The sequence below is a fragment of the Nocardia sp. NRRL S-836 genome (genome assembly GCF_001279525.1).
Taxonomy (GTDB): Bacteria; Actinomycetota; Actinomycetes; order Mycobacteriales; family Pseudonocardiaceae; genus Lentzea.
The window spans coordinates 115,344-173,014 of record NZ_LGDY01000138.1 but is presented as its reverse complement, the minus strand read 5'-3'; the positions used below and the strand labels follow the sequence as shown (position 1 = coordinate 173,014).

Sequence of the window (57,671 nt, the reverse complement as noted above, 5' to 3'; positions counted from 1 at the left end):
CCGTCGTCGGAACGGTGTCGGCGGTGCTCGACAACGGCCGCAGCGCCACCGCCGTGCGGGAGGCGGTGGGGCATGCGGCACGGGCGATCAGTGCCGCGCTCGCGAGCTGACACGGCGTGCGCGAGGCGTTTTGATCACGGTCGCGCGTCCGAATCGTGGGACGTTCGTGACCTGTTCGCTGCGGGCGGACAAGAGCAACCGATATCACACTCCCGGCTGCACGCAACCGACCGAATGGCCCGAAGGCACTGCCCCACCAGCACGTTTTCGGTTGCTCCCGGTACCTGTCAAGCCGGTGAACCGGTGGCGAACTCATGTGTGAGCCTGCGACAAGCGGGTAAATCCCGGAGTGACGCGAGTCGCCACGCACACGGGAACACTGACTAACGCCAGAACGTCTGTCAGAGTGGAGCCAGCGAGCACCGCGCACCAATCCAGGGGCGCAGTGGTCGCAGCTTGGTAAGAGGGCACCGGGACACTTCGTTCCGATGCTGGGACGGAGGGAGATTCATCATGACTGCAGCACTCACCCGCCCCGAGTTGACCGCTGCCGACCGCTGCGACCGCTGCGGGGCTGCTGCCCAGGTTCGCGCTTTGCTCCCGTCCGGGGGCGAGTTGCTGTTCTGCGGGCACCACGCCCGGGCGCACAGTGAGAAATTGCGCGAACTCGCTGCTGAGATTCAGCAGGGCTGACTTCCACCCCACCTAGCCGCTTGGGGCGGAGATCCTCCTGGGATCTCCGCCCCCTTCGCTTTTCCGGGTGCTACAGGTTGTCCAGCACCGGTTCGAACGCGAGCTCCGCGGCACCGACCAGCTTGGCGTCCCTGCCCAACGGCGACGTGACGACCTGGGTCCCGCCGACCGCCCGTGAGACGAGGCTGCGCCGCTGCACGGCGGAGCTCACCGCGTCGACCACCGACGGGGGCAGCGCCGTGTAGAGGTCGCCGAGCACGACCAGTTCCGGGCCGAGGACGTTGACGATGTTCGCGAGCCCCAGCGCCAGCCAGCCGGCGAACTCGTCGAGCTGCTCCGGCGCGTCGAGCGCCCGCAGTGCCGCGACGACGGCGCCGCGCGGGGCGTCGTCGGGCAGGCCCAGCGCCCGGCACAGCGCCGGTTCGCCGACCTCGGTCTCCCAGCAGCCGTCACAGCCGCAGTAGCACCGCCGCCCGCGCGGGTTGACCACCATGTGGCCGAGCTCGCCGACGTAGCCGCCGCTGCCGCGCAGGGGCTGCCCGGACAGGATCACGCCGCCGCCGACACCGACGTCGGCGGAGATGTACACCATGTCCGACGACTGCTGTGCCGCGCCGCGCACGTGTTCCGCGAGCGCGCCGAGCTCCGCGTCGTTGCCGACCTGGACGGGCAGCTTCAGCACCGCCTCCAGGCGCTTGCCGAGTGCCACGTCGGTCCAGTGCAGGTTCGGCGCCTCGTGCACGTGCCCGTCGGCGCGGCGGACGACGCCGGGCACCGACACGCCCACCCCGACCGCGGTGGCGTCGAGGTCGTCGGCCATGAGGCGCGCCGAGTCGACGATGTGCGTGATGACCTCACCCGGATCACGCGTCCGGTGCAGGTTCCAGCTGTCCCGCCCGAGGATCTCCCCGCCGAGGCCGACGAACCCCATCGCCACGTGCTCCACCCGCACGTCGATCGCGATGACGACCGCGGCCTGCGGCTGGGGCAGGACCAGCAGCGATGGGCGGCCCGCTCCGCTGCGCAGAGCGGGCACGCGTTCGGCGACCACACCGGCTTCGGCGAGACCGTCCACCAGGGCCTTGATCGTGCTGCGGTTGAGCCCGAGCTCAGCCGCGAGCGACGCCCTGGTGGACGGACCGTCGATGTGCAGGCGGCGCAGCAGCGCCGTCCTGTTGTGCCTGCGGATCTCGTCGGGACGAGTGCCGGACGTGGGTCCCGTCACCGCGTCATCGAGCCGCGGTGGCCGCCCGGCGGCGGGACAACGCGTCGACGCTCGCGGCGAGCAGCAGGACCAGGCCGGTCACGATGAACACGACGGCGGCGGGCTGCTTGAGCAGGCCCATGCCGTTCTGGATGATCGCGAGCACCGCGCCACCGATCACCGCGTCGCGCAGCCGGCCCTTGCCGCCGAACAGCGACGTGCCACCGATGACGGCCGCACCGACCGACAGCAGCAGCGTGTTGCCGGCACCGGCGTTCGGGTCGACCGAGCCGACCTTCGACGAGTACACGATCGCGCCGATCGCGGCGGCGGAGGAGGCGATCACGAAGACGCTCATCCGGATCCGCTCGACGTTGATACCGGCGCGGCGCGCGGCCTCCTTGTTGCCACCGACGGCGTAGACGTGGCGGCCGTAGGAGGTGCGGTCGAGCACGAACGTGCCGATGACCAGCAGCACGAGCACCAGCGGCACCACGTACGGCACGCCCTCGATCACCACGAGGTTGCTCGGCGCCCGGTTGAGCGACAGCGCGTAGGTGATGACGGCGGCCAGCACCGCGAGGGCACCGATCTTGGCCAGCACCAGCGTGGTCGGCTGGGCCACGAGTCCCCTGCGCAGCCGGGAGAAGTGCCGGGTGAGCACGACCGCCGCGTAGCCGCCGACGGCGATGACGAACAACGCCCACGAGCCGACGAAGTTCAGGTTGCCGTTGGCGACGTTGAAGATCGTGTCGTCGCGCAGGCCGAGCGTGCCGCCCTGGCCGATGAGCTGCAGCACGACACCGCCCCAGACGAGGAACAGCGCCAGGGTCACGACGAACGACGGGATGCCGACCTTCGCGACCAGGAAGCCGGTGATGCAGCCGATGGCCGCGCCGACGCAGACCGCGAGCAGCATCTCCAGCCAGGCGTTCGCGGGGATGCCGACCGCGGCGATCACGAGCGCGACGGCGGACAGCGCCGCACCGGCCCAGATCTTCATGACGGCGGAGAGCACGATCGCGATCACCAGCAGGCCGCAGAACACGTAGAACACCGTGTCGCCCATGCCGCCGAGCAGGTTGCCGTTGTGGATCAGGTGCAGCGCCATCACCGCGGCCGTCACACCGGACGCGGTACCGGCGGACAGGTCGATCTCGCCGAGCAGCAGGACGAACACCAGGCCCATCGCGATGATCGTGATGCTGGCGCCCTGCTGGAGCAGGTTGGCGAGGTTGCCCAGGGTGAAGAACGTGGGCGACAACGAGCTGAACACGACGAGCAGGACGACGAGCCCGAGCAGCGCGGGCAGCGAGCCGAGCTCGCCGCCGCGGACCCTGGCCCAGTAGTCGCGTACCGCCTCGCCGGTGGACTGGGAGGTCGTGTCGATGCCGAAGTCGGAGATGGCGCCCTGCGGCGGGGTCTCCTGCTCGGTCGTTTCGGTGGTGTCGGTCATGCTCGCCTCTTCGGAACTCATCAGATCGTCGCCGCCTCGGGGCGGGCGATGCCCAGGTCGCCGGAACGCCCGGCGGTGATCAGCTCGACCACCTGGCCGTGCGTGACGTCCTTCGACCCCACGACAGCGGCCATGCGTCCGAGGTAGAGGCACGCGATGCGGTCGGCGACCTCGAAGACGTCGTTCATGTTGTGACTGATCAGGACGACGCCCAGGCCCTGCTCGGCGAGCCGGCGGACCAGGTCGAGCACCTGGCGCGTCTGCGCGACGCCGAGTGCGGCGGTGGGCTCGTCGAGCAGCACGACCTTGCTGTTCCACAGCACGGCCTTGGCGATCGCCACGGTCTGGCGCTGGCCACCGGACAGCGACGAGACCTGGGTGCGCACCGACTTGACCGTGCGCACCGACAGCGAGGCGAGCGTCTTGCGCGCCGCCTGCTCCATGTCGGTCTCGTCGAGCAGACCGCCCTTGGTGCGCTCACGGCCGAGGAACATGTTCTGGACGATGTCGAGGTTGTCGGCCAGCGCGAGGTCCTGGTAGACGACCTCGATCCCGAGCTCGGCGGCGTCGCGCGGGCCCTTGATGTGCACCGGCTCGCCGTTGAAAAGGACCTCACCCGAGTCGGTCGGGTGGATGCCCGCGATGCACTTGACCAGCGTCGACTTGCCCGCGCCGTTGTCGCCGACGAGGGCGGTGACCTCGCCGGGGTTCACGACGAGGTCGATGTCGTGCAGGACGTGCACGGGACCGAAGCTCTTGTTGATGCCGCGCAGCTCGAGAATCGGCTCGCTCACTGGGGTTTCCTCCGTGGTTACCACGCGCCGAGGCGGGGTGCGCAGGTGCCGCACCCCGCCTGGCGCAAGCGGTCCTACTTGATGCCGAGCTCGGTGCAGGCGGCCTGGGTGTCGGCCACGCAGATCTCCGAGGCCTTGACGAAGCCGGCGTCCACGACCGCCTTCACCTTGTCCTTGGTGATCAGCTGCGGCGTGAGCAGCACGGACTTGACGTCGCGGTTGCCCTTCGGGTCCTTCTCCTTCTTGTTCGCGAGGGCGTCCGCACCGGCGGTGTCACCCTTCGCGAGCGCGGCGGCCAGCTTGGCGGCGGCCTGGGCCTCTTCGTTGATCGGCTTGAAGACCGTCATGTACTGGTCACCGCGGAGCACGGCCTGCAGGCCGTCCGGGGTGGCGTCCTGACCGGTGACCGGCACCTTGCCGTTCAGGCCGACCTTCTTGAGGATCGTGATGACCGCGCCGGCGAGACCGTCGTTCGCGGCGACGACGCCGTCGACCTTGCCGCTGTTGCTGGTCAGGATCTGCTCGAAGACCTGACCACCCTTCTGGTTGTCCCAGTTGTCGATCGGCTGGGACTGGACGAGCTTGAGCTTGCCCGAGTCGTACAGCGGCTTGAGGACCTTCTTCTGGCCGTCCGCGAAGAGGGTGGCGTTGTTGTCCGTCGGCGCGCCCTCGATCTCGATGACGTTGGCGCCCTGCGGGGAGTTCTTGAGCGCGTCGGCCATGCCCTGGCCCTGCAGCTCGCCGACCTTCACGTTGTCGAACGACACGTAGTAGGACGAGGAGCCACCGAGGTTCAGGCGGTCGTAGTCGATGACCTGGATGCCCTGCGCCTGCGCCTTCTTGGCGACCGAGGCGCCGACCTCGCTGTTGGGCGTGGCGATGATCAGGACCTTGACGCCGGCGTTGATCATGCCGTCGGCCAGGGTGCTGAACTTCTGGACGTCGCCCTGCGCGTTCTGGATGTCGGGGTCGAGCCCCTCCGCCTTCAGCGCCTTCTCGAGCAGCGGCTTGTCGAAGCCCTCCCAGCGAGCGGAGGACGCGGTCTCAGGCAGGATCACGCCGACCTTTGCGCCCCCGGTGCTGCCAGAGTTCGTGTTGGAGCTTCCTCCGGTGCCGGAGGACGTGTTGGCACCACATGCCGAAACCGCCAGGGCGAGGCCCGCGGCAACGGCGATGGAAGCGAGGCTCTTGCTGCGCATCCGCCATCCCTTTCACTGCGCTGTGTCACAGAGAATGTTGTGGCGCACAACGTATGCCCGAGATGTGCGTGACCGGAACCACACTGCATCGATTAAGTCGTCACGATGCGGTAACTCCATCTTCATTTAGCTACCGAGCGTTGTGAGAGCGCTACCAGAGCGCTACTGCAACAGGTTCTGATATATCGGATATCAGTTACGGATCGACGAACCGACGACCTGACGGACCATCCGCCGGACGGCCTCCGCGTCCGGGCGGACCTGCCGGTCGGCGAACAGCAGGTGGGCGCTCCCGATGAGCATCGGCGCCAGCCCGTCGACGTCGACGCCGTCACTGATGCGGCCGCACCGCTGCTCCCCCGCGAGGTAGACGGCGATCAGCTCGACGGCCTCGGTGAGCACCGGGACCCCGGCCGGCCAGGTCTCGCGCAGCCGGGCGCGCAGGTCGTCGCGGAAGCTGATGAGCGCGACGACCGAGACGGCGACCGAGGTGAAGACGGCGGCGATCGCGTCCGCCAGGTTGCCGACGACCTCGCCCTCCCCCGCGGTCAGCTCGCTGAGCCGCGCCTCCGTCCGCGTCGCGCGGTCCAGCACGAACTCGGCCAGGAACGCGTCGAAGTCGGCGAAGTGCCGGTGCAGCACCCCCTTGGCGACCCCGGCCGCCTCGGTGACCGCACGGCTGGTCAGCGCGCTCGGCCCACCCTCCCGCAGCACTCGCTCGGCGGCGTCGAACAACTGCTCGCGCACATCACGCAGATGCACCCCGGTCGGCACGGTTCGCGTCTCCACTCTTCACTCGGTGCACAAGTGGGCGAGCGCCCACTATGGTGGGCATATGCCCACTTTAGCCAGTTGGTCCCAGAGCTTCGGTTCCGAAGCCGAACGGTACGACCGCGCCCGTCCGCCCTACCCCGCCGAGCTGGTCGACCGGATCGTGCACGCCAGCCCCGGCCCGGACGTCCTCGACGTCGGCTGCGGCACCGGCATCGCCGCGCGGCAGCTCCAAGCCGCGGGCCGCACGGTGCTCGGCGTCGAACCCGACGACCGCATGGCCGCGTTCGCCCGCCACACCGGCGTGACCGTCGAGACGAGCGCGTTCGAGACGTGGGACCCGGCCGGGCGCACGTTCGACACCCTCGTCGCCGCCCAGTCCTGGCACTGGGTCGACGCGGCGACCGGCCCGCGGCGAGCCGCGCTCGTCCTGCGCCCCGGAGGGCTGTTCGTCGCGCTGTGGCACGTGTTCGCCGTGCCGGACCCGGTTTCCCAGGCGTTCGCCGACGCCTTCCGGCGCGTGGCGCCCGACGCGCCGTTCCAGCTGCCCGCCTCGCCGGCCCAGGCCGTGGCGAGCTACGAGGCGGGCTGCGCGCGGACCGCCGAGGCGTTGCTGGCCACCGGCGCGTTCACCGGGCCGGACCGGTGGGCCGCCGACTGGGAGCACACCTACACGACGGCCGGCTACCTCGACTTCATGCGCACCACGGGCTCGCTCACGGCGTTGCCGCCCGACGCCGTCGACGTCGTCGTCGACAGCGTCGGCACGGCCGTGGACGCCATGGGCGGCGGCTTCACCACCCGGCACCGCACCCTCGCCGTCGCCGTCGTCCGCGGCTGAGCCGATGCCCGAGGCGTCACCAGGAGCGGAGGGTCGCGATGCGTTCCTCCAGCTGCTCGATGCTCGCCATCGCCGTCACCGGGCCACCGCAGTACTCGCGCAGCTGGTTGTGAATCTTGCCGTGCGGCTTCTTCGTGCGGTGGTGGTGCATCGCGACGAGGGTGTTGAGCTCCTTGCGCAGTGAGGCGAGCCGTTCCTGCACGCTGGCCGTCCGCACCTCCCGCACCGGGGCCTCCGCCTTGGGACGGCGGGCCGCCGAGGCGAGCTGCTCCTCCTGGCGTTGCAGCAGCAGGGTGCGCACCTGGTCGGGTTCGAGCAGCCCGGGCAGGCCGAGGTACTCCTGCTCCTCCTCCGAGCCGGCGAACGCCGCCGTGCCGAACGAGGAGCCGTCGTAGATGACCTGGTCGAGCTCGGCGGTGGTGCCCAGCGCGGTGAAGGCGCGTTCCTCCTCGCCGGGCTCGTCCTTGGTCTGGTTCGCGGCGGCCAGCAGCTCGTCGTCCCAGCCGTCCTTCTCCCGGTGCGGCTTGCCCAGGACGTGGTCGCGCTGGGCTTCCAGCTCGGCCGCGAGCTGCAGCAGCACCGGCACCGAGGGCAGGAACACCGAGGCGGTCTCGCCGGGCTTGCGGGCACGCACGAAGCGGCCGACGGCCTGGGCGAAGAACAGCGGGGTCGACGACGACGTGGCGTACACGCCGACCGCGAGGCGGGGGACGTCGACGCCCTCGGACACCATGCGGACGGCGATCATCCAGCGTTCGGTCGTCGCGGCGAACTCGGCGATCCTGCCGGAGGCCTTGGGGTCGTCCGAGAGGACCACCGTCGCGGTGTGGCCGGTCACGCGCTGGAGCACCTGCGCGTAGGCCTTCGCGGTCTCCTGGTCGGTCGCGATCACCAGGCCGCCCGCGTCGGGGATGCCGTTCTCGCGCTTCTGGGTCAGGCGCTGGTCGGCGGCGCGCAGCACGGAGGCCACCCAGTCGCCGGCCGGGTCGAGCGCGGTGCGCCAGGCCCGTGCGGTCTGCTCCTGCGTGAGCGGCTCGCCCAGGCGTGCGGTGAACTCCTCGCCCGCGCTGGTCCGCCACGACGCCTCACCCGAGTACGCCATGAAGAGCACGGGCCGCACCACGCCGTCGCGCAGGGCGTCGGAGTAGCCGTAGGTGTGGTCGGCCTTCGAGGTCTTGAAACCGCCCGGTCCCTCCTCGTACTGCACGAACGGGATCGGCGAGTCGTCGGAGCGGAACGGCGTGCCGGTCAGGCACAGGCGGCGGACCGCGGGCGTGAACGCCTCGCGGATCGCCTCGCCCCACGACTTGGCGTCACCGCCGTGGTGGATCTCGTCGAGCAGCACGAGCGTCTTGCGGTTCTCGGTGCGCACCCGGTGCAGCGACGGGTGCGCGGCGACCTGGGCGTACGTGACCGCCACACCGTGGTAGTCGCGGGAGGTGATCGCGTTGGTGTTGCGGAAGTTCGAGTCGATCGCGATGCCCTGCTCCGCCGCGGCCTTCGCCCACTGGTGCTTGAGGTGCTCGGTGGGCGTGACGATCGTGACGGCCTCGATCGTGCGGTCGGCCAGCAGTTCGGCCGCCACTCGCAGGCCGAAGGTCGTCTTGCCGGCACCGGGCGTGGCGACGGCGAGGAAGTCCTGGGGTCTGGCCGCCAGGTACTTGGTCAGCGCGCGGCGTTGCCATGCCCGCAGCGGTCGCATTGCTGCTGTCGCTGTCGCTGTCACAGACGTGTTTCTCCTCGTTTGCGCAGGTAGGACATGGTAAAGCCCTCAGGCAGGCCGTTGCCGAGGGCACCGTGACTCTACCTGTTCCAGCCGCCGATGCCGCGAAACGTGGCGGCATGCACCATGCTTGAGCTTGCGATGGGTTCGCCTACCGACAACGACACGCGCAGGCCCGGCCGGAAAACGCCGCTGCGTCTACTGGCGCGCACGCTGTCGAAGGCGTGGCAGGGCAACATCTTCTCAGAAGCCGCCGAGGCCGCGTTCTGGCAGACGCTGTCGTTCCCCCCGCTGCTGCTCGGCGTGCTGGGCGCGATGGGCTACCTCGGCGACTGGTTCGGGTCCGAGGTCGTCAGCGCCGTCCAGGAGAGGATCATCGGGTTCACCCGGACGATCTTCAGCGCGGACGTGGTCAACGACGTGATCGAACCCACGGTCGCCGAGATCCTCACCACCGGCAAGGGCGAGATCGTCTCCATCGGCTTCCTGATCTCGCTGTGGGCCGGGTCGTCGGCGATGTCGTCGTTCGTCGACGCGATCACCGTTGCGCACGGCCAGTACGGCGTGCGCAACGAGCTGTGGCAGCGCCTGTTCGCCCTGCTGCTGTACCTGGTCTCCCTCGTCGCGCTCGTCGTCGGCCTGCCGGTGCTGGCGCTCGGCCCGGAGATCCTGCCGCAGCTGTTCCCGGCGTCGTGGCAGCCCCACATCGACACGTGGGTCGGCCGCTTCTACTACCCCGGCGTCGGGCTGCTGCTCGTGCTGTCGCTGTCGATGCTCTACAAGCTGGCGCTGCCGCGGAAGCTGCCGTGGCACCGCGTGCTGCCCGGCGCGGTCCTCGCGATGGCGTTCTTCATCCTGTCGTCGATCGGCCTGCGCCTGTACATCCGGTGGATCACCACCACCGGCTACACCTACGGCGCGCTGGCCACGCCGATCGCGTTCCTGCTGTTCGTGTTCTTCATCGGCCTGGCGATCACCATCGGCGCGTACTTCAACAGCGCCATCCAGGACATGTGGCCCGCGAAGATGACCCGCCGCCAGCGCCGCCGCTGGCGCCGCCTGGAGCTGGAACGCGCCGCGTCCCGCATCCGGGAGCAGGCCGCCGAACCCCGGCGGGAGCAGGCCGGGTACTCCGCGCCCTCCCCCGCGGACACGCAGCACACCGGGCCGTTGCAGGTCCGGCGACCGCCTCACGAGCACGAGCGCAGCACGGGGTCTTGACGCGCGCGAGCCCCGGCGCCCGGGGTGCAGGCGCCGGGGCTCGTGGCCGAGAGCGGGGGCTTATTCCTCGCCGCCGCCGTCGGGCAGGTTCTCGTAGATCTTCTTGCAGTCCGGGCACACCGGCGAACCGGGCTTCGGCGACCGCGTGACCGGGAAGACCTCGCCGCACAGCGCGACCACGTGGGTGCCCATCACGGCGCTCTCGGCGATCTTCGCCTTGCGCACGTAGTGGAACATCTTCGGGGCGTCGTCCGAGGACTGGTCGGTCTCGTCCGGCCGTACGTCGACCTCGGGGAGAGTCTGGGTGCTCACGCGCCCAGGGTACCTGGGATGATGCCCCCTCGTGACCCCGCTGCACATCGCTGAGGAAGTTGGCGCCGCACTGGCCGAGAACCGGCCGGTCGTCGCACTCGAGAGCACGATCCTGTCCCATGGGCTGCCCGCCCCGCGCAACCTGACGGTCGCCGCACGCCTGGAGCGCGTCGTGCGGGAGGCCGGCGCCGTACCGGCCACCATCGCCGTGCTCGACGGTGTGCCCCACATCGGCCTCACCACCGCTGAGCTGGAGCGGGTCTGCTCCGAGGACCTGCTGAAGCTGTCCCTGCGCGACCTGGGCGCCGCGTGCGCGCTGGGCCGCAGCGGGGCCACGACCGTGGCCTCCACGACCGCGCTCGCCCACCGGGCCGGGATCCGCGTGTTCGGCACCGGCGGGCTCGGCGGCGTGCACCGTGGCGCGCGCGAGACGTGGGACGTGTCGGCGGACCTCGACGTCGTGGCCACCACACCGGTGCTGGTCGTGTGCTCCGGGGTGAAGTCGATCCTCGACATGGGCGCGACGCTGGAGGTGCTGGAGACCAGGTCCGTGCCGGTCGTCGGCTACCGGACCGACCGCTTCCCGGCGTTCTACCGCCGCGAGTCGGAGTTCGGGGTGCCGTGGCGGGTCGAGGACGCGGAGCAGGCGGCGGCGGTGTTCGCCGCGGGCGAGCGCGGCATGCTGCTGGTCAACCCGGTCCCGGCGGCGTTCGAGATGGACTCCGCCCTGCACGACCGGCTGCTCGCCGAAGGTCTGCAGAAGCTGGTCGACCGGAACGTGCGCGGCAAGGACGTCACGCCGGTGCTGCTGGAGCACTTCCACACCGCCAGCGAGGGCGTGAGCCTCGACGCGAACGAGGAGCTCGTCGTCAGCAACGTCCAGGTCGCGGCCGAGGTCGCCGTGGAGCTGTGCCGATGAGGCCGGTCGTGGTCGTGGGCGACGCCGGCCTGGACGTCGTCGCCCGCCACTCCGGCCCGATCGCGCACGGCGGTGACGTGCGCGCCAAGGTCACGATCGAACCGGGCGGCGCGGGCGCGAACACGGCCGTGTGGCTGGCCGCGTGCGGTGCGTCGCCGGTGCTGGTGGCGCGCGTGGGTGCCGACTCGGCCGGGCGGCAGGTGCACTCCGAGCTGACGGCGGCGGGCGTGCGCTGCGCGTTCGCGGTCGACCCGGAGCTCGCGACGTGCTGTGTCGTGGTCCTCGTCGACGAGGACGGTCAGCGCTCGATGCTGCCCGACCGCGGCGCGAACGCCCGGTTCTCCCCCGCCGACCTCGACCCCGGCCTGCTGGTGGGCTCCGACGGGCACCTGCACCTGTCCGGTTACGTGCTGCTGGACGCCTCGTCACGGCCCGCCGGGCTGGCGGCGCTGCGGACGGCGCGGGCGGCCGGGTGGACGACGTCGGTCGACCCGCAGGCCGCGGTGCTGATCACGTCGGCGGCGTCGTTCATGGAGGACGTGCGCGGCGTCGACGTCCTGCTGCCCAACGCCGACGAGCTGGCGGCGTTGACCGGCTCCCCCGACCCGGCCGCGGCGAAGGACCTGCTCTCGCACGTCGGTGCCGTCGTGGTCACCTCGGGGCCGGACGGTGCCTCGTGGGTCGACGCGGACGAGATCATCTCGGTGCCCGCGGACCGCGCCGAGTGCGTCGACTCGACCGGGGCCGGTGACGCGTTCGACGCGGGGTTCCTCGCGGCGTGGCTGGCCGGCGCGGGCAAGAGGGACGCGCTGCTCGGCGGCGTGCGCGCGGGATCGCGCGCCGTCAGCGTGGTCGGCGCGCAGCCGCCCCGCTAGCGGTGCGCCCGGTCAGCCGTCGATGACGGTCGTGCTCTTCGGTGCGATCGCCCGGCGCTCGGCCTGGTGGCGGTTCACCTTCTCGGACTTGCGCGGCGGCCGGTCGTTCGCGATCAGCACGGCCATCCACGGCAACGGCACGGACAGCACGATGAAGAACAGCGCCAGCCACCACGTCTGCGCGAACAGCGCCGCGAGGATGAGGCACGGGAAGCGCAGGCTCATCATGATCGCGTACTTGCGGCGACGGGCGGCGTGCTGTTCCTCGTAGGACGGGGCCGCCTCGGTGATCAACACCGGGGTGTCGTTCCGGTCGGGACTGCTCACGACACCACCTCCGTCCTCCATGCTCCCACGTCCGAGTGACCCTCGGGACAGCCGGTCGGCGGTTAACATCCGCGGGTGGTCGCCCTTGATCGCCTCGTGGACGTGCTCGGCAGCCTGGGCACGCACCTGGCGTGCGCGCCGAGGGGCCGTGCCGCCGAGCTGCGCGGGGTCGCCCTGCACGACCCGGCGGAGAACACCCCGGCGGCGGCGGGTGACGTCCTGCTCGGGCTGGGCACGCCGTCGGTCGCCGCGGCGGCCCGGCTGGTGGCCACGACCGCGGCCTCGGCGGTCGTGCTGCACGGCAGGCCACCGCTGGACGAACGGGTCGTCGTCGCCGCCAGGAAGTCCGGTGCGGCCGTGCTGCTCGTCGATCCGTCGGTGCCGTGGAGCCAGCTCGCGAACGTCACGCAGACGCTCGTCAACGGCGGCACCCGCACCGGTGACCTGTTCGGGCTCGCGGACGTCATCGCGGGTGTCGTCGGCGGGCCGGTGACGATCGAGGACCAGCAGTCCCGCGTGCTCGCCTACTCGTACCGGCAGCAGGACGTCGACCCGGTCCGCGTGCAGACCATCCTGGGCCGCCGCGTGCCGGAGGAGGCGCGGCGCGCGCTGGACGAGTACGGCGTCTTCACGCACCTCGCCTCGTCCGACGAACCGATCTTCGTGCCCAAGCTGACCCCGCAGCTGGGCAACCGCCTCGTTGCCGCCGTGCGCGCCGGGCGTGAGCTGCTGGGGTCGGTGTGGGTGGAGGTCACCGGACCGGTCGACGCCGCGCGCACGGCGGCGTTGGTCGACGGCGCGCGCACGGCCGCGTTGCACCTGCTGCGGTCGCGGGCCTCGACGGACCTGGAACGCCAGGCCGAGGCGGACCTGGTGATCCGGCTGCTCGAACACCCGGAGTCCGCCGACGTCGCCCGCCTCGGCCTGCCGTCGGCCGACCTGCGGGTGATCGCGGTGCAGGCGCACGCGGGCGAGGGCGAGCACGGGGCGGCGGTGCTGGCGTTCCAGCGCGCGACCGCGGGCTTCGGCTGGTCGCGGCCGGGGCGCAGCGCGTTGTTCGGCAACGTCCTCTACACCGTCATCCCCGCCGCCGACGACGCCGTCGCGTGGGTGCGTTCGCTCGTGCGCGAGCTGCCGTCGGAGGCCACCGTGCTGGCCGGGATCGGCGGCCCGGCCGAGGCGACGCAGCTGCCGACCTCGCGGCAGGAGGCCGACGAGTGCCTCGCGCTCTCCACCGGTGAGCCGGTCGTCTACGACGACGCGTGGGCGCGGGTGCTGCTGTACCGGCTCGCGGCCGTCGCCGACGCCGGACGCCTGCCGACCCGTGGACCGGTGTCCGCCATCCTGCGGTACGACGCCGAGTACGGGACGAGCTACGCGGCGACGTTGAAGGCGTGGCTCGCGGCCCAGGGCGACGTGCGGGCCGCCGCGCGTGAGCTCAACGTGCACCCCAACACGCTGCGGTACCGCATGCAGAAGATGGCGGAGGTGACGCCGTTGCCGCTCGACGACGCCGACCAGCGGCTCGCGATGGCGATCGCGTTGTCGATCGCCCGCTGAGGTCGTCGCCCAGGTCGCGGTCCCGTTCGGCGGCCGGCCACCGGTCACCGGGTCGGTGCGGCCGGTCGTGCCGTGAAAACATCTGCACCGTGCACCCTGATCTTTCCGTTGACCTGTGTGCCCGCTTGCGCGAGGCCTTCGAGAACGCCGGCTACACCGCGGACGGCGTGGTCGACGCGCTCGGCCCGCAGGCCCACGCCGCGCTCGGCCGGGGCGAGCCGGAACCCGCCCGCCGTGCCAGCAGGGACGCCGGGACGCTCGGCACGCTGATCCGCCTGTTCCTGCTCGGCGACACCGAACCCGAGCAGGACGTCCGCAAGGCGCTGGCCGGGACCGACATCGACGACCTCGTCGCCAACGAGGTGCTGACGAGCGAGCTGACCGCCGGGCTGGACGTGCGGCCCTACGAAGACAACTGGTGGGTGATCGCCGACCTCGACTCCGACGTGCGCGGCGGCAGCGTGCCCGAGGACCACGTGCTGGGCGTCGGCCACGCCTCGATCAGCCTCGCCCGCGCCACCAGGCGGACCCCGGTCGGGTCGTTGCTCGACCTCGGCACCGGCTGCGGCGTCCAGGCGTTGCACGCCAGCAAGCACGCCGAACGCATCACGGCGACCGATTTGTCCGAGCGCGCGCTACGGCTCGCACAGGGCACGTTCCGCATCAACGGGCTCGACGTGGAGGCGTTGCAGGGCGAGTGGTTCGGCCCGGTGCGCAACCGGCGGTTCGACCAGGTCGTGTGCAACCCGCCGTTCGTGGTGGGTCCGCCGCGGGTCGACTACGTCTACCGCGACTCCGGGCTCGGCGGCGACGACGCGTCGGCGCTGGTGATCCGGCAGCTGCCGGCGTTCCTCAACGAGGGCGGCGTCGGTCAGCTGCTCGCGTCCTGGGTGCACCGCAGGGGTGAGGACTGGGAGGAGCGCGTCTCCGGCTGGCTGCCGCGCGGTGGCGTGGACGCGTGGTTCGTGCAGCGCGACATCGCGGAGCCGGCGCTGTACGTCGGGACGTGGCTCAAGGACGCGGGCGTCGACCCGCGCAGCCCCGAGGGGCGGCAGAAGGCGGCCGCGTGGCTCGACTGGTTCGAGGAGAACGACGTCCAGGGCGTCGGCTTCGGGTACGTGACGCTGCGGCGCACCGACGAGATGCACTCCCAGGTCGTGTGCGAGGACCTGCGGCACGCGTTCGACGACCCGCTGGGCCCGGAGGCGGCGCGCTGGCTGGACAACGTGGCGTGGCTGCGCGCGAACCCGGACCTGCTCGGCCGCACGTTCCGGGTCGCGGACACCGTGGTGCTGGAGGAGGTGTCCGCGCCGGGCGACGAGGGCTGGCGCAAGGTCGTGGCCCGGCTGCACCGCACCGACGGGCCCGGCTGGCAGCACGAGGTGGACGAGGCGACGGCCAAGCTGGTCGCAGGGTGCACCGGTGCGCTGCCGTTGGCGGACCTGCTCGCGTTGCTCGAGTTCGCCTATGGAGAAATCGATTCGGAAGCCGCGTTGCCGATCGTTCGTGATCTCATCCGGCACGGAATGTTGATTCCCGCGTGAAAGCCGTTGTGGCGCGCGTCACAGAGGCGAGTGTCGAAGTCGGAGGGGAGCTCGTCGGCGCGATCGGCGAGCCCGGATTGCTGGTTCTGCTCGGCGTCCACCACGACGACACGACCGCTCACGCCGCCAAGATGGCGCGCAAGCTGTACGGGCTGCGGGTCCTCGCCGACGAGCAGTCCTGCGAGTCGGCGGGTGCTCCCCTGCTGGTCGTCAGCCAGTTCACCCTCTACGGGGACACGCGCAAGGGCCGCCGTCCGTCCTGGACGGCGGCCGCCCGGCCCGAGCACGCGGAACCGTTGGTGAACGCCGTCGTCGCGGAGCTCCGCCAGCTGGGCGGCCGGGTCGAAACGGGACGATTCAGGGCGGAGATGAAGGTGCGGAGCGTGAACGACGGTCCGTTCACGGTGCTCGTGGAGGTCTGAGGAAAGGCTTCTCAGCCAATCCTCAGATTACTCGCGCAACCGCTGTGACAGCGGCGACGTCTTCAGGTCAGGAAGTCGGGAACGAATTCGGAATCGGGTTCGTTACCCGGGATGAGAGCCAGCAAGCGATGGGATCCAGAGCGGGCCCGCCGCGAACCGGCACCAGGGCGCAGCGCCGCGCCGCCGCCTTGACCACCGTGCCCGCGACCGCGTCGCCCGCAGCAGGGGGAGGGAGATCCATGACCGTCACGAGGATCTTCGACCGTGAAGTCGGAGACAACACCGCGCTCGAAGCCGACCTCGACGCCCAGGGGCCGGCAGCCGACCTCGTTCGAGTCTACCTGAACGGAATCGGCAAGACCGCGCTGCTCACGGCCGAGGAGGAGGTCGACCTCGCCAAGCGCATCGAGGCGGGCATCTTCGCCCAGCACGTCATGGAGACGGCCAAGCGCCTCACGCCCACCCGCCGCGAAGAGCTGGGGGAGCTCGTCCGCGACGGCCGCCGTGCCAAGGACCACCTGCTGAAGGCCAACCTGCGCCTCGTCGTGTCGCTCGCGAAGCGCTACACCGGTCGTGGCATGCCGCTGCTGGACCTGATCCAGGAGGGCAACCTGGGCCTGATCCGCGCGGTGGAGAAGTTCGACTACACCAAGGGCTTCAAGTTCTCGACGTACGCCACGTGGTGGATCCGCCAGGCCATCACCCGCGGCATGGCCGACCAGGGCCGCACCATCCGCCTCCCCGTCCACCTCGTCGAGCAGGTGAACAAGCTCGCGCGGATCAAGCGCGACCTGCACCAGTCGCTCGGCCGCGAGGCGACGAACGAGGAGCTCGCCAAGGAGTCCGGCATCTCCGTCGAGAAGGTCGCCGACCTGCTCGACCACGCCCGTGACCCGGTATCGCTGGACATGCCGGTCGGCACGGAGGAGGACGCGCCCCTCGGTGACTTCATCGAGGACTCGGACGCGACCGACGCCGAGAGCGCCGTCATCTCCGGCCTGCTGCAGGACGACCTGCGCCGCGTGCTCGCCACACTGGAGCCGCGCGAGCAGGCCGTGATCCGGCTGCGCTACGGCCTGGAGGACGGCCAGCCGCGCACGCTCGACCAGATCGGCAAGCGCTTCGGCCTGTCGCGCGAGCGGGTGCGCCAGATCGAGCGCGAGGTCATGTCCAAGCTGCGCCAGGGTGAGCGTGCCGCCAAGCTGCGCGCATACGCCTCTTAGGCCAGGCGGTGTCACGGTCGGATCTCACCCGACCGGCAGTATTGACTTGTGACTCAACTCACGGCACGGTCGGGCGTTACCAAGCCATGCGACGCCCGTCGTCGCACACGAAGGAAGGTCGGGGCAGCCGGGGGCTGCCCCGGCCTTCCGTGGTTTTGAGCACGGTGGTCGGGGATCACACCAATACGTCCCTTTGATGGCGGTACGGTTTTCTGATCCGAACTGCACACCGTTGGAGTTGTGTACGCCGTGCCCACCACTTTCGAGTACACCGACGTCCTTCCGCTCGCGAAGGACACCGAGACCGAGTACCGCCTCGTCACCTCTGACGGGGTGAAGCTGATCGAGGCCGGCGACCGCAAGTTCCTGGAGATCGCGCCGGAGACGCTGACGCTGCTCGCCAAGGAAGCCATCCGCGACATCCAGCACCTGCTGCGCCCGTCGCACCTCGCCCAGCTGCGCAAGATCATCGACGACCCCGAGGCGTCGGGCAACGACCGCTTCGTGGCGATGGACCTGCTGCGCAACGCGGCCATCTCCTCCGGCGGCGTGCTGCCGATGTGCCAGGACACCGGCACGGCGATCATCATGGGCAAGCGCTCGGAGACCGTGCTGACCGGCGGCGACGACGAGCAGGCCCTGGCCCGCGGTGTCTTCGAGGCCTACCAGGAGCTCAACCTGCGGTACTCGCAGATGGCGCCGGTGTCGTTCTGGGACGAGAAGAACACCGGCACGAACCTGCCCGCGCAGATCGAGGTGTTCCACAAGCCCGGCCAGGACCCGGTGTACGAGTTCCTGTTCATGGCCAAGGGCGGCGGCAGCGCGAACAAGACGTTCCTCTACCAGGAGACGAAGGCGCTGCTGAACCCGAAGCGACTCGCGTCGTTCCTCGACGAGAAGCTCCGCTCCCTCGGCACCGCGGCCTGCCCGCCGTACCACCTCGCGGTCGTCGTCGGCGGCCTGTCCGCCGAGCAGAACCTCAAGGTCGCGAAGCTCGCCTCGGCCCGCTACCTCGACACCCTGCCGACCGAGGGCTCGCCCCTGGGCAACGCCTTCCGCGACACCGACCTCGAACAGCAGGTCCTGGAACTGACCCGCAACTTCGGCATCGGCGCCCAGTTCGGCGGCAAGTACTTCTGCCACGACGTGCGCGTCATCCGCCTCCCCCGCCACGGCGCGTCCTGCCCGGTCGGCATCGCCGTGTCGTGCTCGGCCGACCGCCAGGCCAAGGCTCGCATCACCCCCGAGGGCGTGTTCCTGGAACAGCTGGAACGCGACCCGGCCCAGTTCCTGCCGGAGATCGAGGGCGAGGACCTCTCCGACGAGGTCGTCCGCATCGACCTCACCCGCCCCATGGCCGAGATCCGCGAGGTCCTCACCACGCTGCCGGTGAAGACCCGCGTGTCCCTGACCGGCCCGCTGGTCGTGGCCCGCGACATCGCGCACGCCAAGATCAAGGAACGCCTCGACGCCGGCGAGCCCATGCCGCAGTACCTGAAGGACCACCCGGTCTACTACGCCGGTCCGGCCAAGACCCCCGAGGGCTACGCCTCCGGCTCGTTCGGCCCGACAACGGCCGGCCGCATGGACTCCTACGTCGAGCAGTTCCAGGCCGCGGGCGGCTCGCTGGTGATGCTCGCCAAGGGCGACCGCTCCAAGCAGGTCACCAACGCGTGCGCCACGCACGGCGGCTTCTACCTGGGTTCGATCGGCGGCCCGGCGGCCCGGCTGGCCCAGGACTGCATCCGCAAGGTCGAGGTGCTGGAGTACCCCGAGCTCGGCATGGAGGCGGTCTGGAAGATCGAGGTTGAGGACTTCCCCGCGTTCGTCGTCGTCGACGACAAGGGCAACGACTTCTTCGCCGAGACCTTCGCCCCGACCCTGCAGATCAGCTTCCGCCGCTAGCTCACGCTCACTGTTCTGACCCGTGCAACGGCCGGGCCGACCGATATATCGGTTGGCCCGGCCGTTGCTCTACAGCTCCCTTTGCAATGGTTCGTTTGCGGTCGTCGTCAAACGTGTAGTTGCAAAGGCGCAGGTCAAGCCGAGGGTTGTAGTGGGTTGATCGTGCTGTCCGAGTCGTGCTAGGTCCGGTTAGAGGCTGTAGCTACTGGGACGACGAGGTCGTCGCCGACCGCGAGCTGTGTGTCGAGCTCGTCGCTCTAGGTCGCCGTGCGACAGCTCGACAGACAGCTGAGCAATGACGTGGTGCGGCGAGCTTCGCGGAGGTCGATGGCGTCGACGCTGTTGCCGAAGCTGTCCAGCTCGCGGACCCAGCGTTCGTCGGCGTCGGCGCTGACGCCGAGGTCGGAGCTGGCGCCGCCGTCGAAGCTGAGGTCGACGTCGAAGCTGACGCCGACAGCGGAGCTAAGGTCACCGTTGAAGCTGAGGCCGACATTGAAGTCGGGGCGGGCAGCCGACAGGGCAGCCGACCTGGGTGGGTAGCAGGCGCGAGCTGCGGGCGAGGGATAGCTAAGCGCCCTCCGCGCCGCCCGCTCCCCGCGCCGCCCGCTCCCCGCGCCGCCAGCTCCCCGCGCCGCTCATTCACCGCGCCGCTCATTCACCGCGCCGCTCATTCACCGCGCCCGCCCTCCACGCCGCCCGCCTTCCGCGCCGCCAGCCTCCACGCCGCCCGCCTTCCGCGCCGCCAGCCATCGCGCCGCCAGCCACGCGCTTCCCGCCCATCGCGCCGCCGGTTCAGAACGCCCGGTCACCGCGCACACCCACCGCACTGCCGGTCCCAGGTCCACCGCGCCGCCCGTCCACCGAGCCCGCTCACCGCGCCCCTCACCGTCCACCGTCCACGGGCGCGCACTACACACCGCCTGCCCTCTGCGGACCCGCCCTCACGTCACGCCACCAGGCCCAGCACCGCCCGACAGCGCGACACGAGCAGCAACGCCCGAACCCTCACCCGAGCAGCCAGTCGAGGGCGGCCGGGGCGTGGTTCAGCACCGAGATGTGGCCGTCCTCCGCGGTGACGCGCAGCTCGGCGCCGGGGATGCGGGCCGCGAGCCAGTGGGCGTAGCTGACGGGGGCGATGCCGTCACGCGCACCGTGCAGCAGCAAGATCGGCACCGAGATGGACGCCGTGTCGAAGCCCCACGGCGTCACGTAGGCAATGTCGTCGTCGATCAACGGGCCGGGCCCGTTGGCGAGGGCGGGCGGGACCACCTTGTCGAAGAACGACCACGGGCCGCGCAGGGCGGCGAGGTCGGTCTCGGTGAACTCGGGGTCGTACTCGACGCCGGAGGTCTCGTATCGCTCCTTCTCGGCGCGGCCGGCCATGGCGGCGCGCAGGGAGGCCTGGCCGGAGGCGATCATGCCGGCGAACGGGTCGAGGCCGGGTGCGTCGAAAGGTGCCATGCTCGCTGCGGCGACGACGCCGGTGACGCGGTCACCGAGCAGTGCGGCGCAGGCCAGGGCGTGGGGGCCGCCGCCGGAGTGGCCGACGACCGCGAACGTCGAGATGCCGAGCTCGTCGGCGATGTGCGCCACGTCGGTTGCCGCCGACGCCACCGTCCGACCCGGTACCGGTGTTGAGGTGCCGTAGCCGGGGCGGTCGTAGGAGATCCAGCGCACGCCCGGCCGGAACAGCGGCTCGGGCGGGAGGCCGAGGTTGGGCGTGCCGTGGTGCCAGAAGACCGGCACGCCCTCGCCGACGTCGTACACGTGCAGGGTGCGGTTCCCCAGCCGAAGATCCATGGGTCAGTGTCGCACCTCAGCCGGTTTCCTCGCGGGACTCCAGCACGAGCCGGCGGCCGCCCAGCGGCGCGTCGAGGTGGACGGTCAGCGGGACCTGGCGGATCTCCTGGGTGCAGATCGTGCCCGGCGGCTGCTTGGTGATCGTGACCAGCGTGACCTGCACGACCTCGGCGGACTGCGCGGTCACCTCGGCGCGGGCCTCCTTGCAGCCGCCGCCGACGCCGAAGACCTCGACGTCGCGGCCGTCGTTGAAGACGAACGCCTCGGTGCGGAAGGTGTCTGACAACGATGTCGAATCGACCTTCTCCTTCGGCACCGGCGTCACGTTCGGCGGCACGACCGGCGGTTCCTGCGAGATCGACACCGGTGGCTGCACGGGCGAGGAGGGCGCGTTCGAGCCGGAACCCGGCGTGGACGTGCCGGGCGCGGACGTCCCGGTCGGCGTGGTGCCGGAGGAGGAACCCGGCGCGCTCGACGTGCCACCGGACGAGCACCCGGCGAGCAGGGCAGCGAGAGCAACGGCAGCGACGACGTTTCTCATGCGCACCATCCTTGCAAAAGAACCCGAGCGCGGGAGGTGCCCGGCCGGCGGGGCAGGTGCCGGCCGGGCACCGGGGGGAGGGAGGTCTACTTCTGTTCCTGCCGCGACGTCAGCACGAGCGTGCGCTCACCCAGGGGCTCGTTCAGCTGCACCTTCAGCGGTGGGAAGCGGATGTCCATCGTGCACATCTGCTTGTCCAGCGGCAGCGTCTCCAGCAGCTCGATCTTCACGACCGACGCCGACTGCTCCAGCACGGACGCGCTGGCCTTGCCGCACCCGGCCTCCTGGGCCACGACGGTGACGGTCTTCCCGTCGCCCTGGGTCCACGCGGTGCGCGGGTAGTCCGATGCCAGGGCGTTGGTGTCGAGCTTCGTCACCGGTGTGCCGTCGGGCGGGACCTCTCCCGGGGCGATGCCCGGTGGTACCTCGGAGGGCGACGCGGGAGTGGTGGCGGTCGGCAAGGTTGGACCGCCACCCGCTCCAGTGCCGGCGTTCTGCGCACTGCCGCAGGCGGTCATCACCAGCAGCAGGACGCCAGTGCTAACTACGGTTCCAATGTGCCTCATGCACCAAGGACGGAACCGCGCTCACGACGGGTTGCAGCGAGTTCGCTTCACAGTTGCCGGGACACGGCCGCGACCGCCTCGCGCAGCGCCTCCAGCCGGGCCGCCGACGCGAGTCCGCCGTGGTAGAGGTGGAACTCCTCCACCCCGGCGTCGAGGTACGCGAGCCACTCCTTCGTCAGCGCCGCACCGTCGGCCGGTTTCGGCGGCAGGCCCAGCACGTACGCGGCGATCCTGGTGTCGGGTGCGACCGCGCGCAACGCCTCGATCCCCGGCACCGCGACCTCCGGACCCGGCCAGCACATCGTCGTCAGCACGTCGACGTCCGCGTCCAGGCCACCGGCGACGGTCGCGAACGGGCCGGTGCCCCACGGGTCCGCCGTGACATGCATGCCGATGCGAACGGAAGGCGCGACAGCGCGGATCTCACCGACGACCCGCTGCCGCAACGACCGCACCACACCGGTGCGCACCGCACGGACGTCGTCCGCGAGCGCACCCAGCGCTTCCTCGACGCTGGGTGCACCGCGGTCCACCCCGGCCCGGACCGCTTCGCGCAGTGCCTCCGGGTCGGCGTACCGGGCGGTGCACGCGGAGCAGAAGCACAGCGACAACAGCTTCTGCCGCACCGCGTCCCAGTCCGTGCCGTCGGTCTTCTCGTGGTGCCCGCCGTGGACGAATCCGAGCGGCCCGCAGGCCTCCAGCACGATCCCGTCCGGCGCGCCCAGCTCCAGCACCTCCGCCACCAGCACCGACGCGTACTCCACGACGTCGGGTTGCGCGGTGCACAACGCGTACGGGTAGCGGTCGCCGAACGCGTTCACCACGGTCACGTCCGGGTGCAGGTCGCCCAGGCGCGAGTTGTGCGTCAGCACGGTCCACGCGTACACCGGCAGTCCCGCGGCACGCACCAGCGCGGCCGCGTCGCCGAAGGAGTTCGAACCGTCCACCCAGGACGGTTGCGCCGGCACCAGCCGCCCGAAGTTCGACTCCCGCACCGGCAGGTAGAACGCCGCGTGCCGCGCGTCGACCAGGCGGTGCCGCGGATGCAGGGGGGTCGCCGCCCGCACCGTGTGGTACGACGCGGCGAGTGCGATCGCGTCGACCCCCAGGTCCTGGTACCGCGCAACGGCGTCGGGATCACCGATCAGGTCCCACGGGTAGGCGTGGACAACCGACTTCACCACCGGGGACGCTTCCTCTCGTAGCTCGGGTCGAACTTGCGCATGTAGCCCGTGTCGTCCCGCGCGGTGATGCCGCAGCGGGCGTAGTTCTCCGCCAGCCGCGCCAGCGCGTCGCGGTCCAGCGACACCCCGAGACCCGGCGTCGTCGGCACCGGCACCGCACCATCCACAAAGGACAGCACACCCGGCTCCACGACCTCGTCCGCGGCGTTCCACGGGTAGTGGGTGTCGCACGCGTAGTTCAGGTTCGGTGTCGCCGCGGCCAGGTGCGTCATCGCGGCCAGCGAGATCCCCAGGTGCGAGTTCGAGTGCATCGACAGGCCGATGCCGAACGTCTGGCAGATCATGGCCAGCTGCCGCGACCGCTGCAGCCCGCCCCAGTAGTGGTGGTCGGACAGGATCACCTGCACGGCGTCCTGCTCCACCGAAGGCCTGAGGTGCTCGAACGCGACCACGCACATGTTGGTGGCCAACGGCATCGGTGCCTTCGCGGCCACCTCGGCCATCCCGGAGATCTCCGCGGTCGGGTCCTCCAGGTACTCCAGCACGCCGTCGAGCTCGGCGGCGACCCTCAGCGACGTCGCCGGTGACCAGGCCGCGTTCGGGTCCAGCCGCAGCGGGTGGTCCGGGAACGCCTCGCGCAGCGCCCTGATCGCCTCGATCTCCTGCTCGGGCGGGAAGACACCGCCCTTGAGCTTGATCGAGCCGAACCCGTACTCGGAGATCATCTTCGTCGCCTGCGCCACGATCCCCGCGGGGTCGACCGCCTCACCCCACCCGTCCGGCTCGGCGCCGGGGTGCCCGTCCCACTTGTAGAACAGGTACGCGGAGTACGGCACCGCGGAACGGACCGCACCGCCCAGCAGGTCGTGCACCGGACGGCCCAGGGCCTTGCCCTGGATGTCCAGGCACGCGACCTCGAACGGCGAGTACACCCGGTCGACTGTGCTCTCGGCGGTGATGTTGCCGGTCAGCCCGTGCTTGTCGAGGCCGACCTTGCCGCCCAGCACTGCGGAGACGCGCGCGTGCATCTCGTTGAGCGCGAAGACGTCCAGCCCGACCAGTGAGTCCACAACGGACCGCGAGCGCTCCAGGTGCCCGAGGTCGCCGTAGGTCTCCCCCAGCCCGGAGATGCCCTCGTCGGTGTGCACCTCGACGATGGTGCGCAGCGCCCACGGCTCGTGCACGCCGGCCGAGTTCAGCAGCGGCGGGTCGCGGAACGCGATCGGTGTCAGAACAACCTCGGTGATCTTCACAGCGACCGTCCCCTCAGGCCAGCAGGGCCTTGCCCGCGGCGATGATCTTCTCCAGCGCCGCGACGTGCTCCTCGGACGGGTCGACCAGCGGCGGGCGCACGCCGCCGACCTCGAGCCCGTTCGCGCGCACGGCCGCCTTCACCAGTGCGACGGCGTAGCCGGGCACCTGGTCGCGCAGCTCGACCAGCGGCTTGTAGAACTCGAACAGGAACCGGTTCACCAGCGCGGTGTCACCGGACCGCAGGGCCTGGTAGAACCCGAGCGAGATCTCCGGCGCGAAGCAGAACACCGCCGACGAGTACAGCTCCACCCCGATGGCCCGGTAGGCGAGCTGGGTCATCTCCGCGGTCGGCAGGCCGTTGAAGAACTGGAACGGCTTGTCGAGGACCGCGCGCACCGACAGCACGATCCGCTGCATCTGGTCGAGGTCGCCCAAGCCGTCCTTGAGGCCCACGACGTTCGGGATCGACGCGACCTCGACGGCGGTCTCCGGCGTGAACCGCGCGTTGTTGCGCTGGTACACGATGATCGGCAGCTCCGTGGCAGCGGCGACCTCGGCGACATAGCGCACGAGACCCGCGGCCGGGTTCGTCACCAGGTACGGCGGCAGCAGCAGGATGCCGTCGGCACCCGCGCGCTCGGCCGCACGCACGAACTGCTTGGTCGACGCGACCGAACCACCGGCGCCGGCGAACACGGGCACCCGGCCGCCCGTCGCCTCCACCGCGACCGCCACCGCGCGCTCGAACTCGCCCAGCTCCAACGCGTGGAACTCGCCGGTGCCGCAGGCGACGAACACCGCGCCCGGCCCGGCCGAGACGCCGTGCTTGACGTGCTCAGCGAGCACGTCGAAGGCGATGTTCCCGTCGGTGTCGAACGGCGTCACCGGAAAGAACAGCACACCATCGAGTTGCATACCAGACACTCATCCCTTGATCGCTCCGGTGGTGATCCCACGCAGGAAGGACTTCTGCAGCGACAGGTACACGACGAGACTCGGTACCAGCGCCAGCAACGCACCGGCCAGCACGATGCCCGTCCCGACCATGTCGTCGGAGCGGAGCGCGAGAAGTGCGACCGTGAGCGTGTAATCGGAGGGGTCAGCGGCGACGATCAGGGGAAGCAGGTACTGCTCCCAAATCATGTTGAAGCCGAACACGGCGATGACGCCGAGCGCGGGCTTGCACAGCGGGAGGATGATCTGCGCGAAGAGGCGCAGCTCCCCCGCACCGTCCACTTTGGCCGCCTCCTCCAGTTCGGCGGGGATCTCCTTCATGAACTCCGTCATGACGAAGATGGAGAAACCCCACGCCCCCAGGGGGAGGATGACGCCGAGCAGGGTGCCCTTGAGACTCACGTGCACCAGCGGCAGGTCTCCGATCACCAGCGAGAGCGGGATCGCGATGACCTCCTCCGGCAACATCATCGTGGCGAGGATGACCAGCAACGCGATGGCCTGACCGCGGAACCGCTTGCGCGCCAGCGCGTAGGCGGCGAACACGCTCACCGCCAGCTGCAGCAGCAACGCACCACCGGCGATGATCAGCGAGTTCGCCAGGTAGTGCCAGATCTTGTTCTCCGCCGCCACCTGGAAGTTGATGAGCGACGGGTGTTCCGGGACCACCGACAGCTTGGTCGGGTCCGGGTTGTGGTCGAAGGCGCCCGAGAAGATGACCAGCAGCGGGCCGCAGAACAGGACCACGGCCAGTGCGCTCAGGACGAACCGGATGCCCCTGCCCAGCCACGCGTCCGAGCGGGTGGACCAGCCGATGGCGCTGTCGAAGCGGCTCGAGTTGACGCTGCTCATCGCGCCTCCCTCCGGCGGCGGTACCACTGCACGCTGACCGTCAAGACCAAGGTAACCAGGAACAACAGCACGGAGCCAGCGGACGCGAGCCCGGCTTCGGACTGCTCGAACGCCGTCGTGTACACGCGGGTCATCCAGACGTCGGTCGATCCGGCCGGTCCGCCACCGGTGAGCACGTACACCTCGGTGAAGACGCGCAGGCCGCGGATGGCCGCCAGGGTCAGCAGGATCGTGATGACCGGCCGCAGCGCGGGCAGCGTCACGTTCCAGATCCGCTGCGGCGTCGAGGCGCCGTCGATCGCGGCGGCCTCGTACTGCTGGCGGTCGATGCCGGCCAGGCCGGCGAGGATCAGCACCATGTCGTACGGCGCGTGCTTCCAGATGCCGACGAACATGACCGACACCAGCGAGGTGTCCGTGTCGTGGATGTACTCCCACGGCCCGAGGCCGACCCACGCGATGAGCTCGTTGAGGAAGCCCTCCGGCGCCGGGTAGAAGAACAGCCGCCAGATCTCACCGATGACCGCCGTCGCGGCGACCACGGGCAGGAACACCGCGGACCGCACGAACCACAGCGACTTGCTGTGGCCCTCCAGCAGCAGCGCCAGGAAGAAGCCGATGACCATCGCGCCGACCGTCTGACCACCGGCCAGCACGAGGGTGTGCCAGCTCGCGGTCAGGAACTTCTCGTCGCGCAGGATCGTCGCGTAGTTCCGGAACCCGACGAAGATGTCACCGAGGAAGGGCCGGACCTCGAACAGCGAGAGCCGGATCCCCTCCGCCATCGGGATGAACTTGAAGACCAGGAAGATCAGCGCGGCGGGGAGCAGGAACAACCACGGGATGAAGGTGGCTCCCGTGAGGCGACGCCGGCGGCGCCGCCTCACGGGGTGGGTGTCGACGGCACCGCCGCCACTAGCCGTCGAGCCCACGTCTCGGATGTCCCAGTGATCTTTCTCGGCCGGCTGGACCGCCGTCACTGCGACGCCTTCTGGTTCTCGAGCTCCTTCTTCAACGCCTCGGCGAGCGTCTTGAGCTCGGCGGAGGAGTCGGCGGGACACTTCGCGAAGATGGAGTTCAGGGTCTCCGAGGTCTTCTGCCGGAAGGGCGTGAAGTTCGGAACGCTCGGGAACGGCCGCGCCTCGCTGGAGTACACACCCGCGACGGTCGCCCAGCGCGGGTCGTTGTAGGTGGCGTTGACGTCGACGTTCTTGTTGACGGGAAGGCGGACCACGGGCTGCGGGTCGCCCTTCATGCCGGCCTGCTGCGCCTCCGGCGTGATCAGGTACTCGGCGAGCTTCTTCTGGTCGGCGGTCTTCGCAGAACCGGCCATCCGGTAGATGTTCTCGCCCTCACCGAGCACAGTGGCACCGGCCGGACCCCGCGGCGAGGCGATGACCTCGTACCTGTCCTTGCCGACCGACTTGTCGAAGCGGCCGATCATGTACGGGCCGGTCAGGTAGATGCCGCTCTTGCCGGACTCGAACAGCGGGTGCGCGTCGTTCGTGCCCAGCGTCAGCGAGCCGGGCTGCACGACCTTGTCCTCGCAGAAGAGCTTGCGCAGCCGTTCGACCGCCCTGGTCGACTCCGGGGAGTCGATGCCGACGGAGAACTTGCCGCCGTCCTCTTCGAGGATGTCGCCGCCGCCCTGCCAGATGTAGCTGGCCGCCCACCACGCGAGGTAGCCGCGGTCGGTCGTGCCGGGCACGAGCATGCCGTAGGTGTCGTTCTGCCCGTTGCCGTCGGGGTCGTCGCGGGTGAAGGCGCGGGCGAGGTCGTCGAGCTCCTCCCACGTGGTGGGGATCGGCTTGCCGAGCTTCTCGCGCCAGTCCTTGCGGATCAGCGTGACCATCGCCTGCGTGGAGTAGGGGACGGCGTAGTACTTGCCGTCCGCGCCCTTGCCGTTGTTCCAGGCGCGGTCGACGATGTCGCCGCCGCCGGCCAGGTCGCCCCTGTCGACCTCGGTCGTCCAGCCCTGCTTGACGAAGTTGCCCAGCGACCCGGTGTCGGTGATGACGACGTCGGGGAGGTCCTTCGACGCGGCGCGCTGCTGCACCTGCTTGTCGAAGTCGTTGAAGATCGGCTTGTAGTCGACCTGGACGCCGGTCTTCTCGGTGAAGGACTTGAAGATCTTCTCGTAGACCTTCGCGGTCGCCTCGGTCGAGCGGGTCCACACCTCAAGGGGCTTGTTCGGGTCCTTGTTCGACGCTGCGGGCGTAGAGCTGCCACAACCGGCGAGCAACGCGGCCACGCTGAGGGTGGCGATCGTCGTGGCTGTTCTACGGCGCATCGGGTTGGCCCTTCGTTTTCACGTATGTGAATCGGGGTCGTACTTGTGAACCTGATGCAGGACTGTAAGAATCAGCACAGCGACGTGTCAAGGGCATGTTGCGAACGGGTTTCGAGGAGGCCAGGTGGCGTCGCCGATCGACAAGGGCACGGCTCGTCCGGGTGCTGTGAAGTCCGCTGACCGCACGGTGGAGCTGCTCGAGGTGCTCTCCGCGTCGGACCGCAGGCTGACGCTCACCGAGCTGCACCGCGAGCTGAGTTATCCCAAGTCCAGCCTCTACATGCTGCTGCAGACACTCGTCGCGCGCGGCTGGGTGGAGGTCGACTCGGACCGCGGCACGTACGGCATCGGCGTTCGCGCGCTGCTCGTCGGTACGTCCTACCTCGACCACGACCCGGTGGTGCGGGCCGCGATCCGCGTCATGGAGCAGGTGCGGCAGGAGATCAACGAGACCGTGCACCTTGCCCGTTTGGACGGCGCGGACGTCGTCTACCTGGCGAGCCGCGAGTCCGAGCACCACCTGCGCGTGGTCTCCCGCGTCGGCCGCAGGCTGCCCGCGCACTCCACGTCGCTGGGCAAGGCGGTGCTCTCGACGCGCACGCCCGAGGAGGTCGACCTGATCCTCCCCGACGATCTGGCTCCGCTGACCCCGAACACGGTGACCGACCGGGCGGCGTTGCACGAGCAGCTCGCCGGTTTCCGCAACGTCGGCTACGCCCACGAACGCGAGGAGAACACACCGGGTCTCGGCTGTTTCGCCGTCGCCCTGCCCTACCGCAACCCCGTGCTGGACGCCATGAGCTGCTCGGTGCCGCTGGGCAGGCTGGACCCCGAGCACGAGCGGCAGGTCGTCGCCGCTCTGCTGGACGCCGCCCGGACGATCACCGAGCTGCTCCGCCAGTTCGGACGCTGAGCTTCCACCCATGTCACGCACAAGTACGGAGGGGTCCAACCCGTGACCGCACGCATCCTGATCACCGGCGCCGCCGGCGTGGTGGGAACGCTCATGCGTCCACGCCTCGCCGCGCCCGGCCGCGTTCTGCGGCTGCTGGACATCGCCGAGCTCCCCGCGCCGGCGGACGGCGAGAACGTGGAGCTCGTCCAGGCGTCGGTGACCGACATGGCCGCGATGGAGGCGGCGATGGAGGACGTGGACGCCGTGATCCACCTCGGCGGGCACAGCCTGGAGGAGCCGTGGGAGAAGATCCTGCGGGTCAACATCGACGGCACGCACACGGTCCTGGAAGCCGCGCGCCGCACCGGGGTCCGGCGGGTCGTCCTCGCGAGCTCCAACCACGCGGTGGGGTACGTCGAGCGGGCCGACGGGGTGGCCGGTGACTACCTCTTCCCGCGCCCGGACACCTACTACGGCGTCTCGAAGGTGGCGCTGGAGGCGCTGGGCTCGATGTACGCCGACCGCTACGGTCTGGACGTGATCGCGTTGCGGATCGGTTCGTGCTTCCCGAAGCCGCGCGACGTGCGGATGCTGTCGACGTGGATGTCACCCGACGACGGCGCCCGCCTGTTCGAGGCGGCGCTCTCGGTCGCCTCGCCCGGTTTCCGGATCGTGTGGGGTGTCTCGAACAACACCCGCGGCTGGTTCTCGCTCGACGAGGCCCGCGCGCTGGGCTACGAACCGCGGGACGACTCCGAGGTGTACGCGGCCGAGGTGCTGGCCGAGCACGGCGGTGAGCTCGACCCCTCGTCGTACGCGGGCAAGTACGTGGGCGGGGCCTGGTGTGGCCCCGACTTCGACACGGCAGTCAAGGAGGCAGGGCGTTGAGCAGCGTGGTCCAGGGATACAACCCGCGCACGGGTGAACCGTTCGGTGAGCCGGTGGCGAAGACTCCGGACAGCGAGGTCGACCGGATCGCCTCGGCCGCGGCGGTGGCGTTCCCCGCGTGGTCGGCCGTGCCGGCCGCGGATCGCGCGGTGGTGCTGGAGGAGGTCGCGGACGCGCTGGACGCGGAGTCGGAGCTGCTCGTCTCGACCGCGGACACCGAGACGGCACTGGGCGTGCCGCGGCTGACCACCGAGCTCAAGCGCACGACGAACCAGCTGCGGCTGTTCGCGGAGGTGCTGCGCGAAGGCAGCTACGTCGAGGCCACCCTGGACTCGGCGAACCCGGACATCATCCCGCCACGGCCGGAGCTGCGCCGCGTGCTCCGTCCACTGGGGACGGTCGCGGTGTTCTCCGCGTCGAACTTCCCGTTCGCGTTCTCGGTGGCCGGCGGTGACACGGCGTCCGCGCTCGCGTCCGGGTGTCCCGTTGTGGTGAAGGCACATTCGGCGCACCCGTCGACGTCGCGCGAGACCGCGCGCGTGGTGGTGGACGCGTTGCGCGCGGCCGGTGCGCCCGAGGGCGTGTTCGGCATCGTCTACGGCACCCAGGCCGGTGTGGCGCTCGTGCAGCACCCGGACGTGCGCGCGGTCGGGTTCACCGGCTCGACCGGTGGTGGCCGGGCGTTGTTCGACCTGGCGCAGGGACGGCCGGACCCGATCCCGTTCTACGGCGAGCTGGGCAGCGTGAACCCGACGGTGATCCTGCCGGGCGCGGCCGAGCGCGAGGACATCGCCACCGGGTTCGCGCAGTCGCTGACGATGGGCGTGGGCCAGTTCTGCACGAACCCCGGCCTGGTGTTCGCGCCGTCGGCGCTGGTGCCCGCGCTGGGTGAGGCGGTCGAGGCGACGACCGGTGGCGCGATGCTCAACGAGCGGATGTGCGACTCCTACACGGCGTCAACGGACGCGCTGGCGGCCTCGGACCTGGTGACCGTCGTGTCGGCGGGCACGCGGCCGGACGAGGCGTGGGCGGTGTCGCCGCGGCTGTTCAGCGTGCCGGTGGCGGTGTTCGAGGAGAACCTCGAAAAGCTGACCGAGGAGCACTTCGGCCCGGCCGCGCTGGTCGTGACGTACTCCTCGCCCGCGGAGCTGCACTCCGTGCTGGCGAAGCTGCCGGGCACGCTGACCGGCACCGTGCACGCCGCCGAGTCGGACCACGCGGAGGCCGCCGAGGTCGCCGAGGTCCTGCGCCGGGTCGCGGGCCGCATCATCTTCAACGCCTGGCCGACCGGTGTCGCGGTGGCGTGGGGCCAGCACCACGGCGGCCCGTGGCCGGCGACGACGAACCCGCTGCACACGTCGGTGGGCGCGACGTCGATCCGCCGGTGGATCGCGCCGGTGACCTACCAGTCGTGGCCGGACGCGTTGCTGCCGGCGGAGCTGCAGGAGGCGAACCCGCTGGGCATCCCGCGGCGGGTGGACGGCGTGCTCGGCGTGCACTGATCACCGGACGAGCTCGCGGGGCTGCCGACGTGACGTCGGCAGCCCCGTTCGTCGTCAGGGCGTGTCGTCTGCCCTGTTACGCCCGCCCTGCCCCGCGGCTGGCCACATAGCTCGCAATCGTTTTCGCGCACTCGATCGCCTCGGTGCTCGCGGTGTCGACCTCGATGTCGTAGCTCATGTCGCGGTGCACCAGGTCGGCCTGCGCCTCCGCCATGCCCACGACCCGGTCGCCGCGCGCGAGCTCACGCCCGGCGGCGACGGCGGCGTCGCACCGCACCCCGACCCACACCACGTCGAGCCCGTGCAGCGCCTTCTCCCACCGCGCCCGCGACTCGCTCCCGCCGAGGAACACCTCGTCGACGATCACCCGCGCCCCGGCCCTGGCCATCGCGGCGACGCCGTCGATCCACGCGTCCTCGATCCCGCGGAACTCACCGCCGACCGTCACCTCGCCGTCGTCGGCGAACCCGATCCCCTCGTCGCCGAGCCGCAACCGGGCCGGCATCGCGTCGATCAACGTGTCCACCCCGAGCGTCAGCCACGGCTCCCCGAACACCGCCTGCAGGCAGCGCGCGATCCCCGACTTGCCCGAGCTGGACCCACCGTTGAGCACGATCACCTGAGCCGCCACGCCGCAGACCGTACCCAACCCGCACCCCTTTGCAACGGTTCGTTTGCGGTCGTCGTCCAAAGTCTCATTGCAAAGGTGCAGGTCAACGGCGCGGAGCTAGCTCGCGAAAACCGATATATCAGTGAGCAGAGGTGCGGCGGCGCTCCTCCAGCAGCTCGCGCTGGTAGCCGAGGAAGTCGACCTCGATGGTGTGCCGCTTCGACGTGACGTACCGGCTGCGCAGCCCCCGCCGGTACGAGGTGATCTCGGCCTTCATCTCGGGCACCGGCGGCAGCACCGCGCGCCCGGTCAGCAGGTCGGCGACCCACTCCGCCTGCGCCTCGGCCAGCGGCATGACCGCGCCGAGCGGCTGGATCAGCCCGAGGAAGTAGAGCCCGGGGTGCTCGGGGTCGACGACCCGCCGGTAGAGCGACACCTCGTTGTCCGGCGACGACACCGCCGGGAACGCCGAGGCCTCCAGGAACGGGAAGTCGACCTTGTACCCGGTGCAGTAGACGATGACGTCGACGTCCTCGCGGCTGCCGTCGGCGAACACGACACCGGAGCCGTCGAGCCTCGCGACGGTCGGCTTTACCGTGATGTCGCCGTGTCCGAGCCTGGTCAGCAGGTCGTCCGAGACCGTCGGGTGTGCGGCGAGGATGCCGTGGGACGGCTTCGGCAGGCCGTAGCCGGTGAGCTTGCCGCGCGCGATCCGCAGCATCACCCGCAGCGACAGCGCCTGCAGCCAGGCGGGCGCGAACCGGGCGAGCGGCGAGGTCGTCAGGTGATCGGTCGGCATCCCGAACAGGAACTTCGGCATGATGTGCGCGCCGCGGCGCATCGCCAGGAACGTCCGCGCCGACACCCGCGACGACTCGACGGCGATGTCGCAGGCCGAGTTGCCGATGCCGAGCACCAGCACCTTCTTGCCGGCGAAGCGGTCCGGTGTCCGGTAGAAGTGCGCGTGCAGCTGCTCGCCGTCGAACGTCCCTTCGAACGCCGGTTCCGGCCAGCGCGGTGACCAGTGGTGGCCGTTCGCCACGATCACCGAGCGGTACGGGGTCGTGACCGACTCCCCCGTGTCGCGGTCGCGCGAGGTCACCGCGTAGCCGCCGCTGGGGACGGGCTCGACGGACGTGACCTCGGTGCGGAACCGGATGCGGTCGCGGAAGCCGTGGTGCTTGACGAAGTCGTCGAAGTACTCGGCGATCTGGAAGTGCGACGGGTAGGGCGGCAGGTGTGACGGCATCGGGAAGGACCGGAACTCCATCATCTGCCGCGAGGTGTTGATGTGCAGCGAGCGGTAGGCCGACGACATGCCGTTGTCGTTCAGGTAGCGCCAGTTGCCGCCGACCTCGGAACCGGCCTCGACGCAGTCGTAGTCGACACCCCGCGCGCTGAGCACCTGACATGCGGCGATGCCGGAGGAACCGGCCCCGATGACGCACACGCGATCCATGGCTCTGAAGGATTCTCACGTTCACTGCGGCTGTCAATCGCGGCCGGCGAACCAGGCGGAGATCGGAGGCCCGCGAAGGCCCCGTGCACCGCGGCTGGAATCCGCCCACCTGATCAGGCCGGGACGAATACGTTGTGGCGCATGCGCAGACTTCTCGTGGCAGTCACGTCGGTACTGGCGATCTCGATCTCCACGGGAACGGCGGCGGGCACTCCGCTGCCGTTCCCGGAGATCTTCGCGACGAACAACACCGCGATCATCACCGATCCCGCCGACCCCCGGTTGCGGGACAGGCTGATCGGGTTCGACCGCGAGGTCCGCGGCATCGTGCTCGCGAACGGCGGCATCACCACCCGCTCCACGCTGCTCGACGGCGTGTTCTGGTCGAGCGACCTGCAGCAGACGACGTTCGAGCGCTCCCGCAAGTTCGACGTCTCGCTCACCGCGGAGGGCCTGCGCCACACCGCGGCGACGATCGGCAAGCGGTTCCGGCAGGAGTCGGTGCTGACGTTCCGCTTCCTGCCCTCGAACTCGCCGCAGGTCGACGCCGTCCAGGTCGAGGCCGACGGCATCACCGCCCAGCAGGTCCGCGACGGCCTGCTCGCCGACGCGGAGGTGCGCGAGAAGCTCGGTGGCGGCAGCGTCACCCTCGGCAACCGGGCGATCCTCATCGCGGACGTCGGCGACCTGCCGACCGTGCGCGCGTTCGTCACGTCCCTGGGCGGCGACATGAGCAGGGCAAAGGTGCGCAGGGGCACGTGGGAGTTCGTGTCCGCGGCGGAAACTCCTTTGTGGATCAAGAAGAGCGCCGCCTAACCTCGTGGGCATGGCAGCAACCGTCGTCCGCGGCCAGAACGTGGACATCCGCATGTGGACCCGGCCCGACGAGGTCGAAGAGTTCGCCATGCGGCAGCTCCAGAACATCTCCGCGCTGCCGTGGGCCGTCAAGCACATCGCCGTGATGCCGGACGTGCACTACGGCAAGGGTGCCACGGTGGGGTCGGTGATCGCGTTGCGCGACGCCGTCTCCCCGGCGGCCGTCGGCGTGGACATCGGCTGCGGCATGACGGCCGTGCGCACCTCGCTCACGGCGAGCGACCTCCCGGAAACGTTGCGTGGCCTCAGGTCGCGCATGGAGCAGGTCGTTCCCGTCGGCTTCGGCCAGCACAGGGCGACCGCGTTCACCGAGAGGGACGCGTCCGACTGGGGAACGTTCTGGCGGCGGTTCGATGACCTGACCCCGGCCGTGAAGGCGCGTGCCGACAAGGCGATGCACCAGATGGGCACGCTCGGTGGCGGCAACCACTTCCTGGAGGTCTGCCTCGACACCGACCAGCGGGTGTGGGTGATGCTGCACTCCGGGTCACGCGGGATCGGCAACGAGCTGGCGCAGCACCACATCGCGGTGGCGCGCACGCTCGCGCACAACGCCGAGCTGCCGGACCCGGACCTGGCGGTGTTCCTCGCGGGCACGCCGGAGATGGCGGCGTACCGGCACGACCTGTACTGGGCGCAGGACTACGCGCGGCGCAACCGCGCGGTCATGCTGCGCCTGGTGTGCGACGTGCTGCGCGGCGACTTCCCGCACATCGCGTTCGAGGAGCCGATCTCGTGCCATCACAACTACGTCGCCGAGGAGACGCACTTCGGTGAGGACGTGCTGGTGACCCGCAAGGGCGCGATCCGTGCCGGTCGCGGTGAGCTGGGCATCATCCCCGGCTCGATGGGCACCGGTTCGTACATCGTGCGCGGCCTCGGCAACCCCGACTCGTTCCAGTCGGCGTCGCACGGCGCCGGCCGGAGGATGTCGCGCAACAAGGCCCGCAAGACGTTCACCACCGCGGATCTCGCCGCCCAGACAAGTGGTGTGGAGTGCCGCAAGGACTCCGGTGTGGTGGACGAGATTCCGGGCGCCTACAAGGACATCGACACCGTGATGGCGAACCAGTCCGACCTCGTGGAGGTCGTCGCCAAGCTCAAGCAGGTGGTTTGTATCAAGGGTTGATGTTTCCCCGGTTGGCACACGGGAAAGCCTCCGGACAGCAGAGTTCCTGCCTGTCTTGGAGGTTTTTCCATGTCAACGGGCGCCATCATCGGCCTGGTGGTCGCGGTTCTCGTGGTGCTGGTGGTCCTCGCGTTCGTGCTGAGGCCCGCTCTGCAGCGCAAGAAGCTCCGCGACCGCTTCGGCCCCGAGTACGACCGCGCGGTCGCGGAAAGTGACGACAGGACGGCCGCGGAGAAGGAGCTCGCCGAGCGGGAGCACCGCCACAGCGAGTTCGACCTGAAGCCGCTTTCCCCTTCGGCGCAGGAGAGTTACCGCCGGCACTGGGCGAACGTGCAGGCCAAGTTCGTCGACTCGCCGAACACGGCGATCGCGGACGCCGACCGCCTGGTGACCGACCTGATGGCCGAACGCGGCTACCCCACCGAGGGTTACGAGGCACAGCTGAGCGTGTTGTCGGTCGAGCACGCGCGGACGCTGGAGCACTACCGCAAGGCGCACGACATCTCCGAGCGCCAGGAGCTCGGCGAGGCCAGCACCGAAGACCTGCGCACCGCGATGGTGCACTACCGCGAGCTGTTCACCGACCTGCTCGAGCACGGTGCGGATCCCCGCAATGACGCTCCCCGGAAGGAGAAGAGTGATGTCTGAGGCCGTCCACGCACGCGGCGCGGCAGCACAGGCGCAGCAGGACCAGACGGTGCGCGAGGAGCGGCGTGAAGAGCGCGCCGCGCACGCCCAGCGCGAGGACATGCAGCGCGAGCACGGTGCGGCGCAACGGGAAACGCAGGCGCGCGAGGCCGCGCAGCGCGACGCCGTTCCGCAGCAGGCCCAGGGCGAGCACGCGCACGGCCAGCAGGCGCAGCGTCAGGACTCGCGTGTCCAGGACCCGCGCACCGTTCAGGACCAGCGCTCCGGGCAGGACCAGCGCACCGTTCAGGACCCGCGGGTTGCTCAGGACCACCGCGGTCAGGACTCCCAGCGCCAGGAGACCCAGCGCGGCCAGGAGTCGCAGCGCCACGAGTCCCAGCGCGAGGAGTCGCGCGGTGAGACCCACGCGCAGGCGCAGCGGCCGTCGGGCCGGTTCGACGACGAGTGGCAGGCGGTGCAGTTCGAGTTCGTCGACGACCCGCATGCCGCCGTGCGCAAGGCCGACGACCTCGTCCGCAAGGCGATCGAGGAGCTGACCTCGCGCCACCGCACGCTCTCCGAGCAGTGGAAGGGCGAGGGCAAGCACGAGACCGAAGACCTGCGACTGGCTCTCCACCGCTATCGGGAACTGTTCAGGTCGCTCGCAGCGATCAGGTGACCCCAGCCCCGGCGCCGCGGCCGTAACAGGTTGCGGCGCCGGCAGGCATGTCCGCGTCAGCTCGGCAGTTCGCGGATCTCCATCTCCAGCACGTCGATCTCGTCGCTGATCGCCTCGTCGAGCATGTCGTCGAGCAGCTTCCGGCACTCCTCCGACCCGCACCGCGCGAGTCCCGTGCCGAACCGCGGCACCTGCTCCCACCACACCGCCGGGTTGTTCCAGAACGATCCGGACCCCTGGTCGACGCCTTCGAGGCACCGCAGCCGCTGGTCGGTCTCCGGCAACGACCGGACGAACTCGATGAACAGCGCCAGTGCGTCGGGATTGCTCACCGGGACCGCGCCATAGCCGCGCAGGCAGTCCTCGAGCTCTGCGAGGAACTCCGCCTTGAAGGACACGGCACACCCCCGCTCCTCCGCACCATCACGGACGTTCTGTGTTCGTGGCATCAACAGTACCGCCGCGGGCCTCGCGGGAAACGAGTGCGAACGGGCGGTATCTCCCTGCGCCCCAGCGGTGTTCCGGTGACCTTCAGTCACTTCGCCCGTGTTCAGGTGCCCTCGTGCGCGACGTGCCGGGACGTCAGAACTCCGTTGTCCAGCTTGACGACCTGCACCACGACCAGCTTGTCGACCGGGTCGCAGCCGGACGTGCCGCTGGCGTCGTCACGGGCGAACGTCAGCCTCCCGGACGCGCCGTCGAAGTTTTCCAATCTGCGCAGGTACTGGAAAACCGCCTGCCGGGCCTGGCCGTGCTCGGCCGCGCGTGCGACGACCTTGACGGCGTCATAGGCGAGAAGGATGTGTCCGTTGGGGCCCGAAAGAAATGCCCGCCGCGCATGACGGTCCTGCGCCGCCTCGTACAGCCGGAAGAACTGTTGCGTAGCTGACGGAACCTGCGTCATGCCGGGCGTCCAGGCGAACGTGGAGAAGTACAGCCTGCCGTCGGCGAACTGCTTGATGCCTTCCAGATCCGCGAAAGCGGTGGTCTCCAGCTGGGTGAGGTCGTCGCCGCCGAACACCACGGGATCCGGGCAGTTGCTGTTGCCGATGAGCTCGGTCAGCAGTCCGCCGATCTCCGCGGTGCGGCCGGTGTAGAGGATGAGCGGGTTGCGCGACCTGCCGCAGATGTCCCTGGCGACACGGGCGAGCTGGGTGGCCACCGTCGTGCTCTCGTCGTAACCGTGCTTCGTGAGACGCAGCCGGTTCTCGAACTGGTGCGCGAGGTCCGCGCTGTACTCGTCCCCCGGGCTGTGCACGAGGTGCAGAGGGCGGCCGCGCAACGCATCGGTGCGCTCGATGATCCGGGCGACGACCTCCGCCTGACGGTCGTTGGCCGGTGCGATGCGGAAGAAGTAGGGCTTCTCGCTGTAGGTCGTCGACGACAGCGCCGAGCCGACCATCGGGACACCGACCTGCCGGTCCTTCGAGGGCGCCATCGCCTCCAGCGCGGCGGCGGTGGAGGCGCGGCTCTGGCCGAGGCCGGTCACGGCGACGACCTCGCGGTTGCGTTCGGCGTAGGTCTTGATCTGCTCCGCGACCACCTTCGCGTGCGCGGACTCACCGCCGAAGTTCGCGAGCACCAGGCGCACCAACGGGTTGCGGGCCACGCCGTCGAGCCGGTTCCACTCGTGCTGGGCGAGGTAGGCACCACGCAGCTCGTTCACGCCGGCCGACAGGTCGCGCTTCAGGCGTTCCTTGGAGCTGAGCATGGCGGCGACGACGATCGTGACCTTCGGGAGTTCCGCCGCCTTGTCCACACGGGCGTTCTCGTCGGCGATGAGCTGCGCGAGCTCACCGACCTCGGCGTCGTCGCTGTTCTGCAGCGTCGGGTCACCGTGGGCGAACCGGCCGGGCCGCTCGCTGATCCCGACGCACTGCACGTCGTCTACTTTGGACAGCCTGGGGCGTTCGCCGGCGAGGTCGGCGACCAGCTCGTCCGGTTCGTAGATGCCGTAGCGCAGGCAGTGCCCGCTGTTCTGGAGGTAGAAGGCGGCGCCGTACGCCACGAGCAGGACCGCGACGAGGTAGACGGCCGCGCGGCGCACGCCGTTGCGGCCGGGCCAGCGGCGCGGGTACGGGTAGTGGCCGGTGGTGGACTGGCGCGGCAGTGCCGCCGGCGGTGTGGCGGTCGTGTTGTGTTCGAGTGCGCGTTTCGTTGTGCGGTAAGCACTCAGGCGTTCCTCGGGGCCGTTGAGGTCCTGGTGGGCTCGCAACACCCGGTCGTACATCTCCACGGTCGGGCGCGCGGTGCGGCTGCGGGACCGCAGCTCCCACGTGGCGATCACCGCGTCCTCCAGCAGCCCGGTCTCCGGGCGCACCACGCGGTCGACGCGGCGGTGCAGGGTGCGGCGTGCGCTGCCGGTGCGCAGCCGCTGCCACCACGCGCGTGATTCCTCCTCGTGCGGCGTTTCCCCTTCACCCGGCGGCATCGGGGCCTCCGCGATGGCGGCGAGCTCGGCGATCCAGCCGTCACCGCGCTCGTCGACGTGCGGCCGCAGCCGCTGCGCGACGAGGTGGACCTCGCCCAGCGCGAGTGCGTGGTAGAGCGCGTCCTCACGCCGTCCGAGGCTGTCGAAGCGGTCCTTCAGCAGCCGGTGCACCCGCACGTGCGAGAACTCGCCCTCCGGCGCCTCCCGCAGGCGGCGGGCGAGCAGGTCGCGCAGCAACGGGTGCAGCACGAAGTCGTCGCCGTGACGGGACGCGAAGCTGAGCTGTGCCAGCAGAACCCGCATGTTGTCGCGGTTCCAGTCCGGCGGCAGCAGCGCGTTGATCACGTGCCGGTCGAGCACGCGCGGAGCGGCCAGCCGCGCGAAGATCTCGCGGGCGGCCTGCCGTTCGGGCACCTCCTCCGCGCCGGGGATCCGCTGGAAGAACCGCAGCAGCAGGTAGTCGCCGACCGTGGCGTCCTGGAACGTCGTGGTCTCGTCGACCGGCAGGCGTTCGTCGAACACCGCGCGCACCGACGGCAGCACCTGGTCGCGCGCGAACATGTACTGGACGAGCTGGATGGCCAGCCGCACCGCCAGCGGGTGACCGTGCGTGACCTCGTACAGCTCCTCGACGAGTGCCTCGTACTCCACGGTGCTGTTGCGGGTGCGGTTCCACTCGGCGAGGAACTGCCGCGTCTGCTCCCGCGTGAACGGCTTGAGGCGCACCGGCAGGAACATCGACTCGGCGGTCCGCTCCCGTTCGCAGCGCTCCCGCCAGGCCGCGTAGTCGGTGTCGACCTCGGGCAACGGCGGCGCGGCCTGCTTGGTGGCGATGACGAGCAGCGGCACGTCCGGTTGCGCGAGCCGGCGTTCCGCGAGCAGGTGCAGGAAGTCGGTGGGACGCGCGGCGGGCCGCGGCCGTTTCGGCGGCAGGTAGGAGTCGACGCCGTCGAGCAGGTCGGCGCCGTCGAGCAGCAGCAGGGAGTTCAGCCTGCGGTAGCCTCGGAACCGGTACGCGGCCTGGACGTCGGCCAGGAACGCGGCGACGAGCAGCCGGTCGACCTCCAGCGTCTCGCCGGAGCGGTGCAGGCCCCACATCCGCACGAGCGCCGCGTCGAACTTGGGTCGATGACCGCCCTTGACCTCCCGCCCGGCGTAGTTCTCGAACCACCGCAACGCGCTCGCGACCCGTGGCCCGCCGAGCAGCCACCGCAGCGGCTGCGGTGCGACGACGGCAAGCCCGATGAGCCACAGCAGCAACGGCCGCAGCACCTTGCCCAGCCCCTGCGCGGGGGGCAGCACCTCGACGACCTCCGCGGCGTCGGCGACCGCGACGAGCCGGGTCATCTGCTTGGCCGCGAGCTCGCGGGCGCGGTGGTGCGGGTCGTCGGCCGGTTCGGGGTGGAACGCGAGACGCGCCAGGTCGTAGCGCGGCAGCCGCATCCGGCCGAAGTCGGCGTGCCGGTAGGAGCGCAGCTGCTCGGCGGCGACGTCGAGGATGTCCTTGCACGAGCGGGAGCCGGCCTTGTCGAGGTCGACCCGTGCGACGGGGGCCTCACGGTAGCGCCTGCGGACGTGGTCGAGCAGCGAGGTCTTGCCGCTGCCGCCCGGACCGAACGCGACGACCACCGGCAGGGGGTGGTTGCCGCGGCGTTCGACCAGCGACTCGACGAGTGCGGTCAGCTCGTCTCTGCCGACGAGCCCGATCTCCGGTTCCAGCGCCATGGTCTACAGACGCTTGCGGAGATGTATTTGTTCCGTTCCTAACGGTCGGCGTGCAGCCGTGCGACGAAACTGAACCGATCGCCCCGGTAGAGCGAGCGCGCGCGCTCGATCGGGTGACCTTCCACGTCGTACGAGACGCGGTGCAGCAGCAGCATCGGCAGCGCCGGGTTCGTGCCGATCAGCAGCGCCTCGCGCGGGGTGGCGAGCACGGTCTCGACGCGTTCCTCGGCCTCGGCGAAGCGCACGCCGAGCCGTTCGGTGAGGCAGGCGTAGAGCGAGCCGGCCGGGTCGAGCTTGTCCACCAGGTCCGGGAAGCGGCGGCTGCCCAGGTAGGTCGACTCCAGGCCGATGCGCTCGCCGTCGGCGAGCAGGACGCGTTCGAGGTGCACGACCGGGTCGCCCGGCTCCAGCACCAGGTCGCGGGCGAGGCCCTCGTCGGCGCCGATCTCCTCCAGGGTGATCACCGTGCGGTCGGGCTCGACCCCCTGCCTTCGCATGCCCTCGGTGTAGCTGACCAGCGACAACGGTTGCACGAGCTTGGGTGGCGCGACGAACGTGCCGCTGCCCTGGCGGCGCAGGAGCTTGCCTTCGAGCACGAGCTCGCTGACGGCCTGGCGCAGCGTGACGCGCGAGACGGAGAACCGTTCGGCGAGCTCGCGTTCGGAGGGCAGGACGGTGCCCTCGCCGAGGGTTTCGACGAGGTCGAACAGCTCGGCCTTGACCGCGTAGTAGCGCGGGACTCGGCCATGTTCCGGGATGCCTGCGCGAACAGGCCGATCAGCGCGGTGCGGCGGGACGCGGTTCACGTGGCGTGAGCCTACGTCACGCCCCGTGTGATCAAGCCGCGAGCTTGGGCGGGTCGGGGATCTTGTAGCCGGAAGATCCGATGTTGGCCTCCAGCGACTTGCGCCACGCGCCCGTGTCGATCATCTTCTGCAGCGCGGCCTGGACCTTGGCCTTGCTCTCGGGGTCGTCGCGGCGCAGGCCGACGCCGTACTCCTCCTTGCTGAACGGCTGGCCGACGACCCGCAGCAGCTCCGGGTTCTGCGCGGCGTATCCCGCCAGCAGGACGTCGTCGGTGGTGACGGCGTCGACGTTGCCGGCGAGCAGGGCGGTCACGCAGTCGCTGAACTTGGCGTACTCCTCCAGCTTCACGTCCTTCGCGAACTGTTCCTTCACGTAGGCGGCCGACGTGGAGCCCGCCGTGGAGCACAGCTTCAGCTGCGAGTTGAGCGACTTCGGGCCGGTGATGCGGTTCTCGTTGATGCGCACGAGGAGGTCCTGGCCCGCGACGAAGTACGGTCCGACGAAGTCGATGACCTGCTTGCGCTTGTCCGTGATCGAGTAGGTCGAGACGACCATGTCCGCCTCACCGCTGGTCAGCAGCGTCTCCCGGTTGCCGGGCTGCGCTTCCTTCCAGGTGATGTTCGGCTCGTCGATGCCGAGCTCCTTCGCGATGAACTTCGCGACGTCGACGTCGAACCCGCGGTAGGCGCCGTCGAGCCGGCGCACCGCCAGGCCCGGCTGGTCGTACGACACGGCGATGGTCATGCGGTCCTTGCTGCTGACCCTGCCGACCATCGTGGACTCGTCGCCGCCCCCGCACGACGCTAGGAGCAGTACGGCCGCACATGTCGTCGCTACCAGGCGGAGGAGCGCTCTCGGCGTCATTCGTCCCTCTTACAACTGGGTATCACGGGCATGCGCCGACGCAACTGTTTCCTGCGCTTGCTCGGCGATGTCGGAAACCTAAGCGCCGACCGGGCGCATGTCCATACCTGGCGTGAATGAGACATGCGGAATCGTTGCCGTAACCGGGGTCAGCGCAGCCGCCGCGGACCGGCGTCGTGCAGGGAAGGCGGTGGTCCGAGCACTATGCGCGCACTGCTGACGAAAGCCCCTGCCGCAGAAGCAAGAACCGGTTCGAGCTTGAGCGAGCGGACCTCCGGCAGGTCTTCCGCCAATGCCGCCAAACGGAGTACCAGGTCCTGAAGCGCTTTCAGGTCGGCGGGTTCGTCGCCGCGGTAGCCGGTGAGCAACGGTGCCGCTTTCGGTGCGGCAACGAGTTCGGCCGCGTCGGTGTCGGTGAGCGGTACCGCCCGGTAGGCCCGGTCGCCGAGCAGGTCGCTGACGACGCCGGACAGTCCGAACCAGACGAGCGTGCCGAAGCTCGGGTCGTCCTGCAGGCCCAGCACGCAGCTGACCCCCTTGGGTGCCATGCGTTGCACGTACACGCCCGGTTTGCCCGACAGCGCCGCGAGGTCCCGGTAGGCCGCCTTGACCGATTCCACCTGGGCGATGTCGAGCCGGACGCCGACGAGATCCGTGCGGTGCCGGAGCCGTTCGCTGGTGGCCTTCATCGCGACCGGGTAGCCGAGCTCGTCCGCGGCCCGCGCGGCCTCCTCCTGGCTGTGGGCGATGCGGAACGGCACGACGTCGATGCCGTAGCACCTGAGCAGCTCGACGGCGGTGTGGTCGTCGATCGCGCGGTCGGAGCGTTCCGTCCATTCGTCCACAATGGACCGTGCGGTGGCCGTGTCGATGCCGTCGGGCCGCATGAAGTGGCCCTGGGGTGCCGCGCGCCACCGCGCATAACGAACCGCGCGGGCCAATGCGAGAACGGCACGTTCCGGACTGGCGTAGCTGGGAATGGAGCCTTTCCCGGGAACCCGGAGCTCCTCGGGAATTCCTTCGACGGCGAGGAACGTCGAGACGATCGGTTTCGTCCGGTGCGCGGCTTCTTTCAACGCGCGGGCGTACGCGGTGCCCGGAACCGCGACCGGCGGCACGAACACGACCACGAGCGCGTCGGTCTCGGGCCGTTCGAGGGCTTCTTCGACGGCCTTGGCGAACTCGTCGGGGGTGGCCTGGGCGCCGACGTCGACCGGGTCGCCCGCGAGCTCGAGGTCCTGGGCCAGCAACGTGTCCGCGGCGAGCAGGCCGATCGCGGTCGAGTTGCCGACGACGGCGACCCGCTTGCCCTTCGGCAGCGGCTGGTGGGCCAGCAGCAACGCGGTGTCGAACAGCTGGGCCAGCGAGTCGACCCTGATCACGCCCGCCTGCTCGAACAACGCCTGCACGCTCGCCTCGTCGACCTTGACCCCGGTCGCGGCCAGACCGGGCGTGACGGCGTGGCGGCCGGACTTCACCGCGACGATCGGCTTGGTGCGGCCGAGCCTGCGGGCGAGCCGGGCGAACTTGCGCGGGTTGCCGAACGACTCCAGGTACAGCAGCACGACGTCGGTGGCCGGGTCGGTCTCCCAGTACTGCAGCAGGTCGTTGCCGGAGACGTCGGCCCGGTTGCCGGCCGACACGAACGTCGACAGGCCCAGGCCCCAGCCGGCGGCGTTGGCGAGGATGGCCGTGCCGAGGGCGCCGGACTGGCAGAAGAACCCCGCCCGCCCGCGTTCCGGCAGCTTCGGCGCGAGGCTCGCGTTCATGCGGACCTTGGGGTCGAGGTTGAGCACACCGAGCGCGTTGGGCCCGACGACACGCATGCCGTGTGCTCGTGCTTCAGCTGCAAGCCTGCGTTCGGCGGACAGGCCGTGCGGTCCCGTCTCGCCGTAGCCGGACGAGACGACGACGAGCGCTTTCACGCCTTTCGCGAGGCACGCGTCCATGACCTCGTCGACGCTGGCCGCCGGCACCGCGACGACGGCGAGGTCGACGTCGTCGGGGATGTCGAGCACGGTCGGGTAGGCCCGCACGCCCCGCACCGCGCGGTGCTCGGCGTTGACCGGGTAGACGGGTCCGTTGAAGTCGGCTTCGAGCAGGTTCTTGAGCACCGCGTGCCCGATCTTGGTCGGGTCTGTGGAGGCGCCGATGACCGCGATGCTGCGCGGGTGCAGCAGGTTGTGCACGCTGCGCGCCTCGGCCGCCTGCTCGCGCGCCCGCGCGACGGCGACGGACTCGTCGGTGGGGTCGATCGCGAACTCAAGGTGCAGCACGCCCTCCTCGAACGCCCTGCTGACCTGGTAGCCGGCGTCGCGGAACACCCGGACCATCTGCCCGTTCTCGGCCAGCACCTCGGCCTCGAACCGTGCCAGCCCGACCTCCCTGGCCGCCGCCGCGAGGTGTTCGAGCAGGATGCTGCCCAGCCCGCGCCCCTGGTGGCCGTCCTCGACGACGAACGCGACCTCCGCCGAGTCCCCCTGCCGTTCGCCGCCGTGCAGCCGGTCGAAGCGGCCGACCGCGACGATGTCGTCGCCGAGCAACGCGATCAGCGCCACCCGGTCGTGGTGGTCGACCGTGCTGAACCGGTCGAGGTCGCGCTGCGGGATCCGCGGGTACGGCCCGAAGTAGCGGAAGTACCGGGTCCGCTCGGACAACCTGCCGTGGAACTCCCTGAGCTCCTCGGCGTCGTCCGGCGTGATCGGCCGCAGGTGGACGGTGCCGCCGTCGCTGAGGACGACGTCCGCCTCCCAGTGCCGCGGGAAGTCGAACGGATCTCTGTGCCCGTTCGTGTCGGCGCCCACTGTGGTGTCAGTCCCTCGGATCGTCCGGGTCAAGTCCGTGCAAGGGGAACACCGCACGACGCGTCTCGCGGATCGCCCGGTCCACCGGCTCCTCCGCGTCCCCGCCCCACGGCTGGTACCCAGGGTCGCACTCATCGGTCATCGACGCAGGCAGCGGCCAGTCCGGCCCGATGCGTGTCGCGTGCGCGACCCACTCCGCCGGCAACGGCCGGTGCACGTCCACGTCCCGGTCCAGCACGGTCGCCAGCAGGTGCGTCCACGACCGCGGCACCACCCTGAGCAGCTCGTACCCGCCGCCCCCGAGCGCCAGCCACTTGAACCCGTGCTCGGTCACCAGCTCCCGGAACGCCTGGTAGATCGCCCGGTGCCCGTCCACGCTCAACGCCAGGTCCGCCAGCGGGTCCTCCCGGTGCGTGTCCACACCGCACTGCGTGACCAGAACCTGCGGCCGGAACGCCTTCAGCAACGCCGGCACCGTCGCGTGGAACGCCCGCAACCACGCCCCGTCCTTCGTACCCGCCGGCAACGCGACGTTGACCGCACTCCCCTCGGCCCCCGCACCACCGACCTCACCGGCCCACCCGGTCCCCGGCCACAGGCTCATCGGGTGCTGGTGCAACGACACCGTGAGCACCCGCGGGTCGTCCCAAAACGCCGTCTGCACGCCGTCCCCGTGATGCACGTCGACGTCCACGTACGCGATGCGCTCCACCCCGTTGCGCAACAACCACTCGATGGCCACCGCACAGTCGTTGTAGACGCAGAACCCCGCCGCGCTGTCGGGCATCGCGTGGTGCAGCCCACCGGCGATGTTGACGGCCCGGTCGGCCTCCCCGCTCGCAATGGCCCGCGCCGCCGCCAGCGACCCGCCCACGACCAGCGCCGACGCCTCGTGCATCCGCTCGAACACCGGGTTGTCCGGCGTCCCCAGCCCGTGCCCCACGTCCCACCCGGCCGTCGGCGCCGCCTGCACCGCGCTCAGGTACCCCGGCCGGTGCACCAGCTCGATCTCCTCGTCGCCGGCCGGCTCGGGCACGCGCAGCTCCACCCCGTCGAGCACCCCGAGCGCCGTCGCGAGCCGCACCGTGAGGTCGAGCCGCACGGGGTTCAGCGGATGGTCGCCACCGAGGTCATACGCGAGGAAGGACCTGTCCCAGACAACAGCGGCTGGCTTACCCATGCCTGCAACCTACCCACCGATCAGCCCAACCCGTGATCACAAGATGGTCGCCTCTCGTGCCCACGCCGCGCGCGCCGCCTACAGTCCCTTCGCCGGGCGCGAACCCCTCACGGCCCCGGAACCGAACCCACCGAACAGGGGTCAGAGGCGACATGCACCCGCGACCAGCAGCCCTCCTCCTCGCACTGAGCCTGACCCTCACCGCCGCCACCGGCTGCGCGGAACATGTCAAGGGCTCGGCCGTCGCCGACACCAACGCGGCCCCCGAGCCAGAGGCCCCCGCCTCGACCTCGAAGAAGGCGCCGACCAGCGTCTCGCAGAAGCCCACCCCGACCGGCACCGCCCCGAAACAGGGCGACGTGAAGATCGCCACCAAGAAGAAGACAGCGGGCCTCGAAACCTGCGGCGTCCTCAAGGCCGCCGACATCGAGTCCGCGACCGGCGGCAAGTCCGCGGCGGACGGCGGCTGCATCCACACCCTCTCCAACCCCTCCGCGGTCGTCACCCAGATGGTCACCGTCCCCGAGGTGGTCGACGAGGAGGGTGAGAAGAAGCAGATCGAGATCGGCGGCAACACCGCGTGGCAGGTCGCCGCCTCCAAAGAGGACTGCCAGGTCACCGTCATGCTGACCGACGACCCGACCGCCATCACCACCGCGTTCTCGGTGAGCGTCCTCGCCCTCGACGAACTGGACACCTGCGCCGCCGCCCTGAAACTCGCCACCGCGGGCTTCAACCGCATCCCGAACGCCTGACCCACCCGCCCCACTCCACCCTCCCGCCTTTCAGCCGGTCGCAACCTCCCGGTCCAACGCACACCAGTTGGACCACGACCCGGCGTACAACGCCGCAGGCCTCTCCGCCGACGTGATCCCCGCCACCTCCAGCGCGAGCACCACGGACGAGGCAGTCACCCCCGACCCGCAGTACGCCCCGACCGCCACCGCACCTCCCACGTCACCCGCGTCACCCGGCACCCCGATCCCGGCGAACCGCCGCGCCAACTCCTCCGCACCGAGCCACCACCCGTCCTCCCCGACATGCCCGGCCGACGGCGCGTTGAGCGCCCCCGGAATATGCCCCGCCTTCGGGTCCACCGGCTCGGTCTCCCCGCGGTACCGCTGCGGAGCCCGCGCGTCCAGCAACACCCCGTCCCGGGCGAGCGCAGCCGCCCCGTCCGCGTCCAGCACGGGCATCTGCCCGGCCCGCACCACCACGTCCCCCACCTCCGGCGTGGGCACCTCCGCGCTCACCGGCAACCCGGCCGCCTGCCACGCCGCGAACCCGCCGTCCAGCACAGCCACCTCACCGAACCCGGCCCACCGCAACAGCCACCACACCCGCGCGGCCACCGAGCCGTCCGCCGCGTCGTAGGCCACCACCCGGCCACCCTCCCGCACGCCCGCGCGGCGCAGCACCTCCTGCAGCCGCTCCGGGTCCGGCAGCGGATGCCTGCCGTCCACCCCAGGCGGGGCGGACAACTCGGTGTCCAGGTCCACGTACACCGCACCGGGAACGTGGCTGACCTCGTAGTCTTGGCGTCCGGGTGGCCCGCCGAGCCGCCACCGGACATCCAGCACGACGGCGGCCGGCCGCGCACTCAGCGCGTCAGCGAGGGCTTCAGGAGTGATCAAGGCATGCACGACTCCCATCCTGCACCGCGCGGACACCTGTGTCCCCCGGCACGACTACCATTGACACCACACGAAGGGGAGCGGGTGTGAACGACCTCATCGACACCACGGAGATGTATCTCCGCACGATCTACGAGCTCGAAGAAGAAGGCGTGGTGCCCCTGCGCGCCCGCATCGCGGAGCGCCTCGGCCAAAGTGGACCGACCGTGAGCCAGACCGTCGGCCGCATGGAGCGAGACGGCCTGGTCGTCGTGGCGGAAGACCGTCACCTCGAACTCACCGAACAGGGCCGCAACCTCGCGATCGCCGTCATGCGCAAGCACCGGCTCGCCGAACGCCTCCTCGTGGACATCATCGGACTCGAGTGGGAACACGTCCACAGTGAGGCGTGCCGCTGGGAACACGTGATGAGCGAGGCAGTCGAACGCAAACTCATCAAACTCCTCGGCAACCCGACCACCTCCCCCTACGGCAACCCGATCCCTGGCCTGGACAAACTGGGTGACGGCGAGCCCGCCCCGCCCGCCGAGGCGGACCTGGTGCGCGTGGACGAGGTGGCCCGCCGCGGCGGTGGCCGCGTCGAGGTGCGCCGCATCGCCGAGCACGTCCAGCTCGACCCGGACCTGATGGCCGAACTGAAGGACGCCGGCGTGATCCCCGGCGGCACCGTCGAGGTGCAGTCGATGGGTAGCGCCAAGGTCATCTCGGTGCGTGGCCCCAACGGCAACACCGCCGAGTTCGACCCCGCGGTCGCCCACGCCGTGCTGGTGCTCGCCCGGTGACCCAGGCGACGTCGGCTCCGGCCGCCAAGGCGGCCGAGGCCTTCAAGCGCCTGCACGGACGTGCGCCCGACGGCGTCTGGTCCGCGCCGGGCCGCGTCAACCTCATCGGCGAGCACACCGACTACAACGACGGCTACGTGCTGCCGTTCGCCCTGCCTCACCGCACCGCGGTCGCCGCGTCACCTCGTGCGGACGGCGCGCTGGCTGTCAGCACACTGGGTGACGACGGCGGTGTGCAGGAGGCGGCGCCGGTCGTGGTCGCCGACCTAGCCCCCGGCACCGTCCGCGGGTGGGCCGCGTACCCCAGCGGCGTCGCCTGGGCACTGCGCGAACAGGACATCCCGGTGACCGCCGGAGCGGACCTCGTGATCGCGGGCGACGTGCCCGCGGGCGCTGGTCTGTCGTCCTCGCACGCGCTCGAGTGCGCTGTCGCCCTCGCGCTGCTGGGCCTGGCCGGCGTTACGGCCGAGCGGCCGGACATCGCGCGCTGGGTACAGCGCTCGGAGAACGACTTCGTGGGCGCGCCAACCGGCATCCTGGACCAGACGGCGTCGCTGTCCTGCATCGAAGCGCACGCACTGTTTTACGACGTACGCTCCGGCAAGTCGGAGCAGGTCGCGTTCGACGCCGCCGCCAGTGGCCTCGAGGTGCTGGTCATCGACACCCGCGCCAGCCACTCCCACGTCGACGGCGGCTATGGCGCCCGCCGGGCGGGCTGTGAGCGGGCCGCCGGAATCCTCGGTGTTCCCGCGCTGCGCGATGTCGACATCACCGAGCTCGACGAGGCGCTCGTCCGGCTGCCCGAAGAGCTGCGTCCGCTGGTGCGGCACGTCGTGACCGAGAACGACCGGGTCCTGAAGACCGTCGACCTGCTTCGCGCGGGCCGGCTCGCCGACATCGGCCCTCTTCTTTCGGCGTCGCACATGAGCCTTGACGAAGACTACCGAGTCTCCTGCCTCGAACTCGACGTCGCCGTCGACTCGTCGACGGCGGCCGGAGCGCTCGGCGCCAGGATGACCGGCGGAGGCTTCGGCGGCTCCGCGATCGCCCTCGTGCCGGTCGACCGGCACGAGGAGGTCGAGCGGGCCGTGCTCGCCGCCTTCGCGGCGCGCTCGCTCGTGCGGCCGCGGCTGTTCACGGCGGTCCCGTCCGCGGGCGCGGGCAGGGACCGGTAGCGGAAACCGATCTTGACGAGGAATGCGAGGACTGTGGTGAAGCTGCTCGTGACGGGCGGAGCCGGCTACGTCGGCAGCGTCTGCGCTGCTCGGCTGCTCGAAGCTGGGCACGAGGTGGTCGTGCTCGACGACCTCTCCACCGGCCACGAGGACGCCGTCCCCGCGGGTGCGCGCTTCGTGCGGGGTGACATCGCCGACGTGATCGGCGACGTCCTCGCGGAAGGCTTCGACGGTGTGCTGCACTTCGCCGCGAAGTCCCTCGTCGGAGAGTCCATGCAGGACCCCGGCAAGTACTGGACGGGCAACGTCCTCACCGCTGTCCGCCTGCTGGACGCGATGAAGGAGCACGGCACGCGAAAGCTCGTCTTCTCCTCGACTGCCGCGACCTACGGCGAGCCGCGGGAGGTGCCGATCCCCGAGACCGCGCCCACGCAGCCCACCAACACCTACGGCGCCACCAAGCTGGCCATCGACCACGCGATCACCTCGTACGCCGCGGCGTACGGCCTGGCGGCGACGAGCCTGCGGTACTTCAACGTCGCGGGCGCCTACGGCAGCATCGGCGAGCGGCACGCGACCGAGACCCACCTGATCCCGCTCGTGCTCCAGGTGGCGCTCGGGCAGCGGGAGCACATCTCGATCTACGGTGAGGACTGGCCGACCGAGGACGGCACCTGCGTCCGTGACTACATCCACGTCACGGACCTCGCCGACGCCCACCTCCTGGCGCTCGACCACGCCACCGCGGGTGAGCACCGCATCTACAACCTCGGCAACGGCACCGGCTTCTCCGTGAAGCAGGTCATCGACACCTGCCGCGAGGTCACCGGCCACCCGATCCCCGCCGTCGTCGCACCGCGACGGGCTGGAGACCCGGCCGTCCTCGTCGCCTCCGCCGAACGAGCCCGCACCGAGCTGGGCTGGAAACCCGAACGTGCCGACCTCGCCGGCATCGTCCGCGACGCGTGGGAGTTCACCCGCGCCCGACACGGAGCCTGAGCTGAGATGACCGACTTCGCCTCTTTCGAGAGCTACAACGCCACACCGCGGCTCGCGTCGCTCGCGCTGTCCCCGGACGGCACGCGGCTCGTCACCGTCGTCTCCTCGCTCGCGCCGGACGGCAAGACCTGGCAGGGCGCCCTCTGGGAGGTCGACCCCACCGGTGAGCGGGACGCCACCCGGCTCACCTACTCCACCAAGAGCGACTCCGCACCCGTCTTCGCCCCGGACGGCTCTCTGCTGTTCCTGTCGAAGCGCCCGGACCCGCTCACGAAGCCGGACGAGGCCAAGGACAAGACCGCCCTGTGGCGGCTGCCGGTCCGCGGTGAGGCCGCCGAGGTCCTGCGGCCGGGCGGTGGAGTCGGTCAGGTGCGCGTCGCGGGTGAGACGCTGCTGCTCACGTCGTCGGCGCACCGCCTCGCGGAGTTCGGCGGCGAGGACGACGCCAAGCGCAAGGCCCGCGAGGACGCCGGGGTGACGGCGATCCTGCACGAGTCGTACCCGATCCGGTACTGGGACGCCGACCTCGGGCCGAGCTACCCGCGGCTGTTCTCCGCGCCGCTGGCCAGCCCGGTGGCCGGGCTCGTCACCGCTCTCAGCGACGACTCCGAGAGCCGGCTCAGTGACGAGGACATCGCCCTGAGCCCCGACGGGAAGTGGGCCGTCCACGGCTACGCCGTCGACGTCAGCGCCGCCTACGGCCGGCGGACCGAGCTGCGGCTCGTGGCCACCGACGGGAGCTCCTCGCGGGTCATCGCCTCCGAAGAGGGCTTCTCGTTCTTCGACGCCGCGTTCACGCACGACTCCTCGGCCGTGATCGCGATCCGGTTCCGCGAGTCCACCGCGGACGCGCCGTACCGCAGCAGCCTGGTCCGCATCGACCTGACGGACGACTCGATCACGCCACTGGCGCAGGACTTCCAGGAGGAACCGGCGCACCCGGTGGTGAGCCCGGACTCCTCGGCGGTGTTCTTCGTCGCGAGCCACCTCGGGCACCAGCCGGTGTGGCGGCTCGACCTGGCCACGGGCGAGGTCACGAAGCTGACGCTCTCGGGTTACTACAGCGACGTGGTCGTGAGCCCGGACGGCAAGACGCTGTACGCACTGCGCAACTCGATCGACCACCCGCCACAGCCCGTGCGGTTCGCCAGCACCGGAGCCGACCAGGACCCAGTGCGGCTGCCCGCCCCCGGCGCGATGCCCTCGGTGCCCGGCACCCTCACCGAGGTCTCCACCGTCGTGGCCGACGGCAGGACCGTCCGCGCCTGGCTCGTGCTGCCGGAAGGCGCGTCCGCCGACTCCCCCGCCCCGCTGCTGCTCTGGGTCCACGGCGGACCCGTCATGAGCTGGAACGGCTGGACGTGGCGCTGGAACCCGTGGCTGATGGCCGCTCGCGGCTACGCCGTACTGCTGCCCGACCCCGCGCTGTCGACCGGGTACGGACCCGACTTCATCGCGGCCGGCTGGGGCCGCTGGGGCGCCGAGCCCTACACGGACCTCATGGCCATCACCGACGTGACGGTCGAACGGCCCGACATCGACGCCTCGCGCACCGCGGCCATGGGTGGCTCCTTCGGTGGCTACATGGCCAACTGGATCGCCACCCAGACCGACCGGTTCCGCGCGATCGTCACCCACGCCTCGCTGTGGCACCTCGACGCGTTCTCCGGCGCCACCGACGACTCGTACTTCTGGATGCGGGAGATGGGCGACCCCATCACCCGGCCGGAACGGGTCCTCGCCAACTCGCCGCACCTGCGGGTCGCCGACATCAAGACCCCGATGCTCGTCATCCACGGTGACAAGGACTACCGGGTCCCGATCGGTGAGGGACAGCGGCTGTACTTCGACCTGGTCCGGCACGGCGTCACCGCGAAGTACCTCTACTTCCCGGCGGAAAACCACTGGATTCTCACCCCCGGTAACTCTCGGGTCTGGTACGAGACGGTGTGGGCGTTCCTGGCCGAGCACGTCCTCGATCAGGAGTGGGTGCGGCCGGAGCTGCTCTGAGCTTCGGCGGCGAGCAGCTCGCGGGCGTTGACGACGGCTTTGTCCGCGAGTGTTTTGAGCTCTTCCGGAGGCAGCGCGGCGCTCAACGCGCCGCGCAACAGCCGCGCCAGCGAGTGCCCGAAGCAGGCTTCCTCGGCCACGTCGAGCGCGACCGACGCGAGTCCGCCGTCGCCGCGGTGGTAGGCGAAGAACGCGAGCAGGCAGGCGGGCTCGGCACGTTCCGGTGACGGGCAGGACCGGGTGAGGTCGAGCCACAACCGCTCGGCCGCCCTGGCCCTGTTCTGCACCGCGAACGACAGGCAGGCGTCGCGCACCTCCGGCTGCGCCAGAGCCCTGCTCAACGCGACGATCTCCCCGTCGGGCAACGGGCCTTTGCGACGCTCCACGGCATCGACCGCGTCGCGCACGCGGCGCAGCTCCGCACCTGGCTCAGGTGGCTCCGCTGTGTTCATGAGCTCGTCGAGCAGCACGGATCTGCGTTCCCGCGCCTCCACCGAGTCCAGCGTGACAAGCGCGGCCATCGCGGCCCGCGACTCGAACGTCACGTTGCCGTCGCTCGCGCACGCCGCGGCCACGGCCGACGCCTGCGGGTCCGGCAGCGTGCCGTGGCAGTCCAGGTCGAAGTAGCAGAACCACGGCGCGCCTTTCTCGCACGCCTGCATCCACACGGCTTCGACGACGTCGATGCCGTGACCACCGAGGCTGTTCGTGAGCGTGCTGACCAGCGGCTCGTGCGGCAGTTCCTCGGGGATGTGCTCCGAGGGCGCGCAGATGATCGCGAGGATCACGCCGTCCGCGCCCTGTTCGAGCAGCGGCATCTCCAGTTGAGCCGCCAGCAGCCCTCTATGTCGGGGGCGGGGCAGGTCGACGCGCATGGTCATGGAGACCGTGCCGTCCCGCAGCACGAGCACGACGAGCGACTCGGTCGGGTGGAAACCCATCAGGTGCGGGATGGCGGCGTAGAGGTCGCCAGCGGCGCGGAGGCGGATTGGTTTGGGGAGAGTTGTGGGCATGGGCCCACTGTGGTGGTCGCGAGGGGATGGGGTTCGGCGGTCGGGGGGAGGCTGTGAGTTACTCGCGAGTTGTGGACAAGGTCAGATCTTGAAGTGCTGGGGAGCAGGCGTTTGTCGGGGGTGGGTGCTAGGGTGCCGCGCTTCGGTCCTTTGTGGAGGGCCGAAGCGCGGCATCACGTGGTTCAGAACGTCTGGAACAACGCGCGCCAGCCGCCGACGACCGGCAGCTCGACCGAGGTCCTGGCGAGGTCCAGCGACAGGCCCGCGCCCGGTTGGGGGCGCAGGGTGTAGTCGTAGTCGCTGGAGATCAGCACGAACTCCAGCCGGTGCCCGGCCTGCAGGATGTAGTCGTCCGGCACGATCGGCACGTCGACGTCGTAGAACTTGCCCGGCTTGATCGGCGACGTCCGGTCGGGGCGCTGCCGGTTCTGCGGGTCGGTCCACCCACGGGTGATGACGTGCGACTTGCCGTCCGGGGCGCGGTCGACGAGCAACGTCGTGACGTTGGCCGCAGGACGGTCGAACGCGATCCGCAGGTGCGCGGTCGACTTGCCCGACAGCCGCAGCGGTTTCTGCGTCGGCTCCGTCGTGTAGGAGAGGCGGTGCGGCGAGGTGGGCTGGTCGATCAACGACTCCGCCGTCTTCGTCGCGTCGTCGGTCAGCCTCTCCACGCCCTGACCGGGACGCAGGCCGAGCCCGCCCTGAGCAGGTCCGCCCGCGGACAGGCGCAGCCGCACGTCGGACGTGCCGGGGGCCGGCCAGTCCTTCTCGTCGACCCATGTCTTGTCCTCGCGCTGGAGGGTCGCGCGAGGCTCCTTGTCGATGCCGTTGCGGTGGCCCCACAGGTACTGGGTGAACCAGCGGTTGAGCGTGCGGCGCCACTCGGGCGAGCGCAGCGTGTCAGGATCGGTGTGCCCGGACTGGTGCAGCCAGATCTTGTGCGGCACACCGACCTTCTTCAACGCCGAGTACCACTGCTCGACGTGCGTCATCTTGACGTTCCAGTCGTTGAGCCCGTGGACGGCGAGAACGGCCGCGCGCACCTTGTGGACGTCGTTGAGGTAGTTCCGCTTGTCCCAGAACGTGCTGTAGTCGCCGGTGATCCGGTCTTGGTCCTTCGCGATCTCGGCGATGATCGGCTTGCAGATCTCGCGGTCCGCACGGGTGTGGACGTACTCGGCGAGCACGTCGGCGTCCTCGCCCTGGAACGTGCCGGGCGCGACGACGGCGCCGTCCGCGCGGTAGTAGTCGTACCAGCTGGAGATCGCGGCGATGGGCACGATGGCTTCGAGCCCGCGGACACCGGTGGAGGCGACGGCGTTGGGCAGCGTTCCGTTGTAGGAGACACCCATCATGCCGGTCTTGCCGGTCGACCACGTCGCCTTGACCGCCTCGCCCGTGGCAGTGCGCGCAGACGCACGGCCGTTGAGCCAGTCGACGACGACACGGGCACCGATCGTCTCGTTGACGTCACCCGTTGTCGGGCAGCCCGTGGACTTGCCAGTGCCGAGCGACTCGGCGTAGACGACGGCGTACCCGCGCGCGATGAAGTAGGCCTCGTAGCGGCCCGAGGTGATCGGGTTGGGGCCGAGGGCGGCGGTGACTCGTTCGTCGGAGGAGGCCTTGAGCAGACGGCCATCGCGCTTGTCAGGCACGTACAGCTCGACGTCGACGTTGTGGTTCGGGACGTCGTTGCCGCCCGAGAAGTACGGGCTGACCATGTAGACGACGGGGACCTTGAGTCCTCGTTCGGTGGCGCGCGGCCGGACGACCTCGGTGTAGACCTCGTCGTCCTTGCCGTCGCGGTCGCTGTCGACCGGTGCGCGGACCCAGACGCTCTCCTTCACCACGTCCTTCGGATCGAAGACGGGCTGGGCCTCGCCGTCCTTGAACACCGGCCCCTCGGCGGCGTTGGCCGTGGCGGGCAGGAATGGCAGAACTAGCACCGCGGTCAGCAGTGCGACTCTTCGTGCGCCCCTCACGAGGCACCCCCAATGCGAAGCCAGAGACAGGGATTCGCCCTGCACCCTTCCCCGTGACTGCAAGACATGTCACCCGTCGAACGGCTCTTGACCTGAGAGCATGGACCGTGCACATTTCCGACTTCGTCCACGCGCTGCCGAAGGCCGAGCTGCACGTCCACCTGGTGGGCGCGGCTTCCGTCGACACCGTCCTCGCGCTCGCCCGCAACCACCCCGGTGGTCCGGTTCCGACCGATGAAGCCGAGCTGCGGAAGTTCTACGAGTTCACGGACTTCCGGCACTTCATCAACGTCTACGGGGTCGTCAACGACCTCGTCACGACCGGCGAGGACGTCCGCACCCTGGTCGTCGGCTATGCGCGCGACGCGGTGCTGAGCAACATCCGATACGCGGAAGTCACGGTCAGTGCGACGAGTCACCTGCGCGCGGGTATCGCACCCGACGAGCTCGTCGAGGCGTTGTCGGCGGGACGGGCCGAAGCGCTGGCGGTGCACGGCGTGATGCTGCAGTGGATCTTCGACGTGCCCGGCATCTGGGATCGCGACTGGGGCGTGACGAGTGCACGGTTCGCGACCGAGTACCGGCCGGAGGGGCTGGTCGGGTTCGGGCTCGGCGGGTTCGAGTCGGACTCGCCGCGGGCCAGCTTCCGCGAGGCGTTCGCGATGGCGCGTGACGCTGGATTGCACATGGTGCCGCACGCCGGCGAGACGACACCGCCGAGCGAGATCTGGGCGGCGTTGCGGGACCTGCGCGCTGAGCGGATCGGGCATGGCGTCAGCGCGGTGCGAGATCCCGAGCTCCTGCGACACCTCGCCGACGAGGGCGTCGTGCTGGAGGTGTGCCCGACGTCGAACATCCGCACCGGCGCCGTCACGTCGTGGGACGAGCACCCGTTGCCGCGGCTGCTGGAGGCCGGGGTGCCAGTGACGGTCAACACTGACGACCCCGGCATGTTCCACACCGACCTCGACCGCGAGTACCTGGTGTGTCACGAGCGGTTCGGGTTCGGGCGCGACGAGCTCGCCGGTCTCGCGCGGGCCGGAGTGCGGGCGTCGTTCGCACCGGCCGCGGTGAAGGAGCAGCTGTTGAAGGAGATCAACGCCGTATGAACGCCACGAGTGTGGTGACGACGACTGTGGACTCGGCCGTGGCGGCCGAGTCGTTGGCGAA

The 57,671-nt window shown here is 70.4% G+C and carries 52 protein-coding genes and 1 pseudogene (2 of these 53 cut by a window edge); 25 read left to right on the top strand and 28 right to left on the bottom strand.

The genetic code is table 11. From position 1 onward, the window contains the following. Nucleotides 1–110, top strand: partial view of a helix-turn-helix domain-containing protein gene (locus ADL03_RS46165; protein WP_197289010.1) — the 3' portion only. 433 nt of this gene lie to the left of the window's left edge; only the last 110 of its 543 coding nucleotides appear in the window; its start codon lies off the left edge, out of view; its stop codon occupies nt 108–110. 403 nt (nt 111–513) lie between these two features. Beyond that, the gene (locus ADL03_RS50015; protein WP_231642793.1) at nt 514–693 is read left to right on the top strand and encodes a hypothetical protein; all 180 of its coding nucleotides are present in this window, start codon (nt 514–516) and stop codon (nt 691–693) included. Between the two features lie 70 nt (nt 694–763). On the opposite strand, the gene ADL03_RS38305 is transcribed toward ADL03_RS50015, so the two are convergent. The 5 genes from ADL03_RS38305 to ADL03_RS38285 all read right to left on the bottom strand — a co-directional run bounded on the left by ADL03_RS38305 (nt 764) and on the right by ADL03_RS38285 (nt 6,135). Further along, nucleotides 764–1,918: an ROK family transcriptional regulator gene (locus ADL03_RS38305; protein ID WP_197289009.1), complete on the bottom strand. Its 1,155-nt coding sequence runs from the start codon at nt 1,916–1,918 to the stop codon at nt 764–766. A 4-nt stretch (nt 1,919–1,922) separates the two neighbouring features. Continuing rightward, on the bottom strand, nt 1,923–3,353 hold the full coding sequence (locus ADL03_RS38300) for a sugar ABC transporter permease (protein WP_053738562.1): 1,431 nt from the start codon (nt 3,351–3,353) through the stop codon (nt 1,923–1,925). A 20-nt stretch (nt 3,354–3,373) separates the two neighbouring features. After that, the gene (locus ADL03_RS38295; RefSeq protein WP_053738513.1) at nt 3,374–4,147 is read right to left on the bottom strand and encodes an ATP-binding cassette domain-containing protein; all 774 of its coding nucleotides are present in this window, start codon (nt 4,145–4,147) and stop codon (nt 3,374–3,376) included. Between the two features lie 74 nt (nt 4,148–4,221). Continuing rightward, complete coding sequence (locus ADL03_RS38290; RefSeq protein WP_231642792.1) at nt 4,222–5,205, bottom strand: sugar ABC transporter substrate-binding protein; 984 nt, start codon at nt 5,203–5,205, stop codon at nt 4,222–4,224. Nucleotides 5,206–5,538: 333 nt separating this feature from the next. Further along, entirely contained in the window at nt 5,539–6,135 is a 597-nt protein-coding gene (locus ADL03_RS38285) for a TetR/AcrR family transcriptional regulator (RefSeq protein WP_231642791.1), read from the bottom strand. A gap of 46 nt (nt 6,136–6,181) precedes the next feature. Between ADL03_RS38285 and ADL03_RS38280 the strand changes: the two genes are divergently transcribed. Further along, nucleotides 6,182–6,958 carry a bifunctional 2-polyprenyl-6-hydroxyphenol methylase/3-demethylubiquinol 3-O-methyltransferase UbiG gene (locus ADL03_RS38280; RefSeq protein ID WP_053738510.1) on the top strand — a complete coding sequence of 259 codons (777 nt, stop codon included), beginning with the start codon at nt 6,182–6,184 and terminating at the stop codon, nt 6,956–6,958. Between the two features lie 16 nt (nt 6,959–6,974). Here ADL03_RS38280 and ADL03_RS38275 read toward each other — a convergent pair whose 3' ends face one another. Then, the gene (locus ADL03_RS38275) at nt 6,975–8,660 is read right to left on the bottom strand and encodes a DEAD/DEAH box helicase (protein ID WP_053738509.1); all 1,686 of its coding nucleotides are present in this window, start codon (nt 8,658–8,660) and stop codon (nt 6,975–6,977) included. A 162-nt stretch (nt 8,661–8,822) separates the two neighbouring features. Between ADL03_RS38275 and ADL03_RS38270 the strand changes: the two genes are divergently transcribed. Continuing rightward, nucleotides 8,823–9,902 carry a YihY/virulence factor BrkB family protein gene (locus ADL03_RS38270; protein WP_082373831.1) on the top strand — a complete coding sequence of 360 codons (1,080 nt, stop codon included), beginning with the start codon at nt 8,823–8,825 and terminating at the stop codon, nt 9,900–9,902. Between the two features lie 60 nt (nt 9,903–9,962). Here the strand turns inward: ADL03_RS38270 and ADL03_RS38265 are convergent, their stop codons facing one another. Beyond that, entirely contained in the window at nt 9,963–10,214 is a 252-nt protein-coding gene (locus tag ADL03_RS38265) for a DUF3039 domain-containing protein (RefSeq protein ID WP_053738507.1), read from the bottom strand. A gap of 40 nt (nt 10,215–10,254) precedes the next feature. On the opposite strand from ADL03_RS38265, the gene ADL03_RS38260 reads away from it, so the two are divergent. Continuing rightward, nucleotides 10,255–11,133, top strand: coding sequence for a pseudouridine-5'-phosphate glycosidase (locus ADL03_RS38260; protein WP_197289022.1), 879 nt, complete (start codon nt 10,255–10,257; stop codon nt 11,131–11,133). Beyond that, the gene (locus ADL03_RS38255; RefSeq protein WP_053738561.1) at nt 11,130–12,008 is read left to right on the top strand and encodes a carbohydrate kinase family protein; all 879 of its coding nucleotides are present in this window, start codon (nt 11,130–11,132) and stop codon (nt 12,006–12,008) included. The genes ADL03_RS38260 and ADL03_RS38255 overlap by 4 nt, the downstream gene beginning before the upstream one ends. A 12-nt stretch (nt 12,009–12,020) precedes the next feature. On the opposite strand, the gene ADL03_RS38250 is transcribed toward ADL03_RS38255, so the two are convergent. Continuing rightward, nucleotides 12,021–12,335 (bottom strand): DUF3099 domain-containing protein, encoded by a 315-nt coding sequence (locus ADL03_RS38250; RefSeq protein ID WP_369809064.1) that lies wholly within the window; start codon nt 12,333–12,335, stop codon nt 12,021–12,023. A 75-nt stretch (nt 12,336–12,410) separates the two neighbouring features. On the opposite strand from ADL03_RS38250, the gene ADL03_RS38245 reads away from it, so the two are divergent. From ADL03_RS38245 to ADL03_RS38225, 5 genes are all read left to right on the top strand, one after another. Beyond that, nucleotides 12,411–13,895: a CdaR family transcriptional regulator gene (locus tag ADL03_RS38245; RefSeq protein WP_053738504.1), complete on the top strand. Its 1,485-nt coding sequence runs from the start codon at nt 12,411–12,413 to the stop codon at nt 13,893–13,895. Nucleotides 13,896–13,984: 89 nt separating this feature from the next. Then, entirely contained in the window at nt 13,985–15,439 is a 1,455-nt protein-coding gene (locus tag ADL03_RS38240; protein WP_053738503.1) for a methyltransferase, read from the top strand. Further along, nucleotides 15,436–15,861, top strand: a complete 426-nt coding sequence (dtd, locus tag ADL03_RS38235; protein ID WP_053738502.1) for a D-aminoacyl-tRNA deacylase — start codon at nt 15,436–15,438, stop codon at nt 15,859–15,861. Before ADL03_RS38240 ends, dtd begins: the two co-directional genes overlap by 4 nt. Before the next feature lie 239 nt (nt 15,862–16,100). After that, entirely contained in the window at nt 16,101–17,084 is a 984-nt protein-coding gene (locus ADL03_RS38230; protein WP_053738501.1) for a sigma-70 family RNA polymerase sigma factor, read from the top strand. 240 nt (nt 17,085–17,324) lie between these two features. Continuing rightward, nucleotides 17,325–18,989: a fumarate hydratase gene (locus tag ADL03_RS38225; protein ID WP_369809063.1), complete on the top strand. Its 1,665-nt coding sequence runs from the start codon at nt 17,325–17,327 to the stop codon at nt 18,987–18,989. A gap of 1,005 nt (nt 18,990–19,994) precedes the next feature. Here ADL03_RS38225 and ADL03_RS38220 read toward each other — a convergent pair. The 9 genes from ADL03_RS38220 to ADL03_RS38180 form a co-directional block, all read right to left on the bottom strand. After that, nucleotides 19,995–20,789 (bottom strand): alpha/beta fold hydrolase, encoded by a 795-nt coding sequence (locus ADL03_RS38220; protein WP_053738500.1) that lies wholly within the window; start codon nt 20,787–20,789, stop codon nt 19,995–19,997. A 16-nt stretch (nt 20,790–20,805) separates the two neighbouring features. Beyond that, nucleotides 20,806–21,330, bottom strand: coding sequence for a hypothetical protein (locus ADL03_RS46155; RefSeq protein WP_053738499.1), 525 nt, complete (start codon nt 21,328–21,330; stop codon nt 20,806–20,808). 86 nt (nt 21,331–21,416) lie between these two features. Beyond that, a complete protein-coding gene (locus ADL03_RS49005; protein ID WP_197289007.1) occupies nt 21,417–21,707 on the bottom strand; it encodes a hypothetical protein in 291 nt (96 codons plus the stop codon). 236 nt (nt 21,708–21,943) lie between these two features. Further along, entirely contained in the window at nt 21,944–23,077 is a 1,134-nt protein-coding gene (locus ADL03_RS38205) for a hypothetical protein (RefSeq protein WP_197289006.1), read from the bottom strand. Next, the gene (locus ADL03_RS38200) at nt 23,074–24,333 is read right to left on the bottom strand and encodes a glucarate dehydratase family protein (RefSeq protein ID WP_053738496.1); all 1,260 of its coding nucleotides are present in this window, start codon (nt 24,331–24,333) and stop codon (nt 23,074–23,076) included. Before ADL03_RS38200 ends, ADL03_RS38205 begins: the two co-directional genes overlap by 4 nt. Before the next feature lie 13 nt (nt 24,334–24,346). Beyond that, nucleotides 24,347–25,249, bottom strand: coding sequence for a 5-dehydro-4-deoxyglucarate dehydratase (locus ADL03_RS38195; protein WP_053738495.1), 903 nt, complete (start codon nt 25,247–25,249; stop codon nt 24,347–24,349). 9 nt (nt 25,250–25,258) lie between these two features. After that, entirely contained in the window at nt 25,259–26,140 is an 882-nt protein-coding gene (locus tag ADL03_RS38190) for a carbohydrate ABC transporter permease (protein ID WP_053738559.1), read from the bottom strand. Continuing rightward, complete coding sequence (locus ADL03_RS38185) at nt 26,137–26,976, bottom strand: carbohydrate ABC transporter permease (protein ID WP_197289005.1); 840 nt, start codon at nt 26,974–26,976, stop codon at nt 26,137–26,139. Before ADL03_RS38185 ends, ADL03_RS38190 begins: the two co-directional genes overlap by 4 nt. Before the next feature lie 140 nt (nt 26,977–27,116). Continuing rightward, entirely contained in the window at nt 27,117–28,430 is a 1,314-nt protein-coding gene (locus tag ADL03_RS38180; RefSeq protein ID WP_053738494.1) for an ABC transporter substrate-binding protein, read from the bottom strand. 124 nt (nt 28,431–28,554) lie between these two features. On the opposite strand from ADL03_RS38180, the gene ADL03_RS38175 reads away from it, so the two are divergent. From ADL03_RS38175 to ADL03_RS38165, 3 genes are read left to right on the top strand one after another with little or no spacing between them, the layout of a single operon-like run. Beyond that, nucleotides 28,555–29,343 (top strand): IclR family transcriptional regulator, encoded by a 789-nt coding sequence (locus tag ADL03_RS38175; RefSeq protein ID WP_231642789.1) that lies wholly within the window; start codon nt 28,555–28,557, stop codon nt 29,341–29,343. Nucleotides 29,344–29,385: 42 nt separating this feature from the next. Beyond that, entirely contained in the window at nt 29,386–30,213 is an 828-nt protein-coding gene (locus ADL03_RS38170) for an NAD(P)-dependent oxidoreductase (protein ID WP_082373830.1), read from the top strand. Nucleotides 30,214–30,218: 5 nt separating this feature from the next. Beyond that, the gene (locus ADL03_RS38165) at nt 30,219–31,715 is read left to right on the top strand and encodes an aldehyde dehydrogenase (NADP(+)) (RefSeq protein ID WP_082373828.1); all 1,497 of its coding nucleotides are present in this window, start codon (nt 30,219–30,221) and stop codon (nt 31,713–31,715) included. Between the two features lie 76 nt (nt 31,716–31,791). Here ADL03_RS38165 and cpt read toward each other — a convergent pair whose 3' ends face one another. Together cpt and ADL03_RS38155 are read right to left on the bottom strand one after the other, a co-directional pair. Further along, the gene (cpt, locus tag ADL03_RS38160; RefSeq protein WP_197289004.1) at nt 31,792–32,346 is read right to left on the bottom strand and encodes a chloramphenicol phosphotransferase CPT; all 555 of its coding nucleotides are present in this window, start codon (nt 32,344–32,346) and stop codon (nt 31,792–31,794) included. 118 nt (nt 32,347–32,464) lie between these two features. Then, entirely contained in the window at nt 32,465–33,784 is a 1,320-nt protein-coding gene (locus tag ADL03_RS38155) for an NAD(P)/FAD-dependent oxidoreductase (protein ID WP_053738493.1), read from the bottom strand. A 141-nt stretch (nt 33,785–33,925) separates the two neighbouring features. Here ADL03_RS38155 and ADL03_RS38150 point away from each other — a divergent pair, with 141 nt between their 5' ends. The 4 genes from ADL03_RS38150 to ADL03_RS38135 all read left to right on the top strand — a co-directional run bounded on the left by ADL03_RS38150 (nt 33,926) and on the right by ADL03_RS38135 (nt 37,095). Beyond that, a complete protein-coding gene (locus ADL03_RS38150) occupies nt 33,926–34,600 on the top strand; it encodes a hypothetical protein (RefSeq protein ID WP_053738492.1) in 675 nt (224 codons plus the stop codon). A gap of 10 nt (nt 34,601–34,610) precedes the next feature. Continuing rightward, the gene (locus ADL03_RS38145; RefSeq protein WP_053738553.1) at nt 34,611–35,789 is read left to right on the top strand and encodes an RtcB family protein; all 1,179 of its coding nucleotides are present in this window, start codon (nt 34,611–34,613) and stop codon (nt 35,787–35,789) included. A 69-nt stretch (nt 35,790–35,858) separates the two neighbouring features. Then, the gene (locus tag ADL03_RS38140) at nt 35,859–36,437 is read left to right on the top strand and encodes a hypothetical protein (protein WP_053738491.1); all 579 of its coding nucleotides are present in this window, start codon (nt 35,859–35,861) and stop codon (nt 36,435–36,437) included. Then, nucleotides 36,430–37,095: a hypothetical protein gene (locus tag ADL03_RS38135; protein ID WP_053738490.1), complete on the top strand. Its 666-nt coding sequence runs from the start codon at nt 36,430–36,432 to the stop codon at nt 37,093–37,095. Before ADL03_RS38140 ends, ADL03_RS38135 begins: the two co-directional genes overlap by 8 nt. A 56-nt stretch (nt 37,096–37,151) precedes the next feature. Here the strand turns inward: ADL03_RS38135 and ADL03_RS38130 are convergent, their stop codons facing one another. From ADL03_RS38130 to ADL03_RS50010, 6 genes are all read right to left on the bottom strand, one after another. Beyond that, nucleotides 37,152–37,493 (bottom strand): hypothetical protein, encoded by a 342-nt coding sequence (locus tag ADL03_RS38130; protein WP_053738489.1) that lies wholly within the window; start codon nt 37,491–37,493, stop codon nt 37,152–37,154. 152 nt (nt 37,494–37,645) lie between these two features. Then, nucleotides 37,646–41,251 (bottom strand): hypothetical protein, encoded by a 3,606-nt coding sequence (locus tag ADL03_RS38125; protein ID WP_053738488.1) that lies wholly within the window; start codon nt 41,249–41,251, stop codon nt 37,646–37,648. A gap of 38 nt (nt 41,252–41,289) precedes the next feature. Then, entirely contained in the window at nt 41,290–42,009 is a 720-nt protein-coding gene (locus ADL03_RS38120) for a GntR family transcriptional regulator (RefSeq protein WP_197289020.1), read from the bottom strand. Nucleotides 42,010–42,088: 79 nt separating this feature from the next. Next, on the bottom strand, nt 42,089–42,832 hold the full coding sequence (locus ADL03_RS38115) for a glutamate ABC transporter substrate-binding protein (protein WP_231642788.1): 744 nt from the start codon (nt 42,830–42,832) through the stop codon (nt 42,089–42,091). A 239-nt stretch (nt 42,833–43,071) separates the two neighbouring features. Further along, on the bottom strand, nt 43,072–45,726 hold the full coding sequence (locus ADL03_RS38110; RefSeq protein WP_053738485.1) for a bifunctional GNAT family N-acetyltransferase/acetate--CoA ligase family protein: 2,655 nt from the start codon (nt 45,724–45,726) through the stop codon (nt 43,072–43,074). A gap of 7 nt (nt 45,727–45,733) precedes the next feature. Further along, entirely contained in the window at nt 45,734–46,906 is a 1,173-nt protein-coding gene (locus ADL03_RS50010) for an acetoin utilization protein AcuC (RefSeq protein WP_053738484.1), read from the bottom strand. A 152-nt stretch (nt 46,907–47,058) separates the two neighbouring features. On the opposite strand from ADL03_RS50010, the gene ADL03_RS38100 reads away from it, so the two are divergent. Then, nucleotides 47,059–47,661, top strand: coding sequence for a hypothetical protein (locus ADL03_RS38100; RefSeq protein WP_053738483.1), 603 nt, complete (start codon nt 47,059–47,061; stop codon nt 47,659–47,661). 30 nt (nt 47,662–47,691) lie between these two features. Here ADL03_RS38100 and ADL03_RS38095 read toward each other — a convergent pair whose 3' ends face one another. Then, nucleotides 47,692–48,540, bottom strand: a complete 849-nt coding sequence (locus ADL03_RS38095; RefSeq protein WP_197289019.1) for a sulfurtransferase — start codon at nt 48,538–48,540, stop codon at nt 47,692–47,694. Nucleotides 48,541–48,626: 86 nt separating this feature from the next. Here ADL03_RS38095 and ADL03_RS38090 point away from each other — a divergent pair, with 86 nt between their 5' ends. The 4 genes from ADL03_RS38090 to ADL03_RS38075 are packed head-to-tail and all read left to right on the top strand — an operon-like array spanning nt 48,627 to nt 53,506. Continuing rightward, nucleotides 48,627–49,322, top strand: coding sequence for a metal-dependent transcriptional regulator (locus tag ADL03_RS38090; protein WP_053738482.1), 696 nt, complete (start codon nt 48,627–48,629; stop codon nt 49,320–49,322). Then, nucleotides 49,319–50,497 carry a galactokinase gene (galK, locus tag ADL03_RS38085; RefSeq protein ID WP_053738481.1) on the top strand — a complete coding sequence of 393 codons (1,179 nt, stop codon included), beginning with the start codon at nt 49,319–49,321 and terminating at the stop codon, nt 50,495–50,497. The genes ADL03_RS38090 and galK overlap by 4 nt, the downstream gene beginning before the upstream one ends. Before the next feature lie 36 nt (nt 50,498–50,533). Continuing rightward, nucleotides 50,534–51,496, top strand: a complete 963-nt coding sequence (gene galE, locus ADL03_RS38080) for a UDP-glucose 4-epimerase GalE (RefSeq protein WP_053738551.1) — start codon at nt 50,534–50,536, stop codon at nt 51,494–51,496. A 6-nt stretch (nt 51,497–51,502) separates the two neighbouring features. Then, complete coding sequence (locus ADL03_RS38075; RefSeq protein WP_053738480.1) at nt 51,503–53,506, top strand: S9 family peptidase; 2,004 nt, start codon at nt 51,503–51,505, stop codon at nt 53,504–53,506. Here ADL03_RS38075 and ADL03_RS38070 read toward each other — a convergent pair. Together ADL03_RS38070 and ADL03_RS38065 are read right to left on the bottom strand one after the other, a co-directional pair. After that, complete coding sequence (locus ADL03_RS38070) at nt 53,476–54,519, bottom strand: DUF4192 domain-containing protein (protein WP_082373825.1); 1,044 nt, start codon at nt 54,517–54,519, stop codon at nt 53,476–53,478. The genes ADL03_RS38075 and ADL03_RS38070 overlap by 31 nt on opposite strands. A gap of 182 nt (nt 54,520–54,701) precedes the next feature. After that, nucleotides 54,702–56,465 carry a Xaa-Pro dipeptidyl-peptidase gene (locus ADL03_RS38065; RefSeq protein WP_231642787.1) on the bottom strand — a complete coding sequence of 588 codons (1,764 nt, stop codon included), beginning with the start codon at nt 56,463–56,465 and terminating at the stop codon, nt 54,702–54,704. Between the two features lie 143 nt (nt 56,466–56,608). Here ADL03_RS38065 and add point away from each other — a divergent pair, with 143 nt between their 5' ends. Beyond that, nucleotides 56,609–57,610, top strand: a complete 1,002-nt coding sequence (gene add / locus ADL03_RS38060) for an adenosine deaminase (protein WP_053738477.1) — start codon at nt 56,609–56,611, stop codon at nt 57,608–57,610. Next, nucleotides 57,607–57,671, top strand: a pseudogene (gene cutA, locus ADL03_RS50935) (divalent-cation tolerance protein CutA) (its annotated part continues 196 nt past the right edge of the window); the annotation flags it as partial. The gene add and the pseudogene cutA, both read left to right, overlap by 4 nt.

What these genes read in the sequence shown, in the direction of transcription:
- ADL03_RS38195 (WP_053738495.1), bottom strand. Translation starts at nt 25,249, where the DNA reads ATGCAACTCGATGGTGTGCTGTTCTTTCCGGTGACGCCGTTCGACACC.
- ADL03_RS38155 (WP_053738493.1), bottom strand. Translation starts at nt 33,784, where the DNA reads ATGGATCGCGTGTGCGTCATCGGGGCCGGTTCCTCCGGCATCGCCGCA.
- ADL03_RS38275 (WP_053738509.1), bottom strand. Translation starts at nt 8,660, where the DNA reads ATGCGACCGCTGCGGGCATGGCAACGCCGCGCGCTGACCAAGTACCTG.
- ADL03_RS38300 (WP_053738562.1), bottom strand. Translation starts at nt 3,353, where the DNA reads ATGACCGACACCACCGAAACGACCGAGCAGGAGACCCCGCCGCAGGGC.
- ADL03_RS38255 (WP_053738561.1), top strand. Translation starts at nt 11,130, where the DNA reads ATGAGGCCGGTCGTGGTCGTGGGCGACGCCGGCCTGGACGTCGTCGCC.
- ADL03_RS38150 (WP_053738492.1), top strand. Translation starts at nt 33,926, where the DNA reads ATGCGCAGACTTCTCGTGGCAGTCACGTCGGTACTGGCGATCTCGATC.
- ADL03_RS38280 (WP_053738510.1), top strand. Translation starts at nt 6,182, where the DNA reads ATGCCCACTTTAGCCAGTTGGTCCCAGAGCTTCGGTTCCGAAGCCGAA.
- ADL03_RS38100 (WP_053738483.1), top strand. Translation starts at nt 47,059, where the DNA reads ATGCACCCGCGACCAGCAGCCCTCCTCCTCGCACTGAGCCTGACCCTC.
- ADL03_RS38125 (WP_053738488.1), bottom strand. Translation starts at nt 41,251, where the DNA reads ATGGCGCTGGAACCGGAGATCGGGCTCGTCGGCAGAGACGAGCTGACC.
- ADL03_RS38135 (WP_053738490.1), top strand. Translation starts at nt 36,430, where the DNA reads ATGTCTGAGGCCGTCCACGCACGCGGCGCGGCAGCACAGGCGCAGCAG.
- ADL03_RS38180 (WP_053738494.1), bottom strand. Translation starts at nt 28,430, where the DNA reads ATGCGCCGTAGAACAGCCACGACGATCGCCACCCTCAGCGTGGCCGCG.
- ADL03_RS50010 (WP_053738484.1), bottom strand. Translation starts at nt 46,906, where the DNA reads ATGGGTAAGCCAGCCGCTGTTGTCTGGGACAGGTCCTTCCTCGCGTAT.
- ADL03_RS38230 (WP_053738501.1), top strand. Translation starts at nt 16,101, where the DNA reads ATGACCGTCACGAGGATCTTCGACCGTGAAGTCGGAGACAACACCGCG.
- ADL03_RS50015 (WP_231642793.1), top strand. Translation starts at nt 514, where the DNA reads ATGACTGCAGCACTCACCCGCCCCGAGTTGACCGCTGCCGACCGCTGC.
- ADL03_RS38145 (WP_053738553.1), top strand. Translation starts at nt 34,611, where the DNA reads ATGGCAGCAACCGTCGTCCGCGGCCAGAACGTGGACATCCGCATGTGG.
- ADL03_RS38075 (WP_053738480.1), top strand. Translation starts at nt 51,503, where the DNA reads ATGACCGACTTCGCCTCTTTCGAGAGCTACAACGCCACACCGCGGCTC.
- ADL03_RS38220 (WP_053738500.1), bottom strand. Translation starts at nt 20,789, where the DNA reads ATGGATCTTCGGCTGGGGAACCGCACCCTGCACGTGTACGACGTCGGC.
- ADL03_RS38190 (WP_053738559.1), bottom strand. Translation starts at nt 26,140, where the DNA reads ATGAGCAGCGTCAACTCGAGCCGCTTCGACAGCGCCATCGGCTGGTCC.
- ADL03_RS46155 (WP_053738499.1), bottom strand. Translation starts at nt 21,330, where the DNA reads ATGAGAAACGTCGTCGCTGCCGTTGCTCTCGCTGCCCTGCTCGCCGGG.
- ADL03_RS38270 (WP_082373831.1), top strand. Translation starts at nt 8,823, where the DNA reads ATGGGTTCGCCTACCGACAACGACACGCGCAGGCCCGGCCGGAAAACG.
- ADL03_RS38115 (WP_231642788.1), bottom strand. Translation starts at nt 42,832, where the DNA reads ATGGTCGGCAGGGTCAGCAGCAAGGACCGCATGACCATCGCCGTGTCG.
- ADL03_RS38140 (WP_053738491.1), top strand. Translation starts at nt 35,859, where the DNA reads ATGTCAACGGGCGCCATCATCGGCCTGGTGGTCGCGGTTCTCGTGGTG.
- ADL03_RS38070 (WP_082373825.1), bottom strand. Translation starts at nt 54,519, where the DNA reads ATGCCCACAACTCTCCCCAAACCAATCCGCCTCCGCGCCGCTGGCGAC.